Genomic DNA, 55638 nt, shown 5'->3' with positions numbered 1-55638 from the left:
CTCACCTGCGCGCGCGGCTTCCACCGCGGCATTCAGCGCGAGGATGTTGGTCTGGAAAGCGATGCCATCGATCAGCTGGGTGATGTCGCCGATCCGCCGCGAGGCCTCGCTGATGCCATGCATGGTCGCGACCACCTGGCCGACGGCCTCGCCACCGCGCTGGGCCACCGCGGCCGCCCCCTGCACTAGGGCATCTGCGCGGCCCGCGGCATCGGCATTGCGGCCAACGGTGTCGGTCAACTCGTGCATCGACGCTGCCGTTTCTTCCAGGTTGGCCGCCTGCTGTTCGGTACGCTGCGACAGATCATGGTGCCCGGCAACGATCTCACCAACGCCGGTGTCGAGGCTGGACGTCGCCTGCTGGATGCGGGTGACGATGCGGCCCAGTTGCGCGACCGTGGCGTTGGCATCGTCGCGCATGCGTGCGAACACGCCCTGCAGCTCACCTTCCATGCGCACGCTGAGGTCACCACGGGCCAGCGCCGCCAGAAGCGCCTGCAGATCGCCGAGGTTGGTCTCGAAGGTCGCCAGCAGGCGGTTGATGCTGGTCGACAACGTGCGCACGAAGCCCTGTTTTCCCTCCAGCGCGATGCGGCCGTGCAGGTCGCCATGTGCGGCGGCGTCGACCAGTGCTGCCACTTCGGTTTCCAGCAGCGTTTCCAGCGCGCGGCTGCGCCACTCCACTGCCACGCCGAGGAAATGCCCTTCGTCGGTGATGGCATTGGCGATCAACTGGTAGCGGACGCCGGCATGACCGATCTCGCGCTCCTCGCGCTGGCGCACGCCAGCCAGGCTGGCCAGTGCCGGATGCAGGCGTACCGCATCGCTCCCCACCAGATCTTCAAGCCGGAGTGCAAGCTGCTCCAGCAGCGCCGGATTGGCGTACGCCACCAGGCCTTCGGCATCGATCACCATCAAGCCGGCCTGTGCGCTGTCCAATGCCTGGCGCACGCGGGTGTTGCCGCGGGCCACCGCACGCTCGGTCTCGATGCGCGCGCGCAGGCGCTGCTGCATGTCGACCAGGCGCTGGGCCAGCTGGCCGATTTCATCGTTGGCGTTGTAGACGCGCAGGGTGGTGTCGAGGCGGTCGTCGGCGATGTCGCTGGCGAAACGCAGGGTGTCCTGGATCGGCTGGCGCACCGCACGCAGCACCAGCACCAGGCTGGTGATCAGCACGCCGGCCACCAGCAGCAGGGTCAGTGCGAACACCACGCTCATGGTGCGCGCGCCGGCCTGCTGGCGTGCCTGCGCCCTGGCCAGCGCCGCCACCTGTGCCTGCTGGAATGCGGCCAACGCCGGCGCTACGCCCGTGGCGGTATCCAGCAGCGACTGCGCTTCCACATCCAGGCCGACGCGGGCAGCGGTATACCCCAGCAGTGCGGCCTGATACGCCTCCATCCCGGTGCGCAGGGTGTCCTGCACATCCGCAGGCAGGCCCGCCAGCGCGAGGTCGAACGGCAGCTTCTCCTCGCTGGCGCGGTCGGCGTGGGTGGAATCACCGTCGAGCAGCAGCAGTGCCTCCTGCCTTCGCATCTTCTGCAGGGACAGCGCCAGCGCGGGCCGCTGCTGCACATCCACCTGCGCCTGCAGGGTGTCGGCGGCCTGCTGCAGCTGCGCAGCGAGGCCGGCATCACCACGGCCCATCTCGTCGACCCGTTCGAACAGGGCGGCCACACCCTGCGAGAACGCGTCGGCGGCTTCGGTCAGCGCCTGCAGGGCCTTGCGCCGGCCCGCATCCATCGGCATCGCGCGCAGCGCCTGCAGATCGGTCTGCAACGCCTTCTGCGTGGCCAACAGCTGCGCGCGGTCGGCATCATCGAAACTGCGTGCATACTGGGTCTGCAGGCGACGCGCTTCGGCCACCCGCGTGGACAGGCTGGCAGCCAGATCGCTGCCGCGCTGGTAGCTGGCCTGGCTGCGCGCAGCCAGTGCGTTGGCATGGCCAGTCCAGGCGTAGACAGCAGCGATCGCCACCAGGCCCAGGCCGCAGATCCACAGTGTGGCCTTGAGCTTGTTGGCCACGCTGAGCCGATGTGGCTGCAGCCAGCGCAGCAGCCCGGGGGACGCCGAGTGCAACGCAGCAAGGCGCGTGCGCAGGGACCGGAGGTGGGGGACAACGGCCGACATGACAGACTCCAGGCGGAAAGACGCACCTGTATCGGCCGTATGCGAAGAAACTTTAGGTCTAATTTTCTTCTTCGCGGATCCGATCTCGCTTCTTGTACCGGCAACAAGCGACGATGCGATGACAGAGAACACCTCCATTTCTCATCTCCTGAGAATCCCGACTGATAGAACTACGTTTCACACAACTACCTTGGAGCAACTGCAGCCATGCTTAGCAGCACGGTACTGAATCAGATTCAGACGCTTGGCATCCCTGTCGGGATCGGTACTGTCATAGTTGTCCTCGCAACTATCGTGCGCTGGTTCTTCGGACCTCCTATGGACAGTTTCCACCGCTGGAGAGAGTCAAAGCATCGGGATCGCGAGTACTTGCTGAAGATCGCGGATCATTCAGAGGATGATCTGGAAGCAAGCTGGGTAAAGGAGTCCACGTTGCAGGAGGCATTTCGAGGGCGCTATGGCCTCCTGGTCGGGCGCGAGGAGCGCCGGGCCTACTTCAACCTCATGCGCTGCTACTCGCCAAGCATAAAATGGCGCCATATCAGGGGCATAAGCACACTGGCACGGCGCAGCATGGATGGCGCCGGCATTGAATTTCACATGCCCAAGCGAGAGCGCCGCTGGCGATACGCTGCCGCTGCTACTGGCATGATCTTCTATCTGTTCGGCAGCGTGCTTTGGGTTGAAGGCCTGCTTTCCGCCATGCATGGCTCTTGGGCGGGAATTGTTCTGGGGGTTCCGGTCGCAGTAATGGGCGCTTTCACAACGCGCGTATCCCTGTTCCCTCTGCAGAGCTACGACGCAGTTGGAAAAGTTATCCAGCCTAATGAGCGTAATGAGTTTCTTTTGATTCCGATCCCCGAAGCAAAGAAGCCAGAGCCCTCCTCTCTCAAGCCGGCGCCAATTGACGCTATTCCGCGCCACCGCGCTTGACCTCACCCCCGGTTGGGGGAGCACAGTGGACATCCCTCCCCCGCCCGCTGCCTCCATGACGACGCTCGATGTCCCCCGCTACCTGCAGCGCCTGCAGCTGGATGCGCCGCCACCGCGGACCCTGGCCGGCCTGACCCTGCTGCAGCAGCGCCACAACGCACTGCTGCCCTTCGAGACCCTCAGCTGCCTGCTGCGCGATGCGGTGCCGATCGACCTGGACAGCGTGCAGCGCAAGCTGCTCGACGAGCGCCGCGGTGGTTACTGCTTCGAACTCAATGGCGGGTTGCTGGCGCTGCTGCAGGCATTGGGCTTCGATGCGCAGCCATTGAGCGCGCGGGTACTGCTGACCGCCCAGGACGGCGAACTGACCGCGCGTACCCACCTGCTGCTGCGCGTGAACGTAGACAGCGACGATTGGCTGGTGGATGCCGGTTTCGGCAGCCTGACCCCGACCGTGCCGCTGCGCCTGCATGATCCGCAGCCGCAGGCCACGCCGCACGAACGCTATCTGCTGCAGCGCCTGACCGACGAGGGTGATTTCGTGCTGTCGGCCGAGTCCAACGATGGTTGGCGGGCGATGTATCGGTTCGACCTGCAGGCGCCGGCACCGATCGATAACGTGGTGGGCAACTGGTACGTGTGCACCCATCCCGATTCCAGTTTCCCCGGGCAGCTGCGCGCGTCGCTGACCGGGCCGGACTGGCGCCGCACCATCGGCAGCGGCAACTACACCGAGTATCGCCCCGGGCAGGCACCGGACAAGCGCCCGCTGCATGATGTGGGTGATGTGCGTGCCGTGCTGCAACAGCGCTTCGGCATGCAGCTACCGGACGACCCGCGACTGGACCCGGCCATCAATGACTGGCTGCAGCGCTCGCGCGCCGCGACCTTGTAGGGCCGAGCCCATGCTCGGCTGAGCTGGAGCGGCTGGGCCAACAGCAGCCAAGCGTGGTCTCGGCTCTACAGAGCTGCGCGCGCCTGCAGCGCAATGCGGTTGCCTTCGCTGTCGCGGATCTCGGCCACGCGCCAGTCGCCCGCATCGGCGGGTCCGAAGCGCAGCTCGGCGCCCGCTTGCAGTGCTCGCTCCAGGCTCGCATCCAGGTCATCGACGCCGATGTAGACGCGCGCCCCCTGTTCGGAAGGCCGGTAGTCCGCGCCGTGCACCAGCGCAATGCTGGCACCGGCGGCCTCATCAGAGAACGGCAGGTAGGCCATCCGGCAGTCGTGCAGCACGACAGGTTCGTCCACCGCGACCTGCAGCCACCGCTGGTAGAACGTGATGGCACGGTCCAGGTCACTGGCCGGGATTTCCACATGCAGGATCGGGTTCACTGGCACTCCTTGCTCGGTCCACTCAGATGATGCGCAGGGTAATCGCCTTCAGCACCGCACGGGTGCGATCGCGGGTGCCCAGCTTGTCGAGTATGGCGGACACGTAGTTCTTCACCGTGCCCTCGGCCAGGAACAGGCTGCGCGCGATCTCCTTGTTGCTGTAGCCACCGGCCAGCAAGCGCAGGATCGCCACCTCGCGTTCCCCGAAGGTATCGGTGGGCGGTGCTTCATCGTGGAAGCGGTAGCGGGCGCGTACCGGCTCGGTGCTGACCGGCAGCAGCAGGGTTTCGCCAGCGGCGACGCGCTCGATCGCCTCGCGCAGGTCTGCGGGTGCGGCGTCCTTGAGCAGGAAGCCCTGTGCGCCGGCCTCGCTGGCGCGCAGCAGCAGGTCACTTTCATCAAAGGTCGTCAGCAGCAGCCACGGCGTGGCATCGCCGCGCGCGCGCAGCTGGCGCACTGCCTCGATGCCGTCCATCCCGGGCATGCGGATGTCACTGAGCACAACATCCACGCGCTGGGTGGACAGCGCGTCCAGCAACGCCTGGCCCTCCTCGGCCTCCAGCGCCACGTCCACGCCCAACCCCTGCAACAACGCACGCAGCCCGGCGCGGACCAGCGCCTGGTCGTCGGCCAGGGCAACACGGATCGCGCTGCCGTTCATGCCGGCACCCAGGCGGTCAGGTGCATGCCGCCCTGTGCGGTGCGGGCCAGTTCCAACTGACCACGCACTGCGGCCAGGCGCTCACGCATGCCGGCGATGCCGTTGCCCTCGCGGATACGTTCGGCGCGCTGGCCGTCGTCACGGATGTCGATACGCAACCGGGAATCCTCCTCGTTGATCGTCAGCCATACGGTGTCTGCGTTGCCATGCCGGGCGGCATTGGTCAGCGCTTCCTGTACCAGGCGCAGCACGGTCTCGGCCATCAGCGGGTCAACCACGCGCACGCACTCGCCGATCTGCAGCTGCAGCTTCGGGCGCGGGAACGGCGCGGCCAGCGCGTGCAATGCGGTGGCCAGATCGAGGCCGCGATCATCGCGCATCGATTGCACCACCTGGCGGATGTCAGTCAGCAACTCGCCGGACAGCTGCTCGGCCAGCACCAATCCTTCGCGCTTGGCCAACACAGGGTCGGCCGCAAGGGCACGCAGGTTCAAGCGCATCGCGGTGAGCTTGTGCCCGGCCACATCGTGCAGTTCGCGCGCCAGGCGCAGGCGCTCGGCATCGCGTGCGCTGTCGGCCAGCAGCGCGCGGGTGGCCAGCAGGTCGGCGTTGACGCGGGCCAGGTCATCGCGGGCCAGCGCCGTGCTGCGGGCATAGTGTGCGGTCAGTGCGGCAAAGGCCTGGAAGCCGCCATAGAGCAGCACCACCAGCAGCGGCTGGCTGAAGCCGCTGTAGCGCAGCACGAGATACATGGCGAGGTTGGCCAGCAGTGCAACAGCCAGCACGAAGCGCGGTGGCCAATGCTCGGCCAGCTGCGCCACCAGCACCACCAGCAGTACCGGTGCGGTGCCGGTACGCGGCTGCAGCGCAACCAGCACGACCGCCAGCAACACCTGCAACACCGCCGCGACAGCGCGCACGCGGGATGGCACCGACGCCCAGCCGTGCACCACGAACAGCAGCAGGAACACGGCAAGCAGCAGCAGGCTCAGCCCGGCACCGTTGCGCTGCACCGCGAATGACAGGCCCACCACCAGCACGGTGGCCAGGCCGGCGAGGCTGAGGGGACGCAACAGATGGCGGAACAGGCTGGGCATGGCCAGATGCTGACCGCCGCGCACGCCGGCGGCAATGGGTCCGGCGCAGAAAGTGACTTCTGGCACGTCGAATCGATGACCACTGGCCCTGAACCCGGTGCAGCGCCGCACGCAGACTGGCGCCACACCGCCACACACACTTCCGGAGCCACTGCCATGATCCGCACCGCCCTGCTCAGCACCGCCCTGACTGCCCTGGCCCTGGCCGGCAGTGCCCACGCCGCCGACCTGGCCGTGACCGTGCACGACGTCCGTGTGCAGACCGGCACCCTGCGCGTTGCGCTGGTCGACAGCGCCGCCGCCTGGGACGGCAAGGCCAGGCCCGTGCAGGCCCAGCAGGTGGCGCCCAGCGGCGACAGCGCCCACTTCACGTTCAAGGGCGTTCCGGCCGGCAGCTATGCCGTGCTGCTCACCCACGACGAGAACGACAACGGCAAGCTCGACACCAACCTGGTCGGCACGCCGGTGGAGGGCTACGGCTTCAGCAACAACCCGCAGGTGATGCGCAAGCCGACCTTCGACGAGGCGCGCGTCGACGTACCGGCCGCCGGCACCGCCATCGACATCACCCTGCGCTGATTCCTGCATCCAGACCCGAGGCCACCATGGACCGTCGCCGCTTCCTTCGTACCCTGCTCAGCAGCAGTGCCTGTCTGGCCCTGGGCACCACCGCGCTGCGCAGCGCTCCCGCCTTCGCCGGCGACCCGGCGCGGTTCGCGCAGGGCATGCAGGAACACCCGTGGCTGCTCGGCTGGCGCAGCGTCGGCAGCGAAAGCCTCGGCCCGGCCACCGTGCAGTTGCAGGGAAAGCTGCCGTCAGGCCTGGCTGGCACGCTGTACCGCAACGGTCCGGCGTGGACCGAGCGCGATGGCTTCCGCTACGACCACTGGTTCGACGGCGACGGCATGGTGCATGGCTGGCGCTTCAATGGTGATGGCAGCCTGACCCATCACGGGCGCATGGTTGCCACGCCGAAATTCACCCGTGAACAGAAGGCCGGCCGCTTCCAGTATCCGGCCGCCGGCACCAGCATTCCCGGTGCGCTGGCGGTACGCAACAACGATGATGCCAACGTGGCCAACACCTCGGTGACGATGATCAATGGCCGCCTGTTCGCCCTGTGCGAATCCGGTTCGGCGTTCGAAGTGGACCCGGATTCGCTGCAGACGCTTGGCCCTGTCACCTGGCGTCCGGACCTGGCGGCGCTGCCGTTCTCGGCGCACCCGCTGACCGACCACGACGGGAGCCTCTGGAACTTCGGCTCGATCAGCCTGATGGGGGGCCATGGCCTGCTGGTCTGGCACATCGGTGCGGACGGCCAGCTGCGCAGCGCAAATGTGATCGAAACACCCGAGCATGGCTACCTGCATGCCTTCGCGATGACCGACCAGCACCTGGTGTTCGTGATGATGCCGTTCGATTTCACCGGCGCAGGTGGCAGCTTCTTCGAGCGCATGCAGTTCGCACCGCAGCGTCCGGTGCGCATCGCGGTGGTCGCCAAGGATGCGCCGGACAAGGCGCAATGGTTCGAGGCCCCGTTCGCGGCGATCTACCACTTCGGCGACGCGTTCACCCGCGATGGCGGCATCGTGCTGCGCGCAGTGCGCCACGACGACATCAACGAGGCGCGCTCGCCGATGAAGGAAGCGATGGCCGGTGATGGCGCACACGCGGCCAACAGTGGCGCCAGCCTGGTCGAGCTGCATCTGGACCTGCGTCGTGGACAGGCCCGCTGGCAGACGTTGGGCATCAGCGCGGTGGAGTTCCCGTTGTTCGACCCGCGCTCGGCGAACACACGTGGCGCACGGCTGTATGCGCCGACCATCGACGGCACGGCCACTGCGCCGTACTTCAACGCGGTGGCCGCGTTCGAGATCGAGCACGGGCGCCGCCAGCTCTGGAACTACGGGGCGGACATCATGGCCGAAGAGCATGTGTTCGTACCGCGCCCGGGCAGCCGCAACGCCGATGACGGCTGGCTGATCGGCACCCTGCTCGATCCGGTGAACCAGCGCAGCGGTCTGGCCGTGCTGGATGCGCGCCATGTGGATGACGGTCCGCTGGCCCAGGCGTGGCTGCCGTATGCGGTGCCACTGGGCTTCCACGGCACCTTCGCCGCGCGCGGCTGAGTCCACGCCACGCGGACACCGTTGTTGGCATGCTGGGTCTCCCCTGCCCCGTGGAGTCCTGCATGTCCCTGGCCGACCACCGACGTACGCTGGCACCGCACGGTTTCCTGCGCGTGGCGATCAACCTGGGCAACCCGGTGCTGGCACAGGGCGATGCGCGCTCACCGCGCGGCCCCTCGCTGGAACTGGCTACCGCGTTGGCGCAACGGATGGGGGTGCAGGCACGCTTCACCTGCCACGATGCCGCAGCCTCGGTGGTCGCCGCAGCGGGCGAAGACGGCTGGGATCTGGCCTTCCTGGCGATCGATCCGGCGCGTGCCGACCGCATCGCCTTCAGCGCTCCGTATGTGGAGATCGAAGGCACTTACCTGGTGCGCGAAGACAGCCAGGCGCAGCAAGTGGCCGACCTCGACCGCAACGGACTGCGCATCGCGGTGGGGCGTGGCGCGGCCTATGACCTGTTCCTGAGCCGGGAACTGCGCCATGCCACGATCGAGCGGGCGGACACCTCGGCAGCGGCCATCGCCCTGTTCGACCAGCACGGCCTGGATGCCGCCGCCGGTGTACGCCAGCCGCTGGCGGCCTGGGCGAAGGCACATCCCGGCCATCGGGTGCTGGCCGATCGCTTCACCGCGATCCAGCAGGCAGTGGCGGCACCGGCCTCACGCCCCGCCGATGCGCTGCGGGCGCTGTTTGAGGAAGTGGAAGCGATCAAGGCGGGCCCGTTGCTGGAGGAAGCGTTCGCGCGTGCCGGGCAGGCGGTTACCCTGGTGCAGTGACTGTAGAGTCGAGATCGAGCACCGCGCGGCGTTACAGATGCGCGTCCGCCATGTGCTGCACATGCTCGGCGGCCTGCGCATGCAGCCAGTCGCGGAACGCAAGGAAGCCGCGATGGCTGGCCGAGCGCTGCGGGTACACCAGCCAATGCGGCCACGCCGTCTTCAGGCGCTGGCTGGACAGCACGACCAGCTGGCCGGATTCCAGCAGCAGGCGTGCCCGGGTCACCCGGCCAAGGGCCACGCCTACGCCATCCAGTGCGGCGCGATGGTGCGCCTCCGAATCATCCAGCACCGCCACGAAGCGCGATGGCGGGCTCTGCCCGCTCAACGCGAACCAGGCGCCCCACGCGCCGTCGGGATCACCGAGCAGCGGCCACTGGGTCAGCGGTACACGGTCGATGCCCCCCATGCGCTCGATCAGCGCGGGGCTCGCCATCGGCACCAGCCACTCGTCGAACAGCGGTTCCACCACCAGGCCCGGCCATTGCCCGCTGCCCAGCCGCAGCGCGGCGTCGAACTGGCGCTGCCGCTCGAAATCAATCAGGCGCTCACTCGACTGCAGGTTGATCTCGATCTGCGGATGCTCAGCCACGAAGTGACCCAGGCGCGGCACCAGCCAGGCCGATGCCATCGATGGCACCGCACTGATCGTCAGCACGTGCTCGGCACGCGCGGCATAGGGCTGGAAGGCTTCGTTTATCGCATCCAGATGCGGCCCCACCTGCTCGAGCAGGCGCTGCCCCTCAAGGGTAAGGGTGATACCACGCGGCTGGCGGATCAGCAGCGGCTGCCCGAGCCGTTCTTCCAGCTGCCTCATCTGGTGGCTGAGCGCGCTGACGGTCAGGTTCATCGACGCCGCCGCGCGCGACAGGTTGCCAAGCCGGGCGGCAGCCACGAAGCCCTGGAGGGCATGGAGCGGAGGGCGGGACATAAGGCTTGAAATTCTCTCAAGTCATGCTTGCGGAAATGTCGCTTTTTGCCCGTCCATGCTGCCCGTATCGTGCAATCCACTCAAGTGGAGGCACGCTCATGAACATCTTCGGCGGCTTGTTGTTCCTGCAGGGCCACGTGGCCAGCGCCGAGCTGGCACGCCAGCTGGCCAGCCCGTCCACACCTGCCCCGCAGTGCGCGCGGCAACCGGCCGCGCCGGTTCAGCCGCCGCGAGCCCGTTGAACGCTCCTCAACCTGCATACCAGCGTTGGACGTGTTCAGGCAGCCACGGGATCGGATCGATGTCCAATGCCTGACAACCGTCGAGGGTGTCACGCAGCGCTCTTTCGCCGGGGCCACCGGGGATCCGCAGGCCTTCCTCTTCGGGAAGCTGCGCCGCAGCCCAGTCGTGCAGCCGGTCCATGCGCAGGCGAAGCGCGGCTCGCAGCCACCCCTTCAGTGGATAGCAGCGATAGCCCTGTTCGCCCAGGCCGGCAACCGCAAGCGACAAAGCGTGGTTGGCACCACGTACCCATTCGGTGCGGCCTCCAGCCTTGTCCTGGACCGTCATCGGCGCCGGCGCGCGGTGCGCCTTGAACGGCGAACGCAGCTGCAGCTCCAGATCCCGCGCATCGCGCTCGCTTTCCGCTTCCACCAGCGCACCGGCGTCGAGATCGAAGAACTCGAACCAACGCCGGTGCAATGCGCTGATGCGCCCAAGCGGATCACGTGAGAAACCAATCTTCGCGTAGTCTTCCCACGCACAGGGGAAGACGTAGGCGAAGACACGACCGTCGATGCGGATATCCGACTGCATGTGCGCAGGCTGCCTCGACAACAGCCCGCGTGCAACCGGGCGTTACCGTGGACGCTGCAGCGCTTCCTGCACTGCGGCAGCCACGTCGGTATTGTCGATGTAGCTGCCGTCGTTCCAGCGCACGTGCTGACGGTAGCCGGCATCGACGCCCCGCACGCGCTTGCCCAGCAGCTCCGCGCCGGCGCCCCTCGCCCACAGCGGCACCAGCGCGTTGGAGTGGTTGCCGGTGGGGCGGAAGCTGATTCCGGGCATGCGGCCGCGACCGTTGTTGCGTACCGGCGCGAAAGCCACGTTCTGTGCATCCGGGCCCATCGGCATGCTGTTGTCGTGGTCGGTGGTGACGATCAACAGGTTGCGCTCCCAGCCACCGTTGCGCTCGATCCAGTCGACCACCGCCGCCACCGCGTCATTGAACTCCACGGTTTCTTCGATCAGCCGGCCATGCTGCGGCTGATCGCTGCACTGGCCGTAATGCCATTCGGTGCCGCACGCACTGGTATGTGCGGCCCAGTCGGTGGCGCCGCCTTCCACCATCAGGAACAGCCCCTTGGACGAGCGCTGCTGCAGGAACTGCAGTGCGCCACGCGTCATGGTCGCCAGATCAGGCACGCTGTCGATCTTCCTCACTCCCGAGGGCGTGGCTGCATCCTTGCCCAGCACCTGCAGCTGGCGCGCCTGCTGCAGTGTGTTGGCCACGCGCGGTACACCGATCAGCGGCCTGTCGGCCGGCAACCGTCCCTGCGCCAGTGCGGCGAACGCTTCCTTGCTGCGGATCAGGCGCCACGGTCCCGCCGGATTGCCGCCGATGGTGCTGCCCGCTTCCAGCTGCTGCCAATCCTGCTGCGACACCCACTCCCATGGATTCGCACAGCCCTCCGCCTTCGCGGCGTCCGTACCTTCATGGCAGGCGCGGCCGTCGACGCTGTAGCCCGGGCCGCCCGTGCCCATCACCAGGTCCATGTGGCCCTGCGCCAGCATCTGATGTGCGATGGCGTGATAGTTGCTGCGCGATTCGTTCTGCGCCGCGAACGCGGCCGGCGTGGCATGCGCGAACGGCACCGAGGTGACCACGCCAGTGGCCATGCCCAGGCGCTTGGCGCGCAGCGTATTGAACTCGACCGGCTGGCCATCGTTGTTGAAGTTGATGGCGTTGTTGTAGGTCTTGATCCCCGAGGACAGCGCAGTGCCCGCCGCCGCACTGTCGGTAGCCACCGCGGCCAGGTACTGGTAGCCCGCAAAAGGCAGGTCCAGCGCAGGAACCGGCGCGTCATCCCAGGCCTTGCCCGGGTCGTAGCCAAGCGTCTGCGCGTTGTCACCGGTCGGCTGGCTGCTCGCGTTCAACGGAAAGGTGGTCACCGCCAGGCGCAGTGGGAAATCCGCATAGGGTGCGCCTTCACGGCTGCCGTACTGCCAGTAGGCGGCGGCGTCCCAGGTACCCCAGCCGGCACCGTCGTTGATCATCACGATCACATTGAGCGGACCGGCTTCGGCGCTGGAAACAGCCTCGGCGCGCAGGTTGGGCTGGCAACCGCCAAGTGCGGCCAGCGCGAGCAGCAACGAAGAATGAAGCCAGCGGCGTGGAATGCGTGCAGTCATCGGATGTCCCGTCGGGCCATCGGCGGCCCACAATGGCGATACGTTATATCGTTTCAATATTTCAGCTTCGTGCAGCCGCCGCACACTATCCTCCAGGGTCCCCGCTACCATCGTCGCTTCCATGCCGTCTCCTGCTCCTGCGCGTGCACCGCTGTCGTCCATCACCCTCGATGCGGCAACTTTCGCGGTGATTCACCAGCACAACGCGGATATCGCCAGGCAGCCGGCCTCGCTGACCAAGCTGATGACCGCCTACGCGGCTTACGAATGTGTCGAGGAGCGCGGGCGCTCGTGGGGCGACGAAGTCACCATCGCCGCCGGCGACGTGCATGCGGTTGCCGACGATGAAACGCGCATGGGCCTGGTGCCCGGCGAAACGGTCACGCTCGCGCGCCTGCTGGAAGGGTTGATGATCGTCTCCGGCAATGACGCGGCGCTGGCCATCGCGCGCCACCTGGACGGATCGCAGCCTGCGTTCCTGGAGCGCATGAACCGGCACGCACGCCAGCTCGGCCTGCGCAGCAGCTGGTTCGCCAGCGTCTCCGGCATCACCACGCCGCACCATGCATCCAGCGCGCGCGACATGGCAGTGCTGGCCGCCTGCCTGCTGAATGACCATCCGCAGATACTGGCAATCACCGCGCAGCGCGCGTTCGTGCATGGCAGCTTCAGCCGCAACAACCAGAATGCGCTGCTTGGCGATGATGGCGTGGATGGATTGAAGACCGGCTACACCCAGGCAGCAGGCTTCTGCCTGGCCGCCACCGTATGCCGGGCAGTGCCCGGGCGGGATCAGCCGGTACGCCTGATCACCGTGGTATTGGGTTCTGAAAGCCGCGACGCGCGCGATGCCCTAGTGCGCGATCAGCTGGCGGCAGGATTCGCCACGCTGGCCAGCAGCACTGCCGGGGCCTGACGCCCGAAGCGGCTCAGCGCCGCTCGACCGTCGCCACGATCAGCCGCTGCAGCTCGGCCTCGGCGTTGGTCTTGTCCAGCGCGCCTGCCGCCACGGCTTCGGACAGGGCTTCAGCCGCACCGAGAATCGCCCAGCGCCCAGCAAGTGGCACCGTGCCATCGGCGGCAAACGGACCCAGCCATATGTTGCAATTGTCGATGAAGTCCTGCTGGTAACGCCGCCGCACCTCGTGCAGTTCCGGCGCTCCCACCAGCGCGGCGAGGATGCCCTGCACTTCACTGCCCTGGCTGAGGATGCAGTCGATGTAGCCGGAGCCGATGGCCGCCGCACGGTCGGCCAGCTGCGCGCGGGCGCGGCCGATACGCTCGTGGAAGACCACCGTCTGCCGCCCGTCATAGTCATCGTAGAGCGCGGCCAGCAGGCCGTTGCGGGTCACGAAGTGATCGTAGGCCACCGGCTTGGTCACACCGGCCGCCTCGGCCAGCCGTCCCAGCGTCAACGCGTCGGTGCCTTCTTCACCCACCAGCGCCCAGGCCACGTCCAGCAACTGGCGGGCGCGTTGCTCGCGGGTCAATCGGCGGCGCGTGGGAGCGGCGTTGGCGGGCATCGGCGGAACACGGCGATCAGCGCATCGGAGTGCCTATTTTACGGCCGATCGCCAGCGCGGTCTGCAGATGCGCTCCAGCCGCACCGGTATCGGCATCCAGCAGCAGGTCGGACGTCAGCACGCGTGCGCCACAGTAGTCGAAGATGCCCATGTCGATCTGCGTCTTCATCGCCGCATCGTAGCCGCGTCGTTCGACCATCGCTGCATCGGCACCGCCCAGCCCCACCAGATGCACGTTCAGGCGCTGCAGCTTCTTCACCAGCTTGCCCTGCGCATCCTGTGCGTAGGCCCATTCGTTGGTGAAGACACGGTCGATCCAGCCCTTCAGCAGTGCCGGGAACGACCACCAGTACAACGGGAACACCAGCACCAGCGTATCGGTGGCCTCCAGCCGTGCGTGCTCGGCGGCGATGTCGGCCGGTACCGCGCCGGTGCTGCGGAACAAGGCTTGGTCCTGAGCGTTGAAGCGCGGATCGAAGCCTTCGGCCATCAGATCGGCGTAGGCCACGGTGTTGCGGGCGTCGGCAGCATTGATGGCATCGCCGATGCGATGCGCCATCGCATGGGTCAGCGAACCGGGTTCAGGGTGGGCGATGACAATGAGGCTGTGCATGGGGGGTCTCCAGAAATCAATACCTACCAATAGTAAGTAGTGATTTTCGGGATACCAGCGCCATCGATGGGACGCTGTTTTCGCATCCACCGTATAGTGCGGCGGTGCCCTGTGAGACACCCGAACATGGATCGACGCCTGCCCCTGACGATGCTGATGCTGCTGTCGCTGTTGCTGTTGCTGCCATCCGCCTTCGCAGGTGAACTCAGTCCCAGTGATGCGAAGGCTCTGCGCGAAGATGTGCGCGCCATGATGGCTGCATACGCCCGCGGCGATGCGGACTTCCTCATCGAACGTACCCATCCCAGCCTCAAGCGACTGGCCGGCGGCGATGACGCCTTCCAGGCGATCACCCGTGATGCGTTGAAGAAGCAGCACAACGCCGGTGTAGTGATCATCAGCGAAGATGTAGGTGTGCCGACCCGGACCTATGCTGCCGGAGAGGAAGAAGTCTGCTTCGTGCCACGCCAATCCCTGATACGGGTGCGTGAAACCCCAATGCGCAGCACCACGTTCATGGTGGCCGTGCGCCGCGTTGGTGGTTCCGGCTGGACGTATCTGGATGGCACCGGGCTGCAGGGCAATCCAAACCTGCTTCGCCAACTGCTGCCAGCGCTGGAACCCGACGTGACCTTACCCAAGCGGGAGATCGAGGCGCTGTAGTCGCCGGCCCCTCCCGCCTTGCACGGCGTGGATCTAGCGGAACAGCGCGTTCAAGGCAGCCCCGGAGGCCGCCTGCTGCAGGCCATCGAAGCGTCCGTCCTGCACGATCGGCTGTGCCGCCTGCATCAACCCGCCCCACGCAGCACGGGCCAGCGCGCCGCCCAGGCTGACCCGGCGCACGCCGAGCGCGGCGATGTCCTGCAGGCTCAGCGACGTCGGTCCACCGACCAGCAGGTTCACCGGCTTCGACCCGGCAGCGGCGACCACCGCGCTGATCTGCTCGCGCGTGCTGATGCCAGGTGCATACAGCACGTCGGCACCGGCCTCTGAGTAGGCACGCAGGCGCTGCAGGGTGTCCTGCAGATCCGGCACGCCAACGAAGAAGTTCTCGGCGCGGCCGACCAGCAGCACGTCGCCACCCGCGCGGTCGATGGCTGCACGGGCAGCGCGCAGGCGCTCGACCGCCTGGTCGATCGGACGCAGCGGTGCATCGGCCACGCCGCTGGCATCCTCGATCGACAATGCCGCAATGCCGGTGTCGATCGCCGCGGCCACCGCCTCCTGCACCGCCTGCGGCGTGGCGCCGAAGCCATCACCGAAGTCGGCATTCAACGGCAATGGGGTCGCTGCCGCCATCACGCGCAGATGCGCCAGCGTGGACTGCAGCGAAACCGCTCCGTCCGGCCGTCCTTCGCTCCAGGCGCAGCCGGCACTGGTGGTGGCCAGTGCCTGGAAGCCCTGCCGCTGCAGGTAGCGGGCACTGCCCACATCCCACGGGTTGGGCAGCACGAAGCAACCCTGCGCGTGCAGCTGGCGGAAGAACGCGCGCTTTTGCTGTGTGTCGGCATCGGGCGAGATCATGGAAGGGCTCCGGGGCGGCAGACCTGCACCCTAGCCCGCCCAGCGGCCATGCTCAACGACAACGGGGCGCACCTGCATGAGGTGATGCCCCCTGCTTATTGGACGCTGTGGATGCGGGTGCCCGAGCGTGCTTGCCTGCCCACACGATGCCGCCACGGAGCCCTTCATGCACCCGGACCCGCAGACCCTCACCGACGCCGGCGATGATGACGCCCACTGGGCCGACCTGCTGTCGCCGGCACGGCGCCGCCTGATCGCTTCGGCGGGTCTGGCCGCTGGCGGCCTGGCCAGTGCCTCGACCGCCGCCGCAGCACCGCGCGGCAACGACGCGGTGAATACCACCGAGCCTGGCCGCCCCGGCTTCCGTGCCATCGTGCCGCCAGCACCGGAAGGGCGCAGCCCCTGGGGCCAGGCCACGGCCAGCGAACCGACCCCGCGCCCGGCCAGCGTGCGTCCCGGCGAGGCCACCCTGCCCGTGACCCCACGCGCCTACACCGACATCAAGAGCTATCACGCGCACATCTACTTCGACGAGGACAGCTTCGAGAAGGCTGCGCTGCTGCGGCGCTGGGCGGCCGAGCGCTTCCCGGTGGAGCTGGGCAACTGGAACCTGGAACCACGCGGGCCGCACGTCACCCCGTCGTTCTACTTCGGCTTCACCAACGACCTGCTGCCGGTGCTGGTGCCCTGGCTGCAGCTCAACAGTCTGGGCCTGACCATCCTGATCCACCCCAATACCGGTGATGGCCGCGCCGACCACCTGTATTACGCGTTGTGGGTAAACCGCGCGCAGCCGGTGAATGCCTACAACTGGCCGGCACCGAAGCCTGGGGAACGGGAGCCGCTGGAAGAGGTGTTCCCGAACGTGGTGCCGACGGTGCCGCTGGAGACGTGAGCGGGGCGTGGCGGGGGACAGTAGGTGTGCGGCACACCTTGGGCTGCCCCTCGGTGGGTGCGTGGCGTGCTGCGTACCGAACGTCCTCCATCCACGCATGGCGTGGATCTACTGACCGGTAGCCTCGTCAGCGCGTGGCGTGGATCTACCGCAGCACCGCCCATGACAGCATCAGCCCTGCCCATGCCTGCCGCCATCGTCGGCCTACGTGCATGCATCCCCGGTCTGCGAGCCATTCAGCGCGCCTTGATCCAGCGCCCGCCATACGGCCACAAGCGCTCCGGCAGATTTCAAACGTTCGATTGAAACGCTGCAAACTTCGCCGAACTGGACAGCATCCGCCGGTTCCGCCAGACTGCCGCCCTTTCCCGTCTTCCGGATCCCATGGCGAAGCTGCTGGTCCTGCACGGCCCCAACCTCAACCTGCTCGGCACACGCGAGCCGGAGGTCTACGGCCACACCACGCTGGCCGACATCGACCAGGCCCTGGCCAGCCAGGCATCGGCCGCCGGGCACGCGGTGGAGAGCCTGCAGTCCAATGCCGAGCACGTGCTGGTGGACCGCGTGCAGGCCGCGCGCGACGACGGAACCGCTTTCATCCTGATCAACCCCGCCGCCTTCACCCACACCTCGGTTGCCCTGCGCGATGCGCTGGCCGCGGTGGCGGTGCCGTTCATCGAGATCCACCTGTCCAACCCGCATACCCGCGAACCGTTCCGCCAGCACAGCTACTTCAGTGACAAGGCGGTGGGCGTGGTGTGCGGCTTCGGTGCCGACAGCTACCGCTACGCGATGGACGCGGCGCTGCTGCGGGTATCCGCCACCTGATTGTCGACCCGGGCGCCCACGGCGCTCTCCTCACCTAGATAGAAACCAAAGAGGCCCTCATGGATCTGCGCAAAATCAAGAAGCTGATCGACCTGCTGGAAGAGTCGAACCTGGCTGAAATCGAAATCAAGGAAGGCGAAGAGTCGGTGCGCCTGTCGCGTGCCCCGGTGGCCGGCTATGCCGCCCCGGTCGCCGCCCCGGTGTACGCCGCTCCGGCCGCCCCGGCACCGCAGGCAATGCCGATGCAGTCGCCGACCGAAGCCTCCACCGGCGGTACCGCCAAGCCGGGCCCGGCACTGCCGGAAGGCCACGTGCTGCGCTCGCCGATGGTCGGCACCTTCTACGCGTCGTCCGCCCCGGACAAGCCGGCCTTCGTCACCGTTGGGCAGCAGGTCAAGGAAGGCGAGACCCTGGCCATCATCGAAGCAATGAAGATGTTCAACCCGATCGAAGCCGACACGTCCGGCACCATCGTCGCCATCCTCGGCGAGAACGGCCAGCCGGTGGAATTCGACCAGCCGCTGTTCGTGATCGGCTGAGGGGCACGCCATGCTCGACAAAGTCGTCATTGCCAACCGAGGGGAGATCGCGCTGCGCATCCTGCGCGCGTGCCACACCCTCGGCATCCGCACGGTGGCCGTGCATTCCACGGTCGACCGCAACCTCAAGCATGTGGCCATGGCCGACGAGTCGGTCTGCATCGGCCCGGCGCCGTCGCCGCAGAGCTACCTCAACATTCCGGCGCTGATCGCCGCCGCTGAAGTCACCGACGCGCAGGCGATCCATCCCGGTTACGGCTTCCTGTCGGAGAACGCCGACTTCGCCGAGCGCGTGGAAGAATCCGGCTTCATCTTCATCGGCCCCAAGGCCGACACCATCCGCATGATGGGCGACAAGGTCGAAGCCATCCGCGCGATGAAGTCGGCCGGCGTGCCGTGCGTGCCCGGTTCGGGCGGCCCGCTGGGCGATGACATCGTCGCCAACACCAAGATCGCCCGTGAGATCGGCTACCCGGTCATCATCAAGGCGGCCGGTGGCGGTGGCGGTCGCGGCATGCGCGTGGTGCATGCCGAGGCCTCGTTGAAGACCTCGATCGAAACCACCAAGAGCGAGGCCAAGGCCGCGTTCGGCAATGGCGAGGTCTACATGGAGAAGTTCCTGGAGAACCCGCGCCACGTGGAAATCCAGGTGCTGGCCGACGGCCAGGGCAACGCCATCCACCTGGGTGAGCGCGACTGCTCGATGCAGCGCCGCCACCAGAAGGTGGTGGAAGAAGCACCGGCACCGGGCATCACCGCCGAACAGCGCGAGCAGATCGGCAAGGTCTGCACCGAAGCCTGCGTGCGCATCGGCTACCGCGGCGCCGGCACCTTCGAGTTCCTGTACGAAGACGGCCGCTTCTACTTCATCGAGATGAACACCCGCATCCAGGTGGAACATCCGGTCACCGAAATGGTCACCGGCATCGACCTGGTGGCCGAGCAGCTGAAGATCGCCGCCGGCCAGAAGCTGTCGATCAAGCAGAGCGACGTGGTGCTGACCGGCCACGCGATCGAGTGCCGCATCAACGCCGAAGACGCCGAGACCTTCGTGCCCAGCCCGGGCACCATCACCGGCTTCCATCCGCCGGGTGGCCCCGGCGTGCGCGTGGATACCCACATCTACAGTGGCTACCGCGTGCCGTCGAACTACGACTCGATGATCGGCAAGCTGATCGTGCACGGCCCGGACCGCGAAACCGCCATCGCCCGCATGCGGGTGGCGCTGAGCGAGATGGTGGTCGACGGCATCAAGACCAACATCGCCCTGCAGCAGCGGATCATGCGCGACAAGGGCTTCCAGGCCGGTGGCCAGAACATCCACTACCTGGAAAAGCGTCTTGCCGAGCGCAAGAACAAGCCGATCGCACTGACCTGATCGGCAGCAGGTACTGGACATGAAAAGGGCGGGGATATCCCCGCCCTTTTTCTATTGCCGTAGAGCCGAGCGTGGGCTCGGCTCTGCAGCAGGTGCATCAGCGCTTGTCGGCAGCTTCGGCCGGGATCTGCGAATTCGCCAGCGGGCGAACACCATTGGGCGAGCTCGGGTCGACGATCACCATCGTCTCGGTGGACCCATCGGGCCACACCACCTGGAAGGTACTGCCTGCCGGCAACGAAGCAAACGGCATGCCGCTCTGCGCGCGATAGACCGCAGCGACCTGGCTGGCACCCACGCGGCGCACATCTTCCTGCGCCTTCACCGTGGTCAGTTCCACTTTCGACAGATGCCGGTAACGATCTTCATAGGTGTCGATCATCAACAGCCCGACCGCGCCGGCCGAATAGGCCACGAACAGCGCCACCCAGAACCAGAACTTGGCCCCATGCAGGAATCGACGGTAGTTCATTGCCCGCCCCTCTTGCCAACCAATCGCTTGATCCACTGCTTCATTTTCCCCGCACCTTGCCGCGAAACCGCAGCGTCATACACGAAATCCCGGAAATCCTGCGTCCCATCCTGCGAACAGATCCCTCCATTCGCACAAAAACTGTTGACCAGCACGCTGTCGGCACCACACGGTAGACCGAGCTCGCAGGCCGCAACCCGCCACGCCAGTTCACTGAGCTGTTCACCCGCCACCAGGCCAGTGAGCGCCTGGTCGCCCGCCGCGCGCACGCCCATGCCCGGTGCAATGGCCATGAAGGCCTCCGGATCGCGCGATGTGCGCACCCGCTCGACCAGGTCACGGCGGTACTCGGGGCTGTCATTCAGCGGCTCGCCTTCGGCAAACAGCGATGCTTCCGCTGCGAGGTTGCCCTGCGTGGCCGCCTTGCGGCGCTCGGCCAGCACCAGCGCGGACCCCAGCTTGTCGCCCGGCACGAAGCCGCCACAGCGCTGCGCCACGCGCTCGCGCGCCTGCACCATCGCCGGTGCAGCGGTCAGGCCCAGCCCGGCCAGCACATTGTTGTCCAACCGATAACCGCCCGGATCGATGGCGTACTGCGCGCAGTAGTCGTAGACCCGGCTGAGCATCCAGCGCGCCTCGTGATTGCCGTCGTCGGCCTGCACGCGCAGGCGCTGCGCGTAGGCGTACAGATCGGTCGCATCCTCGATGTCCGCGCGCAGGTCCAGCGGCAGGCCCGAAGGCAGCGCGTTGCCGCGCTCGAACGCCGCCAGGCGACGCGCCAACGCTTCCGGCACGACCGGCAGGGGCGCCGCATCGTCCGCCGCAACCTGCGCCGTCGGCAGTTCGCCTGCGGTCACCGGTACCGACCCGGCATGGCCGCTGGCCCGATACCCGGCCACGCCCAGCACGGCCACCGCCGGCAGCACGAGCAACCAGGTTTTCAGGGTCGGAGCAAAGGCCATTGGCGGCAGTGAGCGTTCATGGCGCACAGGAAAGCAACAAGTTTAGCAAGGCCCGCCAGGCCTGTCTGAATCGGTTCCGTTCATCTCCAAGCGGCATCTCAGGCAATACGGAGACGCTCCGATGGTCTAGCATGGCCCCCTTTCCCGCGATTGCCCCCACCGCCATGCCGTTCCTGGAACTGACCCTGCGTTGCACCGAAGCTACCCAGCCCCGCTATGAGAATGCGCTGGAGGATGTCGGCGCACTGGCCGTCACGCTGCTTGATGCCGAGGCCGATACCAGCAACGAACAGGCCATTCTCGAGCCGGGCGTGGGCGAGACCCCGCTATGGGACACACTGGTGCTGAGCGCGCTGTTTCCCGCCGACAGCAACGCATTGCTGCTGCTGGCCGCGCTGGAGGCGTTCGACCCGGAACTGGACTGGAGCAGCGGCAGTTTCCGCGCGGTCGAGGACGAGGACTGGGAACGCGCCTGGCTGGACCAGTTCCAGCCGATGGCTTTCGGCAGCCGCACCTGGATCGTGCCGTGGAACCATGAACTGCCGGAGGCCGCACAGGCTGCCGACGCCGCCGTGGTGCGGCTGGACCCGGGCCTGGCGTTCGGCTCGGGCACCCACCCGACCACCGCGCTCTGCCTGTGCTGGCTGGACCAGCTGGCCGTGGATGGCTTGCTGCAGGGCCAGCGCGTGCTCGACTTCGGCTGCGGCTCCGGCATCCTTGCGCTTGCCGCGCTGAAGCTGGGCGCCGCTGAGGCCATCGGCGTGGACAACGATCCGCAGGCCCTGGTCGCCACCGCCGACAATGCCGAGCGCAACGGCGAACAGGCGCGCATGCACGTGTACCTGCCGCCGGACGAACCGGTCGCCACCTACCCGATCGTGGTCGCCAACATCCTCGCCTCGGCACTGGACGCGTTGGCCGAGCTGCTGGCCGCGCGCGTGGCTGCCGGCGGCCGTATTGCCCTGTCCGGCATCCTGCACGGCCAGGAAGGTGAACTGCTGCAGCGCTATGCCGAATGGTTCGACGACCTGCAGGCGACCCAGGATGGCGACTGGATGCGCATCACCGGCGTGCGCCTCGCCTGATCGTGGTTGAATGACTGCTGGATCCGAGCCCGCACCCTGAGCATGTCCGAGCCGAACCCACCGCGACGCCCTCTGGCAACCTTCCTGCGCACCGCCCCGGAAGGTTCGCCCGTGCCTGCGACCGATGCGCGCACGCAGGAACCGCAAGAACACGCGTCGCCTGCCATGCAGGTGCCAGCCGGGCCCGCCGAAGCGGCGCATGTTGCGGCGGAGATGCAGCACGACGATGCGCCTGTCATCGTTGATGACATTGCGGCCATCGCGTCGGCACCGGTTGCAGTGCCGGCAACGACGGCCGCCGTTGACGCGCCGAGTTTCCTTGGCAGTGCGCGCCCCCGCAGCCTGCCGGCACCGCGCTGGCACTGGCTGCTGGTTGCAGGGCTGGCGCTGCTGCTGGTGCTGCAGAGCCTGCTGGCCGACCGTGCGCGGCTGGCCGCCGACGCTGGCAACCGTGCTTGGCTGGGCACGCTCTGCGGCCTCCTGCGCTGCAGCCTGCCGGCCTGGCATGAACCCACTGCCTTTACCATGACCAGCCGCGAGATCCGGCCGCTGCCCGGCCGGGCCGGCGTGCTGCAGGTGCAGGCCAGCATCCGCAACGACGCTCGCTGGGCACAGGCCTGGCCGGACCTGCGCCTGTCACTGTCCGATGCTGATGGCCGGGTGATCGGCAGCGGTGTGTTCACGCCTGCGCAGTACCTTGGCGAGAACCCCGGCGCCGCGCTGCTGGAACCGGGCCAGAGCGCGCGCGTCGCCTTCCGTGTGCAGGAGCCCGCCGCATCCACCGTCGCATTCACCTTCGACTTCCTCTGAACGTGAAAAGGCGACCGGCCGTGGCAGGCCGGGCACGCTCGCGCTAGACTGGCCGCCACCACCTCGTCCGGCCGCGCGCACCGCGCGCACGGGCCCACCGAATCGGGAACCCCCTTGAACGCTGTCCTCTCTCGTCCTGACAACAGTCGTGGCGCTCCCCGGCCACCGCTGCGTGAACATGTCGCCCAATCCGTGCGCCGTTACCTGCGTGACCTCGATGGCTGCGACGCGGACGATGTCTACGAGATCGTGCTGCGCGAGATGGAGATCCCGCTGTTCGTGGAAGTGCTCAACCACTGCGAAGGCAACCAGAGCCGCGCCGCCGCGATGCTGGGCATCCACCGTGCCACCCTGCGCAAGAAGCTGAAGGAATACGGCATCAGCGCGTAAACGCGCACGGGTAGTGCCGGCCGCTGGCCGGCAACCCCACGAACGGTGGCAGGATGTTGCAGTTGCCGGCCAGCGCCCGGCACTACCGGTAGATCCGCCCCATGCGTGGATGGAAGCCCGGCAGAATCAACCGCCGCCGCCCGCCTTCCAGTAATACCGCACCACGTGGAAGAACACCGGCGCGGCGAAGCACACCGAATCCAGCCGGTCGAGCATGCCGCCATGGCCCTCGATCATGTGGCCCCAGTCCTTGATGCCCCGGTCACGCTTGATCGCCGACATCACCAGGCCGCCCCAGAACCCCATCAGGTTGATCAGCAGCGACAGGCCGAACGCCTGCAGCGGCGTGAACGGGGTGATCCACCACAGCGCCGCGCCCAGTGCGCTGGCACTCAGCACGCCGCCGACGAAGCCCTCCACCGTCTTCGACGGCGACAGCTTCGGCGCGATCAGGTGCTTGCCCAACAACTTGCCCCAGATGTACTGCAGCACGTCCGAGGACTGCACCACGATCACCAGGAAAGCAAACAGCAGCACGTTGCGCGAGGGGTCATGGCCCGGCACGTGCAGGTTCAGCAGCAGCGGCACATGCGAAATGCAGAACACGCAGATCATCAGCCCCCACTGCACCTTAGCGGTCCGCTCCAGGTAGTGCGTGGTGTCGCCGCCGATGGTCGACAGGATCGGCAGGAACAGGAACGCGTAGACCGGAATCAGCAGCGTGTACATGCCGTACCAGTCGATCCACACCAGGTAGTACTGCCACGGCAGCACGATGTAGAACGCGGCCAGCAGCGCGTAGTAATCGCCTGAGCGGGTCGGCGCCAGGGTGATGAACTCGCGCAGTGCGAACAGCGAGATGATCGCGAACAGCACGATCACCCCGGCGCGGCCGAAGAACAGCGCCAGCCCGACCACGATCGCCATTACCCACCACGCGCGGATGCGCGACACCAGGTTGGCGATGACCGCGCTGGGCCGGCCGCGCTGGCGCCATCGCAGCGTTTCGGCCACCAGCGTGGCCAGTACCAGCACCGCACCGACGCCAGCGAACAGCAGGCCGGTCTGCTGGCCCACGCTCTGCGCTGCCAGGTCGCCGGACACATCGATCAGGAAACTCATGCGCGCCCCCCGTTCGGCGCCAGGTCCAGCAGCGCCTGCCGGCTGCGGGCCAGGAAGGCCGCCTTGTCCTCGTCGGCCTGCAGCCGCAGCGGCGTACCGAAGGTGGCCGTGCACAGCAGCGGCAGCGGCAGGAACCGGCCCTTGGGCATCACCCGCTTCAGGTTGTCGATCCACACCGGCACGAATTCCAGCTCCGGCCGTTGCCGTGCCAGGTGATAGATGCCGCTCTTGAACGGCAGCAGCGGCTCATCGCCCACGTTGCGGGTACCTTCCGGAAACAGGATCAGCGAGCAATCTTCGTCCACCGCGTCACGCAGGGCCTGCAGCGGATCCTGCTGGCGATGGCCGGCCTCGCGCTCGACCAGCACGCCGTTGAACACCGCATCGATCAGGTAGCGACGCAGGCCGTCGCGCTGCCAGTATTCGGCCGCGGCAACTGGCCGCACCTGGCGCCGCAACGCAGGCGGCATCGACGACCAGATCAGCACGAAGTCGCCATGGCTGGCGTGGTTGCCGTAGTACACACGGCGCTCGCTGGACGGCGCGCAACCGATCCACAACGCGCGGGCACCGGTCACTACATGGATCGCACCACTGCAGGCGCGGGCAATCAGTTCGGCGAACATTGGTCCCTCCCGTTCACGTCTGCGGCCACAACACGGCCAGCACCAGCAGTGCGAACTGCACCGCTGTCAGCAGGTACTGGCGCAGCAGCAGGCGACGCATGCCGGCCCAGCGCGCGTCCCAGCCCCGCAGGGGCGCATCGGGCGACGCGCGGCGCAGGCCACTGTGGTGCAGCAGCTGATCAGTGCGGCGCGCGGCGGCATCGCCGTCCAGGCGCTCATCGCGCAGCAGCTGCAGCAGGCTGGCGTCCAGCGCAACCCGCCACGCGTGGTACGTCTGGGCCACCCCTGCAGACATGCTGGCCAGCAGCAACCCTGCAGCGATCATCGCCAGGCCCGGCTCGGTGCCGAGCAGCAGCAATGCCACCAGCAGCAGCCCCAGCGACAGGCATGCCGGCCAACGCCCCTGCCGCAGCAGCAGCTGCATGGTCGCCAGATCGGGAACCGTGCTCATGCGCGCACTCCTGCCGCGTCGGTGATGGCACGCAGATGGGCCGTACCCAGCACGATGCCAGGGCGCGCAGCACGCACGATCGCCACCGCCGCGTCCGCATCGGCCGCACGACCACTGCGCAGCAGCCAGGTGGCCACGCTGGCGGCGCTGCGCGAATAGCCCAGCGCACAGCACACCAGCAACGGTCCGTGCCCATGCAGGCGCTCGATGGCCTCGGCTGCTTCGCGCAGCTGTTCCGGTGCAGGGACCACCAGGTCCAGCATCGGCACGCTGGCATACGCGGCGCCCTGCGCGCGACAGGACAGCTCGGCGCAGGCATCCACCACGCCCCCCAGTGGCTGCGGCAACGCGCCGTTGGGAATGCGGCCCAGCCACACGCCGTCCAGCACCGGCACCGGCTGCGGCGCACGCCGCGTCCACAGCCGCGAGTTGATCCAGGCAGCGCCCAGGTACGGTGCCAGCAGCCATCGCGCGGCCATCGTCAGGCGGCCATCGGCGCGCTTCTGGAACACCGCTGTACCCAGCCCGGCATAGGCCAGCGCCACCAGCAGCAACGACGCCACCGGCCACAGCAGCCACAACGCGGCGCCACGCAGAAGCACCACCGGCACCAGCAATACGGCGGCCCCCAGCAGGTACAACGCTGCCAATCGCCAACGCCTCGCATCACGCGCGGTGTGCCAGGCCCGCAATGGTGGCGTGCCCTGCTCCGGCCACAGCCAGACGCACAGCCAACCGGCCAGCAGGCCGGTCGGGATATCGATGAAATGGTGCTGGAACGTGGTCAGCACCGAGACGCCGATCAGCAGTGCCCACACATGCAGTACCCCGCGCCACATGCCATGCAGGTACTGCGCGAACTTCACCCACAGCACGATCAACAGCACGATGTGCAGCGACGGCGCCTGGTTGAACGGCTTGTCGAAGCCCAGCAGCACATCGAACAGCCAGCCGAACATACCGCCGATCTCCGGACGCTCGAAGCTGAAGCGCAGCGGCCACAGCAGAAAACAGGTGACCGCGATGACCTGCGCACTGAACAGTCGCAGCGCATGCCGGTCCAGTTCCAAGCGATGCCGGCACAGGAAGAACGAGATTGCGTAGAACAGATCGATCGACCAGTACGGCACGATCGTCCACGGCACGAACGGGATACGTGTCTCCCACGCGAACGCCATCACCGGCAGGGTGGCGTGGCGGCCGGCCATCCAGTTGGCGAAGCCGTAGCTTGCGAAGAAGAACGGACCCAGCAGGGCCAGCCACAGCAGGGCGCGCCGCCAGGGGCGCCCTTCCGCGGCCAGCGGGGTTGCGGCGAGCGTCGCCATCACGCGGTCCGGCGCGCCAGCGACACGGTGAAGATGCCGAAGTCGTCGATGCGCTGCGCCACCTTCTCGAAACCGGCCAGGCGCACCAGCTCATCCATCTCCTGCTGGGTACGGCGACGCATCACCCACGCCGCGCCACCGCGATGGCTGGTCAAGGCGCGCGCGATGAATTCCAGCTGCGGGTGCCAGGGTTGGCCGGTGTAGGCCAGGTAGCCTCCCGCCGGCACCGTTGCGGCGATACCCTGCAGCGAGCGCAGCACGGCGTCGTTGTCGGGGAACAGTTCGTACAGGCCCGAGACCACCGCCAGTGTCGGTGCTGGATCGACCTTGGCCAGTTGCGCCGGATCGAACGCATCGCCCTGCTCGAAGCGGGCGATGTCGGCCGCACCGAGGCGCTCGATCAACGCTTGGCCCTGGGTCACGTTCAGATCGCTGAAATCACGCAGCACGATACGGTCGGCGCGCTGTTCGCCCTGGCCCAGCGCTTCCAGCACATACCGGCCATGGCCGGCGGCCACGTCCAGCACACGCACCGGCGTGCCCTGCCCGCGCAGGCGCTGGGCAGCGTCGCGCAGCAGTTCCTGCAGGTGCTGGCCGCGCACGCGGATGCCACGCCAGCCGATTGCATCCAGGTAGTTGCGGTCGACCATCCGCCCCAATGGGCCCTTGCCGCGCGCCTCATTCCGGTAGATGTAGTCCAGCGTGCTACCGGAATCGAAACCGGTCCGCAGGCCCAGCGCGATGCCTTCGGACAGCGTGCCGCCGAAGCGCAGGCCGCCACGCACCACGCGCCAGCGCAGGTCGGCCAGGCTGTTGCGCTCCGGTGGCCAGGCCAGGATCTCGGATTCTTCGAAGGTTGGCCCGTGACGGTGCGCGTCGCGCCGTGACAGCTCGCGCAGCGGCTCGGCAAAACGCGCCTGGATGAAGCTGCGGATGCGCGCCAGTGCTGGTGCACGATCGCGCTCGCCCAGCGTGTCGTGGAAGAAGCCCGGCAGATGCACACGCTCCTTGATCGGGCTGGACAGGCGCTCGTAGAAGCGGTCCTGCGGGCCACGGTGCACGACGAAATCCGAGCCGGACACCAGCAGCTGCACCGGTACGCTGATCGCCTGCGCATCGGCCACGATGCGGTCGGCCGCCTCGTACAGGCCCAGCAGCACGCGCACCGAAATCGGCCGGGTGATCAGCGGGTCGGTGCGATAGCTTTCCACCCGCGCCGGGTCATGGGTCAGCCACTGCGGCTTGACGTAGCTGTTGACGAAGAAATTGCCGCGCAGCTTCTGCATCAGCGCCAGGCCCGGGCGTGCGAACGGCACGTACAGCTTCACCTTGAACGCCGGCGAAGCCATCACCAGCGCGCGCAGGCGTGGTGCGTAGTCGTGCACCCAGGTCGCGGCGACCACCGCCCCTACGCTCTGCGCGATCACCACGATGTCTTCCACCGCAATGCCGTGCTCGGCGCCGATGTGGGCGATGAAACTGTCCAGATCACGCACCAGCGCCGGGAAGCCCGGTGCATCGCCCCGTGCGCCCGGCGAACGGCCATTGCCGCGCGCGTCCCAGGCGAAGAAGGCGGTGTCGGGCAGGTCCAGCTCATCGACCAGGTGGGTGACCCGGCCGGAGTGCTCATGGCCGCGGTGCAGCAGCACGATGGCCTTGGTGGCCGGCGTTGCGGTGGTGCCCGCCCAGTACCGGTAGAACAGCGGTACCTGGTCGAAGCTGTGGAATTCCCGTTCCTGCGCCTGACGCATGCAATCTCCTGATTGTCTTCTTGTATCTGCTTGATTAATTCGGCGAAACCGCTGCTTCCCGCAGTCCCCGACGGACGCGGTTGACCATCGTCAGCACGCACAGCACCGCCATGACCGCGGCCACGCCAGTGACCGTCATCGCGCCAACCCACTCAAACGCCAGCAGCAGGCCCAGCGCACCGATCACGAACGCGCGGTCGCTCTTGCCCATCGGGCCGTCGTAGCGGCGGCTGGCACCGACCATCAGCCCCAGCACCCCGGCGTACTCGCTCAGGGCCGCGGTCCAGGCCAGCAGCCACAGCATCTCGGGGCGCACGCCCGGCACGCTGAGCAGGCTCAGGTACAGCGCCGCATCGGCGATTACATCGCACAGCTCATTCAGATAGGCGCCCAGCCGCGACTGCTGGCCGAACTCGCGGGCCAGCATGCCGTCCACGGCGTTGAGCGCCATGCGCAGCAGCATCCACAGTGGCAGCAGCAGGTACAGCAGGGGCTGGGCCGGCGCGCAGCACCAGACGGCGGCGGCCACCAGCAGCGAGACCACGGCAGCGGCCACGGTCACCGTATTGGCAGTGATCCCCATGCGGTACAGACCGCGTACGGCTGGACGCAACAGGTCCTGGAAACGTCCTTTCAATGCATAGATCGACATGATCCGTACCCGCTGATCCTTGGCAGTGCGGGCACAGCCTACCCCATCGTTGGCAGATTCCGACAACCCTGCTCTGGTCCGCAGGCCAGCCCCCGGATCGGGCCGGATCGGTGTGCCCGACCCGGCCTTGCGTCGATCGCCACGGCAAATTACCCCTTCCAGCGCCCGCCACCGGCCCCCACCGCCTACAATATCGGCCCCGCTCCGCTGCCGATTCTGTCCCATGACTGCCGATCTGTTGCCCGTCCGCCGGGCCCTCCTCTCCGTTTCCGACAAGACCGGCCTGGTCGAGCTGGCCACTGCGCTGGCCGCACGCGGCGTGGAGCTGCTGTCCACCGGCGGCACCGCCAAGGCGATCCGCGATGCGGGCCTGGCCGTGAAAGACGTGGCCGACGTCACCGGTTTCCCGGAAATGATGGACGGCCGGGTCAAGACCCTGCACCCGATGGTGCACGGCGGCCTGTTGGGCCGTTCGGGCCTGGATGATGCGGTGATGGCTGAGCACGGCATCGGTGCCATCGACCTGCTGGTGCTGAACCTGTACCCGTTCGAATCGGTCACCGCCAAGGCCGACTGCACGCTGGCCGACGCGGTCGAGAACATCGACATCGGCGGCCCGGCCATGCTGCGTTCGGCAGCCAAGAACTTCGCCCGCGTGGCGGTGGCCACCGACCCGTCGCAGTACGCCGAACTGCTGGCCTCGCTGGCGGCCAACGACGGCCAGCTGTCGGCCGCCACCCGCTTCGCGTTCTCGGTGGCCGCGTTCAACCGCGTCGCCCAGTACGACGCGGCGATCAGCAACTACCTGTCGGCGGTCACCGCCACCGACGCCGCCGTACCGGCACGTGCCGAGTACCCGGCGCAGATGAACTCCACCTTCGTGAAGGTGATGGACCTGCGCTACGGCGAGAACCCGCACCAGAGCGGCGCGTTCTACCGCGACCTGTACCCGGTGCCGGGCACGCTGGCCACCTTCCAGCAGCTGCAGGGCAAGGAACTGAGCTACAACAACCTGGCCGATGCCGACGCGGCGTGGGAATGCGTGCGCCAGTTCGATGCACCGGCCTGCGTCATCGTCAAGCACGCCAATCCGTGTGGCGTGGCCGTCGGTGCCGGCAACGGCGATGCCTACGAGCTGGCCTACGCCACCGACCCGACCAGCGCCTTCGGCGGCATCATCGCCTTCAACAAGCCGCTGGACGCCGCCACTGCCAAGGTGATCCTGGACCGCCAGTTCGTGGAAGTGCTGATTGCCCCGGACTACGAGCCGGCCGCGCTGGAATACGCGCAGAAGAAGGCCAACGTGCGCGTGCTGCGCATCCCGCATGGTGATGGCCTGAACAACTTCGACAGCAAGCGCGTGGGCTCGGGCCTGCTGCTGCAGTCCTCGGACAACCGCGGCATGACCCGCGACGAGCTGAAGGTGGTCAGCAAGCTGGCGCCGACCGACAAGCAGTTCACCGACCTGCTGTTCGCCTGGAAGGTGGCCAAGTTCGTGAAGTCCAACGCGATTGTGTACGCCAAGGACAACCGCACGATTGGCGTGGGCGCCGGCCAGATGAGCCGCGTGTACTCGGCCCGCATCGCCGGCATCAAGGCTGCCGATGCGAACCTGGTAGTCGAGGGTTCGGTGATGGCCTCCGATGCGTTCTTCCCGTTCCGCGACGGCATCGATGCCGCCGCCGCCGCCGGCATCAAGGCGGTGATCCAGCCGGGCGGTTCGATGCGCGATGCCGAAGTGATCGCCGCCGCCGACGAACATGGCCTGGCCATGGTGTTCACCGGCGTGCGCCACTTCCGCCACTGATACTGGAGCGACACGGATGTCCGCAGTCTCACTGAAATCGCTGGCCATGCTCGCCCTCGCGGGCGCGGCCGTGCTGGCCGGCTGCAAGCCTGCGGCCGCCCCGGTGCCTGCGTCGTCGCCACAGGCCGCCACGTCGGCCCCTGCCGAGCCGACGGCGCACGTGAGCCGCACCGCACGACTGCAGGCCTTCCTGGTCCAGCGCTACGGCAAGAACGCCAGGCTCTCCGGTGAATGGCACGGCAGCTGGAACGACGACGGCGAAACCCGCCCGATGGACTGGCACGTCTGCGCCGAGCAGCCGGTGGTGAGCGGTGACAGCTGGCAGCAGTTGCTGGCGGTCTGCGGCGCACTGTCCGAAGGCGCGCACATCGACGCGGGAACGATCGACTTCTTCGTGCTGCGCCCGAAGGGCGATGGCTTCGACGTGACCAGCGAACTGACCGGCGAACGCTTCGGCAGCGGTGGCCAGCCCGGCACGGTCAGTGTCATCCGCGCCGGTAGCGACTTCCATGGCTTCCGCGTCGAGGACGGCTGGTTCGGGCAGGGCTTCTCGCTGCTCTCGCAGTCGCTGATCCTGCCAGGCCCGAACGGCCTGGTGGCCAGCGGCAGCGTGCGCAGCCATATCGACAATGATGCCCAGTACGAGTGCGACAACCCAGGGGCCAGCAGCGACCCGGAGACCGTCGAGGACTGCCGTACCCGCCGCTTCAGCATCGATTTCGCACTGCGCTTCGACGACAGCGATCGCAGCGCGCGCATCTGGCCGCTGCTGATCGAGGAAACCGGAACCACCTGTGGTGGCAAGCAGGTCCGGCAGGAACACCGCTTTACCCTGGACCCGAAGACCTGGGCCTATTCCTTCCCCGAATCGCTGCGACGCGAAGGCTGCGAATGAAGCACCTGCGCCAACGGGGACATCGACCTTCCCTTCCCACGCAATCTGGAATCTCGTGATGAACGTACTTGTCATCGGCTCTGGCGGCCGCGAACACGCCCTGGCATGGAAGCTGGCCCAGTCCTCCCGTGTCACCGAAGTGATCGTGGCGCCCGGCAACGCCGGCACCGCCAGCGAAGACAAGTGCCGCAACGTGGCGGTGAAAGTGACCGACATCGACGGCCTGCTGGCGCTGGCCCAGGCCGAAGGCGTGGCGCTGACCGTGGTCGGCCCGGAAGTACCGCTGGTGGCCGGCGTGGTCGACCGCTTCCGCGCCGCCGGCCTGCGCATCTTCGGGCCGACCGCCGCCGCCGCGCAGCTGGAAGGCAGCAAGGCCTACGCCAAGGACTTCCTGGCCCGCCACAACATCCCCACCGCGTTCTACGCCGTGCACACCGAGGTGGATGCCGCGCTGGCCTATGTGCGCGAGAAGGGCGCCCCGATCGTGGTCAAGGCCGATGGCCTGGCCGCCGGCAAGGGCGTGATCGTGGCGATGACCCTGGCCGAAGCCGAAGACGCGGTGCGTGACATGCTGTCGGGCAACGCCTTCGGCGATGCCGGTGCGCGCGTGGTGATCGAAGAGTTCCTCGATGGCGAGGAAGCCAGCTTCATTTCGATGGTGGACGGCGTGCACGCGCTGCCGATGGCCACTTCGCAGGACCACAAGCGCGTCGGCGACGGCGACACCGGTCCGAACACCGGCGGCATGGGCGCGTATTCGCCGGCCCCGGTGGTCACGCCGGAAGTGCATGCCCGCGTGATGCGCGACGTGGTGAACCCGACCGTGCAAGGCATGATCGCCGACGGGATCCCGTTCACCGGCTTCCTCTATGCCGGCCTGATGATCGACGCCAGCGGCGCGCCGAAGGTGATCGAGTTCAACGTGCGCTTCGGCGATCCAGAAACCCAGCCGGTGATGCTGCGCCTGCAGTCGGATCTGGTCGAACTGGTGGAAGCGGCCATCGACGGCCGCCTGGACCAGATCGACGCACAGTGGGATCCGCGGCCGTCGCTGGGCGTGGTGCTGGCGGCGAAGCCGTACCCGGAAGCGCCGATCACCGGCGACGTGATTTCCGGCCTGGATGAAGTGCCGGCCACTGCCAAGGTATTCCACGCCGGTACGGCATTGGATGCACAGGGCCAGGTGCTCAGTGCCGGCGGCCGCGTGCTGTGCGTGGCTGCACTGGGTGACAGCGTGCGCGACGCGCAGGCGAACGCCTATGCCGGCGTGGCCAAGGTGACCTGGGCCAACGAATTCCACCGCAACGACATTGGCTGGCGCGCGATCGCACGCGAGGGGTGAGGCCCACGCGGGATCGGGGCATCCACGCATGGCGTGGATCTACCTGATCTTGCCGCATCCATGCATGGCGTCGATCATGCGAGGCTCGCGGTAGATCCACGCCATGCGTGGATTGAATACCACGGTAAAGCAAAGGCCCGGCATCGCCGGGCCTTTGCTTTACAGAACTGCTTCGAGGCCCTTCCGTTCAATCAGGTTAAGCAACTTCAGTGACGGTCCGCTGGGCTTCTTTTCGCCCTGCTCCCAGCTGCGTACGGTGGAAACGCTGGTATTGAGAACTCCCGCAAATACCGGCTGACTGAGCTGCAATGACGTACGCAGGGCACGGATCTGGGCACTGCTGTATTCAGGGACCGGCTCAAGGCAAAGCGCTTCGTAGCTGCTCAACCGACGCTTATCAATGAAGCCATGCGCGTGCAGATTCACAGCCGCATCATGCACCGCTTCAAGAAGCGCACTTTTCGCGCGCCGTCGCTCAGGGGGCTTCGTCATGGCCGATCTCCTGTAGATCCCCGTATTCCAAGGCACGATTCAGCTGCGCCGTACTCATTTTCAGGAACTCCGATGCGTACAACTGCAGCGCATCCCGTTCCGCATTCGTGATCGCAGTACGTTCATTCTTCTCGTAGCCGAAAAGGAAGAACCAATGCCCGCCTCGCTGCGTGGCGACGATGATTCGAACGCTCCCACGCTTTCCTCGCCCCGGCAACGCAACGCGCTTCTTGAAGATTCCGCCGCCAAGATCAGCATCCACCAGACCCGCTTCCATTTCACGTACCGACCGGTACAGCGCAGCGTCGGACAGGGTGGTCCTGCGCATGCTGCGATTGAAACTTCGTGTGCGGAAGATGCGTGGCATGATCATACCGTGCCACTGCGTGGTACGGCGTGAACATCAGCACCCAGCACATGACCCGGTCGGCGCAATCACCGCCCTGGCGTCAGAGTAGAGCCACGCCATGCGTGGCTAAGCCCCACAAATGAAAAAGGCCCGGCATTACCGGGCCTTTTCAGTACTTCAACGCCACCCGCGCCTTACGCGGTGAACAGCGCCTTCATCTTCTTCAGCGCGTTCGCCTCAACCTGGCGGATGCGCTCGGCCGACACGCCGTACTCGTCGGCCAGCTCCTGCAGCGTCACCTTGCTGTCGGCGTCCAGCCAGCGACGGCGGATGATGTCGCGCGAGCGGGCATCCAGTTCCGCCAGGCCTTCGCGCAGCAGCTGCATCTGGTTGTCTTCGCTGTCCTCGCGCTCGTAGGCCATCGACGGGTCTTCGTCATCGGCAACCAGGAACGCAGCCGGCGACGGCGGTGCGTGTTCGTTGTCCTCGTCGGTCGGCGCGTCGAAACCGATATCGCGGCCGGACAGGCGCGACTCCATTTCCATGACCTCGCGCTCGGACACGTTCAGGTCCTTGGCCACCGCGCTCACTTCCGCCGCGTTCATCCAGCCCAGGCGCGTCTTCGACTTGCGCAGGTTGAAGAACAGCTTGCGCTGCGCCTTGGTGGTGGCGACCTTCACGATGCGCCAGTTCTTCAGGATGAACTCGTGCATCTCTGCACGGATCCAGTGCACGGCGAAGGAGACCAGGCGCACGCCCATGTCCGGGTCGAAGCGCTTGACCGCCTTCATCAGGCCGATGTTGCCTTCCTGGATCAGATCGCCCAGGGCAAGGCCATAGCCGTTGTAACCGCGGGCCACGTGCACCACGAAGCGCAGGTGCGAATGCACCAGCTCGCGGGCGGCGTCCAGATCGTTGCCGTCGCGGAAGCGACGGGCCAGGTCCTGTTCGTCATCGACCGACAGCACCGGGATCTGGTGCACGGCACCGATGTAGGCGTCCAGCGAACCGAGCGCACTGGGAATCGGGAGATTGTTTGCCACAAGGGCAGTAGAGGTGTTCTGGCTCATAGGCACCCATCTTAGCAGTCCGGGATTTGGACTGCTAAAGGAGGAAAAAGTTCCAGCATCCTATTGATGCAACACTGGTCCCAAACAGAGCCCTACCGTAGCGCGATTTGATGACAGTGGCGAGCGCGCTTTTCGGGATTCACAATCCCTTGGAATTCAAGCAATTACCTGCCGGGAACCGGCCGATTCCGGTCAAGCGGAGCTGAACGGGCCGTTCTGGAGGCCCATTCAGGCCAGGGAACGTTGTCCGGCGTTCAGGCCCGGCCGCCAGCCGGCGCTCAGAGCACCGAGCGCGGCGGCAGCGACCAGTCGATCGGGGCCTGGCCGCGACGCAGCAGGTACTCGTTGGCCATCGAGAAATGGCGGCAGCCGAGGAAGCCACGATGGGCCGACAGCGGCGACGGATGCGGGGCCTTCAGAACGCGATGGCGACGGGTATCAATGACCTTGCCCTTCTGCTGCGCGTAGGCACCCCAGAGCATGAACACCAAGCCTTCGCGTTCGCGGTTGAGCACGTCCACCACGTGATCGGTGAAGCCTTCCCAGCCACGGCCCTGGTGTGCGCCGGCCTTGCCCTCCTCCACCGTCAGCACGGCATTGAGCAGCAGCACGCCGCGTTGCGCCCACGGGATCAGGCAGCCGTGGTCCGGGCGCGGGATACCGAGATCGCTCTCGATCTCCTTGTAAATGTTCAGCAGCGACGGCGGCACCGGCACGCCCGGCGGCACCGAGAAACTCAGGCCATGCGCCTGGCCACGGCCGTGGTACGGGTCCTGGCCGAGGATCACCACATTCACCTGCTCGAATGGCGTGGCGTCGAATGCGGCGAAGATCTGCGGGCCGGGCGGGAATACCGCCGCGCCACTGGCCTTGCGCTGGCGCAGGAAGCTGGACAGCTCGCGCATCTGCGGCTGCAGGAGGTAATCGCCGACATGCTGCTTCCAGCTCGGTTCCAGCTGGATCGTCGGGGTGTCCGCTACTTCATCAATCATTGCACCACTTCATCGAATCAGGGGTCCATCGTTCAACCGGGCCAGGCGCAGCTGGAACAGCACCTTGGTGACCAGCAGCCGTTCTTCGATCGGCTTGAGTACCAGGTCGTTGGCGCCGGACTGCAGCAGCCCGGTCTGGTTATGCGGGTTGCCGTCGCCGGTCATCACCAGCACCGGCAGGCGGCGCTTGCCGTAGCCGAAGTCCACGCGCACGCGCTGCACCACGTCGCGGCCGCTCAGTTCGCCCTTCAGGGTGACGTCGGTCAGCACCAGGTCGATGCGATGGCGGCTGCGGCCCAGCGACTCGGCGGTGAGCAGGGTGAACGCCTCTTCGGCGCTGACCACGTGCAGCACGTTCAACTGCTGGCGTTCGAGCATGCGCTTGGTGGCCTCGGCCACCACGCGGCTGTCCTCGATATAGAGGATGGTCGCGCCGGGAATGGTCTGCGGCTGCACATAGCCGCGGATGAAGGTCGCCAGCGCCTCGTGGCCCAGCGCCTTGTCGAAATAGTCGGTGACGTACTCGGTGAAGCGACGCTGCTCCAGATGCTGCTGGGCATCGCCGGACACCACGATCACCGGCACGTAGGCCTGGCCGGCCGCTTCGCGGATCATCCGCGCCAGCGCCAGGCCGTCGCCATCACGCAGGGTCAGCGAGGTGGTCACCAGGTCCACCGGGCCCTGCGCCAGCGCCTGCTGCGCATCCTCGATGCTGTCGCAGCCAATCACCTCCACGCCCGGCAGGTCGCGCTGCAGGACGTCGGCGATCAGCTTGCGGACCAGCTTCGAGCCATCGACCACCATCACCCGCGTCGCGGGCCCTTCAAGGTGCTTCAGCGCTTGCGGTTGCATGCCGGTCTCAGGTGTCGGTCGGTCGGGTCTGGCGCAGGAAGTGGCCGGTGACCAGCCACGCGCCCAGCCAGCCCAGCAGCAGCGTGCCGAGCAGGACCAGGCCACCGTGCAGCAGGTCCAGGCCGTGCAGCACGAACGGGCTGCCGTAGCTGCGCGAGAGTTCGGCCAGCGGCACGCGCAGCGCGGCGCCGGCGGCGCCGATCAGCGCCAGCGCAACCGCGCCGGCGCCCAGGCCATACCACGCACCCAGGTACAGGAACGGGCGGCGGATGAAGCCATCACTGGCGCCGAGCAGCTGCAGCACGCCGATCTCTTCGCGGCGGGCCTGGATGTCCAGGCGCACGGTGTTGCCGACCACCAGCGCGGCACCGACGCCGAGCAGGACCGACAGCACCTGCACCAGCCGCGCGCCGAACGCCAGCCAGGCATCCAGGCGCTGGCGCCACAGTGCATCGTGCTGCACCAGGTCGGCCTCGGGCAGGCTTTCCAGCGCGCGTGCCAGGCGCGCGTCGTCCTTGCCCTGGCCGGGGGTGATCACCAGCAGCGAGGGAAGCGGGTTGTCATTGAGTGCGTCGATCGCCTCGCCGAGGCCGGCGTCGCGCAGTTCCTGCAGGCCCTGCTCGGGCGTACGCACGTTCACTTCGGCCACGTCGTCGCGGTCGCGCAGCTGGCCGGCCAGGCGCAGCGCGCCGGGGCCATCGACGTTGCCCTTGAGGAACACATTGATGTCGCGCGACTGCTGCACGCTGCCAGCGAACTGCTTGAGGTTGTCCAGCGCGATCGACAGGCCCAGCGGCAGGGCCAGCGCCAGCGCCATGACCATCACCGTCAGCAGGGTCGCCCACGGCTTGCGGCAGGCACGGCCGAGGCTGAACACCACGCTGTGCGCGTGGTGCTGGAACCAGACGCCCACGCGCGAGGGGGCGGCGGCTTCGCTGTTTTCGTTCTTCGCCATGCGTTACTCCGCCAGATCCTGCGGCGAGATGTCATCCACCAGCCGGCCGTGGTCGAGGATCAGCACGCGCTTGCGCATGCGGCGCAGCAGCGGCAGGTCGTGGCTCACCACCAGCACGCTGGTGCCGCGCGCGGGCAGCTCGGCGAACAGGGCCATGATCTCCGCCGCCAGGGTCGGGTCGAGGTTGCCGGTCGGCTCATCGGCCACCAGCAGCTTGGGCTCACCGACGATGGCGCGGGCGATGCCAACGCGCTGCTGCTCACCGGCCGACAGCTGCGAGGGCAGCGCCTTCTCGCGGTGGCCCAGGCCCATCCGTTCCAGCACCGAGCGCACGCGCTTGCTGATGTCGCCACGGCGGGTGCCGCGCAGGATCAGCGGCAGCGCCACGTTCTCGGCGATCGAGCGGTCCATCAACAGGCGGTGGTCCTGGTAGACCGCACCCACCGCGCGACGGTGGCGGGGCACATCGCCGCCACGCACCTTCAGCAGGTTGCGCTCGTCGAACACCACCGCGCCACGGCTGGGCCGCTCGTCCAGATGAATCAACTTGAGCAGGGTGCTTTTGCCCGCACCGGAATGGCCGGTGACGAACAGCATCTCGCCCGGCGCGACCTCGAAGCTGACATCGGTCAGTGCCTCGTGGCCACCGGCGTACTGTTTGCTGACATTGTCGAAGCGCAGGACACTCATGCCCCGATTATGCAGGACCGGCGCGACGTCGTGGAGACGGTCACATGATCGGTAGTGCCGGCCGCTGGCCGGCAACCCACACAACTGCCGGCCAGGGTGGGTGCCGACCGTTGGCCGGCACGCCCTTGAAGCCACCCGACCAACGGTCGGGTGCTACCCGCTGATCGGCAGCGCCGATCAGTTGCCCGACAGCATCCGGCGGATCTTGCGGCCGATGCGGGTCAGGAACGAATCGCCGGTATCAGCAGCCGTGCGCACCGGCTTGGCCACCACCTGCACCGGCGTGACCGGGCTGGCGCCATTGCCGGCGGCGTTCTGCACGCCCTCGGCACCTTCGACCGGACGACCGTGGCGACGGCGGCGGCGCTTGCGCGGCTTGTGCTCGCCGTCCACCGCACCTTCCGGTGCGCCTTCGGCACGCGGCGGGCGCGGCGGACGCGGGGCCTGGGCAGCGGCGCCTTCGGCACCGGCGGCCGGCGCGGCAGCGCCCTGCTCGCCTTCCGCGCGTGGCTTGCGCGGGCCACGCGAACGGCGTTCGCCGCTGCGCTCACCGTCACGGCCACCACGGCCACCACCACCACCGCCGGAACGGCCGCCACTGCGGCCACCGCCCCGACGTTCTTCCTCGGCGGCGCGGGCTTCGCGCGCTTCGCGGAAGATCTGGCCGACGCTTTCGTTGTCCTCGCCTTCCTCGCCTGCCGCCGGAGCCGGGCGTTCCGGGCGCGGCAGCGGGGTCAGCAGTTCCTTGGTGACCGGCTCGGACGGAATCTTCTGCTCGATATAGGCCTCGATGTCCGGCAGGCCCATGGCGTAGCGCTCGCAGGCGAAGCTGATGGCGTCGCCCTCTTCACCCAGGCGCGCGGTGCGGCCGATGCGATGCACGTAGTCTTCGGCGTCGAACGGCAGGTCGTAGTTGTAGACGTACTTGATGCCGTCGATGTGCAGGCCGCGCGCAGCCACGTCGGTGGCCACCAGGATTTCCAGCTGGCCCTTCTGGAAGCGGTTGAGCAGGCTCTCGCGCTTCTTCTGCGGCACGTCGCCGGACAGCACGCCGACACGATAGCCGGCCTTTTCCAGCGAACGCGCCACGCGCTCGACGAACACCTTGGTGTTGACGAAGACCATGGTGCGCGCGCCTTCGCTGCGCGACAGCAGGCCCAGCAGCAGCGGGATCTTCTCGTCGTCGGCCGGGAAGTAGATGCGCTGGCGCACGCGCGCGGCGGTGATGGTCTCGGCTTCGACCACCAGCTTCTGCGGCTCGTTCATGTGCTCGTAGGCCAGCTCCAGCACGCGGTGGCTGAGGGTGGCACTGAACAGCAGGGTCTGGCGGGTGGTGCGCTCCGGCATGCGGCGCAGCAGGAAGCGGATGTCCTTGATGAAGCCCAGGTCGAACATGCGGTCGGCTTCGTCCAGCACGCAGATCTCGCAGGCGTGCAGCGACACCACCTTGTGCTGCTTGACGTAGTCGATCAGGCGGCCCGGGGTGGCGATGATCACGTCCACGCCCTGCTGCAGCAGCTCGCGCTGCTTGTCGTAATCCACGCCGCCGTAGACCAGGGCGAAGCGCAGGCCCAGGTCGGAACCGAACTTCACCGCATCCTTGTGGATCTGGATGGCCAGCTCGCGGGTCGGGGCGAGGATCAGCGCACGCGGATCTTCCGGCTTGCGATCGGCCAGCGCCGGACGCGTCAGCAGGCGGTTCACGACAGCGACCAGGAAGGCCAGGGTCTTGCCGGTGCCGGTCTGGGCCTGGCCGGCGACATCACCGCCGGGCAGCGCGACCGGCAGGGTCAGCGCCTGGATCGGGGTGCAGCGGGTGAATCCGGCTCCTTCAAGGCCGGCCTGCAGGGCCGGGTGCAGCTCGAAGGAGGAAAAGGTCAAATCGGTCAGCGGTTTGTCGCTCATGAGTCCGTCTTGGTATGGCCGCCGGCCCGTGGGGCGGCTGGCACTTCATCGTCTAGGGGCACCGTCGCAAACTGCGGCCCCTGCGGCGGGTTGGCAGGCTGGGACCACCCGGTCCGCGCGCCGCACAATGGTCCAGTTTAACGCACTCGGGCCGGCAAACCGGAATGCCCCGTCTCACCGACTGGAGAGACGGTGCACCTTCATCCAGCCACACGGGACTTGAACGACCCCGCCGGTCCCGCTGGTGTCGCCCGCTGCCACCCCCATCTTCGGGAAGACAGTGAAATCCGACACATACCGGGCTTCGAAGCGATCACGATACGCTGGGTTCCAGCCGGCGCCTGTCCCCGCCCTGCGATAGGGGTACACTGCCGGCCGTGAGCGTCCAGGCATCCCGCCGAACGCACCGCGGCAGTGCGCCGCGAGGCAACGACGAGGGTCGCGCCACCGGGCATGGCCCAGTTCACCCACCTCCGGCATGGCCGGGTGCAATCCAAGACGAGAAACCAAGATGAGCGACAAGGTTGTACATGTCGGCGACGCCGACTTTGATAGCGCAGTGCTGAATTCCAAGGAACCGGTGCTGGTCGATTTCTGGGCCGAATGGTGTGGCCCGTGCAAGATGATCGCCCCGGCGCTGGACGAACTGGCCGATGCCTACCAGGGCCGCGCCAAGATCGCCAAGGTCAACGTCGACCACAATCGTGCGCTGGCCGCCAAGTACCACGTGCGTTCGATCCCGTACCTGGTCGTGTTCAAGGACGGCGAGAAGGTCGGCGAGCAGATCGGTGCGGTGGGCAAGGCCCAGCTGGCCGGCCTGCTGGACAAGGCCCTGGCCTGATCCTGCTGTTTTCCGGCAGCCGCCACCCGCGGCTGCCGGCGGACGCCCTGCGTCCATGATGAATGCTGTTCCCGGCAGCCCTTGCACGGCGCCGCAGGCCGATGATAGTGTCGGCACATCCGGCCGCGTTCGCGTGCCGCACCCTCTGGACGCAGTTTCTTCCAGACCCATTCCCAACGTTCGCCGCCCCAGCCGGGCGCTCGCACCTTCAAGCGAGGAATAACGCTCTTGTCCGATAACACTTCCGAAACCGGCAGCGCCGATGCGCCCGCCGAAAAGCGCGTGCGCAAGCCCCGCGTGAGCAAGGCCGCCGCCCCGGCAGCCGCCGAAACCAGCGCCGCTCCGGCGCAGCCGACCCTGCCGCTGGCCGCCGCGCCCGAGGCACCGGCCCCCGCCCCCGCACCGAGCGCGCCCGCCGCCGAGGCCCCTGCCAGCAGTGGCGGTGGCGAAGGTGGTGAGGGTCGCGAATCCGGCCAGCCGCGGCAGCAGAACCACCAGGGCGGTGGCCAGAACCAGGGCCAGAACCCGTACAACCAGAACGGCCAGCAGGGCCAGGGGCAAGGCCAGGGCAACCGCCGTGACCGCTTCCGCAACCGCCGCGACCGTGACCGCAACAACAACCGCTTCCGCGACGACGGCATGCCCAACGACGGCGGCGAGCAGCAGCCCTTCGTGCCGCGTCCGCACGCCAACGTGCCGGAAGGCTTCCCGGTCTATTCGCTGAGCGACCTCAAGCGCATGCCGGCACAGAAGCTGCTGGAAATCGCCGAGCAGCTGCAGATCTCCGAAGGCGTGGCACGCGCCCGCAAGCAGGATGTGATCTTCGCCCTGCTGAAGGTGCTGACCCGCCATGGTGACGGCGTCGCCGCCGACGGCGTGCTGGAAATCCTGCCGGACGGCTTCGGCTTCCTGCGCGCGGCCGAAGCCAGCTACCTGGCCGGCCCGGACGACACCTATATCTCGCCCAGCCAGATCCGCCGCTTCAACCTGCGCACCGGCGACCACATCTCCGGCCGCATCCGCTTCCCGAAGGACGGCGAGCGCTACTTCGCGCTGAACATCGTCGACACCATCAACGGCGAGCCGATCGAAGCGTCGAAGAACAAGGTGCTGTTCGAGAACCTGACCGCCCTGTTCCCGCGCCGCCGCTTCACCCTGGAGCGCGGCAACGGTTCGTCGGAAGACATCACCGGCCGCATCCTCGACCTGATGGCGCCGCAGGGCAAGGGCCAGCGCTCGCTCATCGTGTCGCAGCCGAAGGCCGGCAAGACCATGATGATGCAGCAGGTCGCCACCGCCATCACCACCAACCACCCGGACGTGCACCTGATCGTGCTGCTGATCGACGAGCGCCCGGAAGAAGTGACCGAAATGCAGCGCACCGTGCGCGGCGAGGTCATCAGCTCGACCTTCGACGAACCGGCCGCGCGCCACGTGCAGGTGGCCGAAATGGTCATCGAGCGCGCCAAGCGCCTGGTCGAGCACAAGAAGGACGTGGTGATCCTGCTCGACTCGATCACCCGCCTGGCCCGCGCCTACAACAACGTGGTGCCGAGCTCGGGCAAGGTGCTGACCGGTGGCGTGGACGCCAACGCCCTGCATCGCCCGAAGCGCTTCTTCGGTGCCGCGCGCAACGTGGAAGAAGGCGGCAGCCTGACCATCATCGCCACTGCGCTGGTCGACACCGGCTCGAAGATGGACGAGGTGATCTACGAAGAGTTCAAGGGCACCGGCAACAGCGAAGTGCACCTGAGCCGTCGCATCGCTGAAAAGCGCGTGTTCCCGGCGATCGACATCAACCGTTCCGGCACCCGCCGCGAAGACCTGCTGATCGAGCCGGAACTGCTGCAGAAGATCTGGATCCTGCGCAAGCTGCTGCATCCGATGGATGAAATGGCCGCGATGGAGTTCCTGCTCGACAAGATGAAGAACACCAAGTCCAACGACGAGTTCTTCGGTTCGATGAAGCGCTGATCCACGGCATTGCATCGAAAAGAACCTGCCGCTCGCTGCGGCAGGTTTTTTTTTACCTGCAGGGCGACCCACTTCACTTCACCGCCGCCCGGTTTTGGCGATAATCCGCCCGATGCCCTGCCCGGCCCCGAGGGCCTGGCCACCGATTCCCGCTGTCGCCCCTTCCGGAGAACCGGTCGGGTCCAGCCTCCTGCCGGATCCGTCGACGCATGCGAACGCTGTCTCCCCGCCTCAACCTGGGCAAGCTGATCCTCGCCCTGGCCCTGCTCAGCGCCATCATCGCGCTGGCCAACACCCTGCTGGCCAGCTACCGGGTGCAGCGCGACCAGCTGGTCGGCAACACCCTGGAGGCCAACCGCGTCTACGCCACCAAACTGGCCGAAACGACCCAGAACTTCCTGCTGGCTGCCCAGCAGGAACTGGCCTACGCCGCCACGCGGCTCGGCCAGGGCAACCTCGACCCGGCACAGGCCCAGGACGAAGCCAGCCGCCTGCAGCTGCAGACTAACAGCTTCAACTCTTCGCTGGTGGTGGATGCCGACGGCCTGGTGATCGCCACCTCGCCGCAGACCCTGCAGCTGCAGGGCGAAGTGCTGCACAGCGTCGGCAACAATGCCGCGCTGGCCGCGCGCCAGCCGATGATCAGCGACCCGTACCAGTCGGCCACAGGCAAGCTGCTGGTCTCGCTGTCGCACCCGATCTTCGATCGGCAGGGCCACTACCGTGGTTACGTCAGCGGCACCCTGTACCTGCGCCAGCGCAGCGCACTGCACACGCTGCTGGGCAAGCACTACTACCGTGATGGTTCCTACCTGTACGTGGTCGATCGCCATGGCCGCCTGCTGTACCACGCCGATGGCAAGCGGGTGGGCGACTACGTGGTCGGCAACCCCGCAGTAAAGGCCGTGGTGCGCGGCGAGCGTGGCGCGCAGCAGGTGCGCAACAACCTGGGCGTGTCGATGCTGGCCGGCTATGCGCCGGTGGCGGCCACCGGCTGGGGCATCATCGCCCAGCGCCCGACCGAGGCCACGCTGCAACCGCTGTCGCGGTTGATGACTGCGGTAATCTGGAACGCAATCCCGCTGGGCCTGCTGTCGCTGCTGATCACCTGGTGGTTCGCCCGTCGCATCTCGATGCCGCTGTGGCAGCTCGCACGCAACGTGCAGGGCGGCGAAGACACCGGCAATGCGATCAGCCACGTCAGCGGCATCCGCGCGTGGTACTTCGAGGTCGCCCAGCTCAAGCAGGCGGTACTGCACAGCTTCAATGCACTGCAGGACCGCATCGGCACGCTCAACCGCGCCAGCCGCACCGATCCGCTGACCAGTCTTCTCAACCGCCGCGGCCTGCAGCAGGCGCTGGATGCCCTGCAGGTACAGGGCATCCCGTTCGCGATCCTGGCGCTGGACATCGATCGCTTCAAATCGATCAATGACAACCACGGCCATGACGTCGGCGACGCTGCCATCGTCCACATCGCCAACCAGATGCGCCGCTACTCGCGCGACAGCGACATCCTCTGCCGCGCCGGCGGCGAGGAGTTCCTGCTGCTGTTGCCGGGCATCAGCGCCGAGTCAGCGCGACAGGCTGGCGAGCGTCTTCGCCAGCACATTGCCGACCATCCGTTTGAACCGGTCGGCACCATCACCGTCTCGCTGGGCGTGGCCCACTTCCCCAGCTTCCATGTCGATGCCGAGCAGGCGCTGCGGCTGGCCGACAAGGCGCTGTACCTGGCCAAGGAACAGGGCCGCAACCGGGTGGTGGTCTACCCCTACGCCGATTGACGCGAAGCCGGGCTGGCCGGCTCCGCAGTGATCGTCAGCCCTGCTCCAGCGGCGTCAGCAGGCGCAGGCCGCGCTTGGCGCCGTCCACCATGTAGATGCCGCCCTCGGGCAGCAGGTCGCTGCCGTTTTCCGCCGCGTCACCGGTCACCCACGGTGCGCGCTGCTTCGGTCCTGGAATGAAGGCGCGCCAGCGGCCATAGCGCTCGGCAGCGGCATTGCGATCATCCGAGAACGCATAGTTGACCGGCACGCGTACCGACCAGAATTCCCGTGTGACGTCCTTCCCGCTGCTTGGAGGAATGAAGGTCCACTTGCGGGCGGTATTGATGCTGGCCTTGGCCAGCACATCGCGCAGCTTGGCCATGGTCCGCTCCGGCCCCGCCACGGTCATGTTGACCTGCTCGGCGATGACGTCGGCCACCGTGCCATCACGGGCGACCTTGATGATCAGGATCACATCGCCCTGACCACCGATCCTCATTGCCTCGTCCGGATAGCGCGGCGGCGCCAGGCGCTCTGCGGTCACCGAATCGGTGGCCTTTGGATCGTACTCGCTGAAATCCACGCTGGTCATGCTGACTTCGTAGTCGCCCTTGCCCGTGGACTTGCCACGCAGACGCACCCGAAACGGTGCCTGTGCGGCGACGGCCTTGCCATCGACCCGCGTCGGCTCGAAACGCCAAGGGCGAATGGTGCGTTCAACAAACGCGGCAACACCCGGGCTGATGTTTGCCTTCTGATCGAGCACCAGAGCGCTGACTGCGCCTTCTGCCGTGACCTCGATCTTTCCGGTCAGTGTCATGCTCAATTCGGTGGTGGCACGAACCGCGCGCGTGGTCTGCGCGTTGGCATCGCCGGCGAACAGCGGAGCGCCGGCACCAACGGCCAACGCGAGAGCGAGGAACAATGGGGAACGCATCATTGCCGGATCCTTGGTGATGAAGGGCGAGAGTACCTCAGTCCCAACACCCATGACAGCTGGCTCACGCCAACCGGTGCGCGCCAGCATAGGGCGGCGTGTCCGGATAGTCACCTCGGGCGAAGCGTTCCTGCAGGCCCTGCCACCAGCCCGGGTCGAACAGGTGCCGGTAGTGCTCGCGCACCGCTGCCAGCTCTGCAGCGGGCAGGCCCATGAACGGGCCGAAGCGCTCGGGAAACACGTCGCGCGGACCCACATGGAACCATGGCTCGTCGGACATCGCTTCCTCCGGCGTACGCGGCTGCGGCCAGGCGCGGAACACGCAGTCGCTGACCAGGCACAGCTCATCGTAGTCGTAGAACACGGCCCGGCCGTGCCGCGACACACCGAAATTCTTCGGCAGCATGTCACCGGGGAAGATGTTGTTGCGTGCCATGTCGGTGATCGCCTGCGCATAGTCGAGCACCGCCGCCCGCACCGCCTCCGCGCCCTGCTCGCGCAGGTACAGATTCAAGGGACGAAAACGACGCTGCACATAGCACAGTGCGACTTCGACCTCGTCGCCATCGATGCGTACGCTCTGCGCGCACTGCTGCAGCAGTTCACCCAGCAGGGCCGGCGCGAAGCGGTCGCGCGGAAAGCGCAGGTGGCGATAGGGCTGTGCGTCGAGCAGACGGCCGACACGATCGAGGTTGAACACCAGTGCGTACTTCTCTTCCACCTGCTGCCGCGACATCGCCTTGGGCCACGCGAAACGGTCGCGGATCAGCTTGAACACCAGCGGGTAACTGGGCAGGGTGAACACCGCCATGACCATGCCCGGCGTGCCCTCTGCATGCACCAGCCGCTCCTGCGGGTGCTCGTTGAAATGACGGAAGAAGGTGCGGTAGCGCTCGGTCTTGCCCTGCTTGGCGCGGCCCAGCACGGTGTAGATCTCATCGATGGGCTTGCCCGGCAGCAGACTGCGCAGGAACACCACCGCATCACCGACCGTGGCCAGGTTGGCCTGGAAATAGCTGCGTGACACGCCGAACAGGTGGGCCACGTCCCGGCGCCGGGTCAGCACTGCATCGGCGCGCAGGCCACGCTCGTCGTTCACCAGGGCAATCACGCACGGCGAGAACCGGTGCTCGCCGAACACGCGGCCAACCAGGTAAGCGCGGCGCTCGCGGTAGAACACCGTGTCGAGCAGCTCGATGCTGCGTACCGGCGTATCGCCCCAGTGGGCCAGGTCATCCTGCAGGCGCACCGCGATGGCCGCGGCGCAGCGCAGCTGGTGCGCATAGGGGATATCGAAGCGATAGTCGGCCAGCACCCGCTGCAGCGCCTCCACCGGCCGCGTCGGCGAAACCGCGTAGGTATGCCGCGCCACCGGGTGGGTGATGGCATCGGAGGGTTCGACATCGAAGGCGATGAACTCCAGCGCCGGGTCCACGCCGCGGGTAGCGAACAGGCGTCGCGACAACGTGTTGTAGAAGGTCTTGTACAGCTCCGCGTCGATCAGGCCCTGCAGCAGCGCGCTGTAGCGGGCGTGCACCCGCAACCACAGCGCGCGCTCGCCGATCGCGTCACCGGCGAGGCGGCGCAGCGCATCCATCTGCTCGGCGATGCACAGGTCGTACAGGGCGATGCGCTCGACCGCATCCTGTCGCGCACCGGCCCAGTTGCGCTGCTCGAAGCGCTGCCGCGCCCGCGCGGTGATCGCCGCAAAGCGGGCGTGGTACTGCTCGAAACCGTCGCGGATGGCTACCGCGATGCGCGGTGCCAGCTCGGCAGCGATGTCAGGACTGGACATGCATGGCTCACCCGGGAGGACCGGCTTCACCATACGCTGGCGTGTGCGATGCCGTCGAGCGCGAAGGTAGTGCCGGCCGCTGGCCGGCAGCACCTGGACCGTCGATGGGTCGATGCAGTTGCCGGCCAGCAGCCGGCACTACTGGCTCAGATCGCCAGTTCGGCTTCCACGTCCTGCACCTTGCGCCGTGCCAATGCCAGGTTGGACCTGGTACGGTCCAGCACGATGTAGAAGAACAGGCCCTTCTTCTTCGCCACCGGGCGCATGATGTGGTACGCCTTGCCCAACGAGATCAGGATGTCCTCGATGCTGTCGTTGAGGTTCAGCGATGCGGCGGTCTTCATCTTGGCACGGATCACTTCGGTGTTGCCGGCGGCGGCCACTTCCATGTCCATGCCGGCACCGGCTTCGCCCAGCAGCATGCCGCTTTCATAGTCGACCAGCGCCACTGCCTGCGCGCCGTCGATGCCCATCAGTGCGTTCAACGATTCATTCAGTCCAGCCACGTCGCACCCCTTGTCGATGTTGGTTCGAGCCCCTCGTTCCCCTGCGGCCGGGCTCACGATCCGCCGAGTTCGGCCAGGATCGCCTGGCCACATTCCCTGCTCTGCCACAGCACCTGGCCGATCACGCTGCGCTGGTCGCAAGCCGCCATCAGCAGCAGCGGTGCGCGTCCCTCGGCCTGGATCGCCAGCATCAGCACCTTGCCGCCCGCGGCTTCCAGCATCAGCGTCTGCAGATCCCCAAGCACCAGTTCGCGCCCCACTGCTGCAGCCAGCGCCAGCATCGCGCTGGTCATCGCTGCCAGGCGTTCACCGCGCCCTTCGGCACCGGCACTGACCAGGGCGAAGCCATCCACACTGGCCAGCACCACCGTGCGTATGCCTTCCACCCGCTGCTGCAGGTCTCGCAGCAAGGGCTGCAGGCGCTCACGCTGGCCGGCGTCGGGCAGTAGCGCCACCTGCCCGTCAGCCATGCGCGGCCACCAGTGCGTGCGCTTCCATCTCGCCCATCAATACATCCATCAGCAGCAATCCCTGTTCGCGGTCGCGGGTATCCACGGCCAGTAGCGGCAGCGGCTGGTCATCAAGGCAGGCACGGGCGGCCCAGTCATCCAGCGCGGCGTGCGATGCCTGGTCGAGATGGGTGACGGCCACCACCAGCGCCAATGACGATGCGAACGGCCGCAACACCTGCAGATAATCCTCCAGTTCGGCAACCACGCCCGCGCGCCGCGCATCCAGCAGCAGCACGGCGCCGCGGGCGCCCTGCAGCAGGATCGGCCAGAGGAAATCGAAACGCTGCTGTCCCGGCGTGCCATACAGGCGCAGCCGCTCGCCATTGGGCAGGTCGATATCTGCATAGTCCAGGGCGACGGTGGTGGAGGCCTTGTCGGCACCGAGGCGGTCGCTGTTGGCCACGTCGGTGTCGACCACCGCGCCGGCCGCGATGCTGCGCACCAGGGTCGACTTGCCACTGCCCATGCCACCCAGCACCACCACCTTGTGCTCACGCATTGCGTTCGCTCCCACGCAGGTGACGCCACAGGCGGGCGAGCAGGCCGTTGTCAGCGCCGGCAGCGCGTTCCGGCAGCGGTACCGCCGGTGCTGCCTGCAGCTGCGCGTAACCGCACAGGTAAGCGGCATGGATGAAATCGCGCACGGCCGCAGGCGGCAGATCAAGCAACATCGCGCACTCGTCCACCGTGCACGCGCGCTTGAGCAGCAGCGAGCACAGGCGGAAGCCATCATGGTCATGGCCCAGCACACGGAAGTCGGGCCAGCGCAGCAGCTTTACCGAAGCACCGCGCAGGCGTTCGTCCAGTGCCTGCCAATGGCGGCTGCGTTGCGCCCATTGCCACAGCAGCGGCCGCAGTGGCTGGCGTGGCCGCTCGCCGGCCAGGCCATGCAGGCGTGCGGGTGTCAGCGCATCCAGCTGCAGGCGTTCGAAGGCATCGGCCAAACGCTCCACCAGGGCCGTAGCCGGTTCCTGCAGCAGCACGGCCTGGTCATGCTCCAGGTCCATCAGCAGCAGAGGCTCGCCCGCATCACTCAACAGGGCCTGGCCCTGTCGCAGCGGCAGCCGCTCGCGCAGCAGACGGGTGATGGCATGCGCACCCTCAGCCAGGCGGATCGGTGCGGGTGCGTGCATGGCCAAGGGCTCCACTGCCAACTGCATGCGACGCAGCGCGCGACCGATGGCACTGTCATCAAGCACGTCCTGGTGCCCGTCGCCATCACGCAGCTGGCCGCCGATGTCTTCGATCCAGCACTGCAGTCGCGGACGTTGCTGGCGCATGCGCTGGGCCGCGTTGCGCAGCGCCGGCGTATCGCGGATGACCAGCAGGTCGCAATCGTCCAGGTCCTGGCTGCGGCGGATCTGGCCGTCCGGCAGGGCCGACGCCACGCGCAGCCGCTGCAGCAGGGCCTGCTCGCCCTGGATGTCGGTTCCCACTACCAGCACGCGTGCCATCCGTGTTCCCCGTGCGGCCACCTCCCCGGTGGCCTCGCGTCGCCAAGGCTAGGGCATCGCCAGCGGCAGCCGTCGTGATCGACTGCTCAGATCGGGGGCGGTTGCAGACGGTGCCCGATCAGTTCTGCGACGGCCATCGCGGGCAAGTTTCATGCCTCGTTGACGACATTCCGACAGCCGACGGGAATCACGGTTCTGGACGCGGGTCGAATGGGGTCAGAACCCTTTTGCATGGCAAAAGGGTTCTGACCCGGAGCCCAAAAGAAACCCGCGCCGAAGCGCGGGTTCCGGTGTCACGACCGGACGGCGATGGATCAGCCGCGCAGCTGCTCCAGCGCGGCGTTGAAGGTCGCGCTCGGGCGCATCGCCTTGCTCGCCTTGGCGACGTCCGGGCGGTAGTAGCCGCCGATGTCCACGGCCTTGCCCTGCACCGCGATCAGCTCTTCGACGATCTTCTGCTCGTTGTCGGTCAGTGCCTTGGCCAGCGGTGCGAAGCGTGCCTTCAGTGCCGCATCTTCGTCCTGTGCGGCCAGCGCCTGCGCCCAGTACAGCGCGATGTAGAAGTGGCTGCCACGGTTGTCGATGCCACCCAGCTTGCGCGACGGCGACTTGTCGTTGTCCAGGAACTGGCCGTTGGCTTCGTCCAGCGCCTTGGCCAGCACGCGGGCGGCGGCGTTGTCGTAGCGGTTGCCCAGGTGTTCCAGCGACGCGGCCAGGGCCAGGAACTCACCCAGCGAATCCCAGCGCAGGTAGTCCTCTTCGACGAACTGCTGCACGTGCTTCGGGGCCGAACCACCGGCGCCGGTCTCGAACAGGCCGCCACCGGCCATCAGCGGCACGATCGACAGCATCTTGGCGCTGGTGCCCAGCTCCATGATCGGGAACAGGTCGGTCAGGTAGTCGCGCAGCACGTTGCCGGTCACCGAGATGGTGTCCTCGCCCTTGCGGATGCGGTCCAGCGAGAACGCGGTGGCTTCCACCGGCGGCAGGATGCGGATGTCCAGGCCGGTGGTGTCGTGGTTCTTCAGGTACTGCTCGACCTTGGCGATGACCTGCGCGTCGTGGGCGCGGGCGGCATCCAGCCAGAACACGGCCGGGGTGCTGCTCAGGCGGGCGCGTTCGACGGCCAGCTTGACCCAGTCCTGGATCGGCGCGTCCTTGGTCTGGCACATGCGCCAGATGTCACCGGCTTCCACGGCGTGTTCGAACACCACGTTGCCGGCATCGTCGGTGACCTTGACCACGCCGTCGGCAGCAATCTGGAAGGTCTTGTCGTGCGAACCGTACTCTTCGGCCTTCTGCGCCATCAGGCCGACGTTCGGCACCGAGCCCATGGTGGCCGGGTCGAAGGCGCCGTGCGCCTTGCAGTCGTCGATGACGGCCTGGTACACGCCGGCGTAGCAGCGGTCCGGAATGACCGCCTTGGTGTCCTGCAGCTTGCCTTCGGCATTCCACATCTTGCCGGAGTCGCGGATCATCGCCGGCATCGAGGCGTCGACGATCACGTCGCTCGGCACGTGCAGGTTGGTGATGCCCTTGTCCGAATTGACCATGGCCACGCCCGGACGCTGCGCGTATTCGGCGGCCAGGTCCGCTTCGATCGCGGCGCGGGTGGCTTCCGGCAGCGACGGCAGGCGCGCGGCCAGGTCACCGATGCCGTTGTTGGCATCGAAACCGGCCTGCTTGAGCACGTCGGCGTGCTTGGCCAGCACGTCCTTGTAGAACTCGTTGACCGCCACGCCGAACATGATCGGGTCGGAGACCTTCATCATGGTCGCCTTCAGGTGCAGCGAGAACAGCACGCCCTGGGCCTTGGCATCGGCGATCTGCTCACCGATGAACGCGGCCAGCGCCTTGCGGCTCATGACGGCGGCATCGACGATCTCGCCGGCCTTGACCGTGGTCTTTTCCTTCAGCACGACGGCGCTGCCGTCCTTGCCGTGGAAGGTGATCTTCAGCGCACCGGCGTTGGCCAGGGTGGCCGACTTCTCGCTGCCGTAGAAATCGCCGGCGGCCATGTGCGCGACGTGCGACTTCGAATCCGACGCCCAGGCGCCCATGCGGTGCGGGTGCTTGCGCGCGTAGTTCTTCACCGACAGCGGTGCACGGCGGTCGGAGTTGCCTTCGCGCAGCACCGGGTTCACCGCACTGCCCTTGACCTTGTCGTAGCGCGCCTTGTAGTCGCGCTGCTGGTCGTCGGCCGGGGTTTCCGGGTAATCCGGCAGCGGATAGCCCTGGTCCTGCAGTTCCTTGATGGCCGCCTTCAACTGCGGCACAGAGGCGGAGATGTTCGGCAGCTTGATGATGTTGGCGTCCGGGGTGGTCGCCAGCTGGCCCAGCTCGGCCAGGTCGTCGCTGACCTTCTGCGCGTCGGACAGCAGTTCCGGGAACTGCGACAGGATGCGGCCGGACAGCGAGATGTCACGGGTTTCCACCACGATGCCGGCAGTGGCGGTGTAGGCGTCGACGATCGGCAGCAGCGACTGGGTCGCCAGGAACGGTGCTTCGTCGGTCAGCGTGTAGAGGATCTTGGACATGGGGGACTTGGACTCTGTAGCAATGCTCAGGGGAAGGCCGGCGCCAGCGCCGGGCCACGTGCAACCGTGTCGCTTTCCCCCGTCGCCGTCAGGGTGGGCGCGCGGCGGGGAAACCCCTGCATTGTCGCGTTTTCAGCCGCGCGGGGCAAAGCCGCGCCATACGCGGCGGTACTGCACGGCGGCAACGCTGTGATCCATCCACGCACGGCGTGGATCTGCGCGAACGCCGCCGTCAGTGGATCCACGCCATGCATGGATGAAGCCAGCCACCGGCCAATAAAAAAGGACGCAGCCTTGCGGCTGCGTCCATCGTGAGTCCTGCCGGGAGAGAGTCGGCAGGACTTACTTGACCTCGAACTCCTGCGGCGTTCCAGCCGCCTTGCCATCGACCGTGACCTCGGCGCGGTACTTGCCGGCCGGCCAGCCCTTTGCATTCTTGAATGTGACGTTGGTGGTCTCCGCGCCGCTGGCATTCAGGGTCGCGGTCTGTTCGCCGGCCACCTGGCCGTCCTGGAAGGTCAGCTTGGCACCGACATTGACGTTGTTGGCGGCGCCATCGGTCTTGACCGAGACGATGACATCATCCTTCGGCGAGAACAGTGCAGCCGGGGCGACCGATTTGTCGGCGGCAGCGGTCTTGCCCACGGTGACGGTGGAAACGCTGACCGCAGCAGCTTCCGCCATCGGCGGCGGTGCACCGGTCATCGGTGCCGGCGCTGCCGGCTCGGCCGGAGCCGTGGCGGCCGGAGCGGCGTTGGTGTCGGTCGACTCTTCCTTCTTCTTGCAACCGACCAAGGCAACGCTGCCCAGCAGGGCGGCGATCAGGGCGGTCTGGAGCGGGGTGGTCTTGATCATTCGGGGTTCCTCCCAGGGATTGTCGGACGGCGTTTGATCGCCGCTTACTTCGGCGGCAGTTTCAGGGTCTGGCCCGGGAAGATCTTGTCCGGGTCGTCAAGCACATCGCGATTGGCTTCGAAGATCTTTTTCCAGGCGTTGGCGTCGCCCAGATGCTGCTTGGCGATCTTCGACAGCGAGTCACCCTTCTGCACGGTATAGGTGCCGCCGCTGACGATCTCGGCGGTGCTGTCCACCGAAGCGCTCACGCCGGAGAAGTCCGCCTTCGGCACCTGCTCGGCGGTACTGTCGACGCTGGCGCTGACGCCGGAGAAATCGGCTTTCTTCTCGGTACTCATCCACAACTCCCGTCTGCATGACTACGTGGCTCGCACGGTGCCATGGCGGTTGTTAAATGGGGATGGTGCAGATGTGAAGCCGCCCCGGGGGGCGGCTGAACAATCGGGAGAGACGGTGCCCGGTAGTGCCGGCCACTGGCCGGCTGTGCCAGGGGGATCCGGCCTTGGCCGATTGCCGGCCAGCGGCCGGCACTACCCGTAACCGCCTGCGAATCATGGTAGTGCCGGCCGCTGGCCGGCGCTCGCCGGGCATGGCCCGGCACAACGGGCAACCGCCTGCGGCGGTTACTGGCGCAGTTCGCGGTAGGTCGCGACCGGGGCGGCAATGCCGGGACTGGCGCGCCACGGGTTGATGTCCAGGCCGCCACGGCGGGTATAGCGCGCCTCCACTTCCAGCCATTGCGGCTGGCAGCGCGCAGACACCTCGCTGAAGATCCGCTCAACGCACTGCTCGTGGAACTCGGCGTGCTCGCGGTAGCTGACCAGATAGCGCAGCAGGCCGGCACGATCGATCTTCGGCCCGCGGTAACGCAGGCTGACCGTCGCCCAGTCCGGCTGGCCGGTGACCGGGCAGTTGGACTTCAGCAGTGCCGAGACCAGGGTCTCCTCCACCACCTCACCGGCATTGGCCAAGAGAAAGTCCGCCTGCGGCGGGCCGTAGCAGTCGATCTCCAGCTCCAGCCCGTCGATGGATTCACCGAGCGGCGTCTCGCGCAGGCCCGGCAGCCCGAACTCGACCTGGACCGGCGCACCGGCACAATCCGACAGATCCGCCACGATGCGCGCGCGCAGTGCCTCGGCGCTGTCGATGCGGGTGCTGTTGAGGGAGTTGAGGTACAGCTTGAACGACTTCGATTCGATCAGCCGCGGCGACGTGCACGGCACCTGCACGGTGGCCACGGCCACCTGCGGCTTGCCACGCGGGTCGAGCCAGCTCAGCTCGAAGGCGTGCCAGCGGTCATGGCCGACGAACGGCAGCGCGGCGTCATCGAGGCCGATCTCGGCGCGGGCGCCGCTGCGGGGGATGGGAAACAGCAGGCCGGGATCGTACTGCGACGGGTAACTGACCTCGCGACCGAGGCTGGAATCCTGTGGGGTGTTCATGGGGGGCATTGTATCGCGCGGACGGCGGGCCTTCGGCCGGGCCGGCCAACGGCGGAGCCCCTCCGTGGTGGTTTTGTTGGTTGGTCGTGGAAGGCGGTCTATCGGCTTGGCCGGGTGGGTAGGCGGGTCGGGGGACGCCGTAAACCCGTCCTTGGGGGCTTGGCCGCGGCATCCATGCCGCGGACTGATCTGGCCCCCCGTCAGCGGACGCCAAGAAGCGATACTTTGATCGCACTTGGAGGTCCCTTATGTCCCGTATCACCCGCCGTAGCTACACCGATGAGTTCAAGCACCAAGCCGTGGAGTTGGCCGAGTCGCTCGGG

The 55638-nt window shown here is 67.2% G+C and carries 57 protein-coding genes (1 of these 57 only partly in view); 21 read left to right on the top strand and 36 right to left on the bottom strand.

All coding sequences use genetic code 11. The features are described 5' to 3' along the window. A protein-coding gene (locus tag AC5P5R_RS08845) for a methyl-accepting chemotaxis protein (protein ID WP_044570947.1) crosses the window boundary here: on the bottom strand, positions 1–2127 show its 5' portion. The gene continues 411 nt to the left of window position 1, outside the view; the window shows 2127 of its 2538 coding nt (coding positions 1–2127); the start codon lies at positions 2125–2127; the stop codon falls past the left edge of the window. Positions 2128–2334: 207 nt separating this feature from the next. Between AC5P5R_RS08845 and AC5P5R_RS08840 the strand changes: the two genes are divergently transcribed. Then, complete coding sequence (locus AC5P5R_RS08840) at positions 2335–3060, top strand: hypothetical protein (RefSeq protein WP_099530448.1); 726 nt, start codon at positions 2335–2337, stop codon at positions 3058–3060. Positions 3061–3115: 55 nt separating this feature from the next. Then, positions 3116–3955, top strand: coding sequence for an arylamine N-acetyltransferase family protein (locus AC5P5R_RS08835; RefSeq protein WP_100438937.1), 840 nt, complete (start codon positions 3116–3118; stop codon positions 3953–3955). Between the two features lie 65 nt (positions 3956–4020). Here the strand turns inward: AC5P5R_RS08835 and AC5P5R_RS08830 are convergent, their stop codons facing one another. Genes AC5P5R_RS08830 through AC5P5R_RS08820 form a run of 3 tightly spaced genes read right to left on the bottom strand, consistent with a single transcriptional unit; the run spans position 4021 to position 6150 of the window. Continuing rightward, the gene (locus AC5P5R_RS08830) at positions 4021–4392 is read right to left on the bottom strand and encodes a VOC family protein (protein WP_049452088.1); all 372 of its coding nucleotides are present in this window, start codon (positions 4390–4392) and stop codon (positions 4021–4023) included. A gap of 22 nt (positions 4393–4414) precedes the next feature. Next, entirely contained in the window at positions 4415–5053 is a 639-nt protein-coding gene (locus tag AC5P5R_RS08825; protein ID WP_005411236.1) for a response regulator transcription factor, read from the bottom strand. Then, positions 5050–6150, bottom strand: coding sequence for a sensor histidine kinase (locus AC5P5R_RS08820; protein ID WP_100438938.1), 1101 nt, complete (start codon positions 6148–6150; stop codon positions 5050–5052). The genes AC5P5R_RS08825 and AC5P5R_RS08820 overlap by 4 nt, the downstream gene beginning before the upstream one ends. A 156-nt stretch (positions 6151–6306) precedes the next feature. On the opposite strand from AC5P5R_RS08820, the gene AC5P5R_RS08815 reads away from it, so the two are divergent. The 3 genes from AC5P5R_RS08815 (at position 6307) to AC5P5R_RS08805 (ending at position 9058) form a co-directional block, all read left to right on the top strand. Then, complete coding sequence (locus AC5P5R_RS08815) at positions 6307–6729, top strand: DUF2141 domain-containing protein (RefSeq protein WP_100438958.1); 423 nt, start codon at positions 6307–6309, stop codon at positions 6727–6729. A gap of 26 nt (positions 6730–6755) precedes the next feature. Further along, positions 6756–8279, top strand: coding sequence for a carotenoid oxygenase family protein (locus AC5P5R_RS08810; protein WP_043034551.1), 1524 nt, complete (start codon positions 6756–6758; stop codon positions 8277–8279). A 62-nt stretch (positions 8280–8341) separates the two neighbouring features. Continuing rightward, positions 8342–9058, top strand: coding sequence for an ABC transporter substrate-binding protein (locus AC5P5R_RS08805; RefSeq protein ID WP_100438939.1), 717 nt, complete (start codon positions 8342–8344; stop codon positions 9056–9058). A gap of 31 nt (positions 9059–9089) precedes the next feature. Here the strand turns inward: AC5P5R_RS08805 and AC5P5R_RS08800 are convergent, their stop codons facing one another. Continuing rightward, positions 9090–9989 (bottom strand): LysR substrate-binding domain-containing protein, encoded by a 900-nt coding sequence (locus AC5P5R_RS08800; protein WP_100438940.1) that lies wholly within the window; start codon positions 9987–9989, stop codon positions 9090–9092. A gap of 98 nt (positions 9990–10087) precedes the next feature. Here AC5P5R_RS08800 and AC5P5R_RS08795 point away from each other — a divergent pair, with 98 nt between their 5' ends. Further along, positions 10088–10231 carry a hypothetical protein gene (locus tag AC5P5R_RS08795; protein ID WP_164281572.1) on the top strand — a complete coding sequence of 48 codons (144 nt, stop codon included), beginning with the start codon at positions 10088–10090 and terminating at the stop codon, positions 10229–10231. A gap of 7 nt (positions 10232–10238) precedes the next feature. Here AC5P5R_RS08795 and AC5P5R_RS08790 read toward each other — a convergent pair whose 3' ends face one another. Both AC5P5R_RS08790 and AC5P5R_RS08785 read right to left on the bottom strand, forming a co-directional pair. After that, on the bottom strand, positions 10239–10805 hold the full coding sequence (locus AC5P5R_RS08790; RefSeq protein WP_088431089.1) for a GIY-YIG nuclease family protein: 567 nt from the start codon (positions 10803–10805) through the stop codon (positions 10239–10241). A gap of 42 nt (positions 10806–10847) precedes the next feature. Beyond that, positions 10848–12401, bottom strand: a complete 1554-nt coding sequence (locus tag AC5P5R_RS08785) for an alkaline phosphatase (protein ID WP_100438959.1) — start codon at positions 12399–12401, stop codon at positions 10848–10850. Between the two features lie 121 nt (positions 12402–12522). Between AC5P5R_RS08785 and AC5P5R_RS08780 the strand changes: the two genes are divergently transcribed. Further along, positions 12523–13317 (top strand): D-alanyl-D-alanine carboxypeptidase family protein, encoded by a 795-nt coding sequence (locus AC5P5R_RS08780; RefSeq protein WP_100438941.1) that lies wholly within the window; start codon positions 12523–12525, stop codon positions 13315–13317. Positions 13318–13330: 13 nt separating this feature from the next. Here AC5P5R_RS08780 and AC5P5R_RS08775 read toward each other — a convergent pair whose 3' ends face one another. Together AC5P5R_RS08775 and AC5P5R_RS08770 are read right to left on the bottom strand one after the other, a co-directional pair. Beyond that, the gene (locus tag AC5P5R_RS08775; RefSeq protein ID WP_100438942.1) at positions 13331–13924 is read right to left on the bottom strand and encodes a TetR/AcrR family transcriptional regulator; all 594 of its coding nucleotides are present in this window, start codon (positions 13922–13924) and stop codon (positions 13331–13333) included. Between the two features lie 16 nt (positions 13925–13940). Continuing rightward, on the bottom strand, positions 13941–14537 hold the full coding sequence (locus AC5P5R_RS08770; RefSeq protein WP_049418037.1) for an NAD(P)H-dependent oxidoreductase: 597 nt from the start codon (positions 14535–14537) through the stop codon (positions 13941–13943). A gap of 126 nt (positions 14538–14663) precedes the next feature. Between AC5P5R_RS08770 and AC5P5R_RS08765 the strand changes: the two genes are divergently transcribed. Next, positions 14664–15200 (top strand): hypothetical protein, encoded by a 537-nt coding sequence (locus AC5P5R_RS08765; protein ID WP_005414649.1) that lies wholly within the window; start codon positions 14664–14666, stop codon positions 15198–15200. A 33-nt stretch (positions 15201–15233) separates the two neighbouring features. Here the strand turns inward: AC5P5R_RS08765 and AC5P5R_RS08760 are convergent, their stop codons facing one another. Further along, complete coding sequence (locus tag AC5P5R_RS08760) at positions 15234–16061, bottom strand: isocitrate lyase/PEP mutase family protein (RefSeq protein WP_100438943.1); 828 nt, start codon at positions 16059–16061, stop codon at positions 15234–15236. A gap of 166 nt (positions 16062–16227) precedes the next feature. On the opposite strand from AC5P5R_RS08760, the gene AC5P5R_RS08755 reads away from it, so the two are divergent. The 4 genes from AC5P5R_RS08755 (at position 16228) to accC (ending at position 19701) form a co-directional block, all read left to right on the top strand. After that, the gene (locus AC5P5R_RS08755; protein WP_033834056.1) at positions 16228–16956 is read left to right on the top strand and encodes a DOPA 4,5-dioxygenase family protein; all 729 of its coding nucleotides are present in this window, start codon (positions 16228–16230) and stop codon (positions 16954–16956) included. 384 nt (positions 16957–17340) lie between these two features. Next, positions 17341–17784, top strand: coding sequence for a type II 3-dehydroquinate dehydratase (aroQ, locus tag AC5P5R_RS08750; RefSeq protein ID WP_005411251.1), 444 nt, complete (start codon positions 17341–17343; stop codon positions 17782–17784). A gap of 59 nt (positions 17785–17843) precedes the next feature. Further along, positions 17844–18323, top strand: a complete 480-nt coding sequence (gene accB / locus AC5P5R_RS08745) for an acetyl-CoA carboxylase biotin carboxyl carrier protein (protein ID WP_005411252.1) — start codon at positions 17844–17846, stop codon at positions 18321–18323. 10 nt (positions 18324–18333) lie between these two features. Continuing rightward, positions 18334–19701 (top strand): acetyl-CoA carboxylase biotin carboxylase subunit, encoded by a 1368-nt coding sequence (accC, locus tag AC5P5R_RS08740; protein ID WP_005411253.1) that lies wholly within the window; start codon positions 18334–18336, stop codon positions 19699–19701. Between the two features lie 97 nt (positions 19702–19798). On the opposite strand, the gene AC5P5R_RS08735 is transcribed toward accC, so the two are convergent. Beyond that, the gene (locus AC5P5R_RS08735) at positions 19799–20173 is read right to left on the bottom strand and encodes a hypothetical protein (RefSeq protein ID WP_005411254.1); all 375 of its coding nucleotides are present in this window, start codon (positions 20171–20173) and stop codon (positions 19799–19801) included. Next, positions 20170–21135 carry a hypothetical protein gene (locus AC5P5R_RS08730; RefSeq protein ID WP_032967023.1) on the bottom strand — a complete coding sequence of 322 codons (966 nt, stop codon included), beginning with the start codon at positions 21133–21135 and terminating at the stop codon, positions 20170–20172. Before AC5P5R_RS08730 ends, AC5P5R_RS08735 begins: the two co-directional genes overlap by 4 nt. Positions 21136–21299: 164 nt before the next feature. Between AC5P5R_RS08730 and prmA the strand changes: the two genes are divergently transcribed. From prmA to fis, 3 genes are all read left to right on the top strand, one after another. Beyond that, a complete protein-coding gene (gene prmA / locus AC5P5R_RS08725) occupies positions 21300–22220 on the top strand; it encodes a 50S ribosomal protein L11 methyltransferase (protein WP_164281575.1) in 921 nt (306 codons plus the stop codon). 42 nt (positions 22221–22262) lie between these two features. Next, positions 22263–23030: a DUF3426 domain-containing protein gene (locus AC5P5R_RS08720; RefSeq protein ID WP_100438944.1), complete on the top strand. Its 768-nt coding sequence runs from the start codon at positions 22263–22265 to the stop codon at positions 23028–23030. 114 nt (positions 23031–23144) lie between these two features. Next, positions 23145–23420, top strand: coding sequence for a DNA-binding transcriptional regulator Fis (gene fis, locus AC5P5R_RS08715; protein ID WP_005419706.1), 276 nt, complete (start codon positions 23145–23147; stop codon positions 23418–23420). A gap of 126 nt (positions 23421–23546) precedes the next feature. Here fis and AC5P5R_RS08710 read toward each other — a convergent pair whose 3' ends face one another. From AC5P5R_RS08710 to AC5P5R_RS08685, 6 genes are read right to left on the bottom strand one after another with little or no spacing between them, the layout of a single operon-like run. Then, positions 23547–24542, bottom strand: coding sequence for a phosphatidate cytidylyltransferase (locus AC5P5R_RS08710; RefSeq protein ID WP_005414654.1), 996 nt, complete (start codon positions 24540–24542; stop codon positions 23547–23549). Further along, positions 24539–25168, bottom strand: a complete 630-nt coding sequence (locus AC5P5R_RS08705) for a lysophospholipid acyltransferase family protein (RefSeq protein WP_005411260.1) — start codon at positions 25166–25168, stop codon at positions 24539–24541. Before AC5P5R_RS08705 ends, AC5P5R_RS08710 begins: the two co-directional genes overlap by 4 nt. A gap of 13 nt (positions 25169–25181) precedes the next feature. After that, entirely contained in the window at positions 25182–25619 is a 438-nt protein-coding gene (locus tag AC5P5R_RS08700; RefSeq protein WP_164281573.1) for a hypothetical protein, read from the bottom strand. Further along, positions 25616–26920 carry a phosphatase PAP2/dual specificity phosphatase family protein gene (locus AC5P5R_RS08695; protein ID WP_172476294.1) on the bottom strand — a complete coding sequence of 435 codons (1305 nt, stop codon included), beginning with the start codon at positions 26918–26920 and terminating at the stop codon, positions 25616–25618. Before AC5P5R_RS08695 ends, AC5P5R_RS08700 begins: the two co-directional genes overlap by 4 nt. A gap of 23 nt (positions 26921–26943) precedes the next feature. Then, positions 26944–28695: a bifunctional alpha/beta hydrolase/class I SAM-dependent methyltransferase gene (locus AC5P5R_RS08690; RefSeq protein WP_049395355.1), complete on the bottom strand. Its 1752-nt coding sequence runs from the start codon at positions 28693–28695 to the stop codon at positions 26944–26946. 34 nt (positions 28696–28729) lie between these two features. Further along, positions 28730–29347 (bottom strand): CDP-alcohol phosphatidyltransferase family protein, encoded by a 618-nt coding sequence (locus AC5P5R_RS08685; protein ID WP_005411264.1) that lies wholly within the window; start codon positions 29345–29347, stop codon positions 28730–28732. A gap of 223 nt (positions 29348–29570) precedes the next feature. Here AC5P5R_RS08685 and purH point away from each other — a divergent pair, with 223 nt between their 5' ends. Genes purH through purD form a run of 3 tightly spaced genes read left to right on the top strand, consistent with a single transcriptional unit; the run spans position 29571 to position 33391 of the window. Further along, complete coding sequence (purH, locus tag AC5P5R_RS08680) at positions 29571–31154, top strand: bifunctional phosphoribosylaminoimidazolecarboxamide formyltransferase/IMP cyclohydrolase (RefSeq protein WP_005411265.1); 1584 nt, start codon at positions 29571–29573, stop codon at positions 31152–31154. A 16-nt stretch (positions 31155–31170) separates the two neighbouring features. Next, on the top strand, positions 31171–32049 hold the full coding sequence (locus AC5P5R_RS08675; protein WP_099473488.1) for a hypothetical protein: 879 nt from the start codon (positions 31171–31173) through the stop codon (positions 32047–32049). Positions 32050–32107: 58 nt separating this feature from the next. Further along, positions 32108–33391: a phosphoribosylamine--glycine ligase gene (gene purD, locus AC5P5R_RS08670; protein ID WP_099473490.1), complete on the top strand. Its 1284-nt coding sequence runs from the start codon at positions 32108–32110 to the stop codon at positions 33389–33391. Between the two features lie 159 nt (positions 33392–33550). Here the strand turns inward: purD and AC5P5R_RS08665 are convergent, their stop codons facing one another. From AC5P5R_RS08665 to rhlB, 8 genes are all read right to left on the bottom strand, one after another. Beyond that, positions 33551–33883: a helix-turn-helix domain-containing protein gene (locus tag AC5P5R_RS08665; RefSeq protein ID WP_099473492.1), complete on the bottom strand. Its 333-nt coding sequence runs from the start codon at positions 33881–33883 to the stop codon at positions 33551–33553. Further along, positions 33867–34250, bottom strand: coding sequence for a type II toxin-antitoxin system RelE/ParE family toxin (locus AC5P5R_RS08660; protein WP_060381068.1), 384 nt, complete (start codon positions 34248–34250; stop codon positions 33867–33869). The genes AC5P5R_RS08665 and AC5P5R_RS08660 overlap by 17 nt, the downstream gene beginning before the upstream one ends. 176 nt (positions 34251–34426) lie before the next feature. Beyond that, positions 34427–35302, bottom strand: a complete 876-nt coding sequence (gene rpoH, locus AC5P5R_RS08655; RefSeq protein ID WP_005411269.1) for an RNA polymerase sigma factor RpoH — start codon at positions 35300–35302, stop codon at positions 34427–34429. Positions 35303–35580: 278 nt separating this feature from the next. Further along, positions 35581–36294, bottom strand: a complete 714-nt coding sequence (gene ung, locus AC5P5R_RS08650) for a uracil-DNA glycosylase (RefSeq protein WP_099473496.1) — start codon at positions 36292–36294, stop codon at positions 35581–35583. A 9-nt stretch (positions 36295–36303) separates the two neighbouring features. After that, positions 36304–37146, bottom strand: a complete 843-nt coding sequence (locus AC5P5R_RS08645; RefSeq protein ID WP_043034539.1) for a response regulator — start codon at positions 37144–37146, stop codon at positions 36304–36306. Between the two features lie 7 nt (positions 37147–37153). Beyond that, positions 37154–38101, bottom strand: a complete 948-nt coding sequence (ftsX, locus tag AC5P5R_RS08640) for a permease-like cell division protein FtsX (protein ID WP_005414664.1) — start codon at positions 38099–38101, stop codon at positions 37154–37156. Between the two features lie 3 nt (positions 38102–38104). Continuing rightward, positions 38105–38791, bottom strand: a complete 687-nt coding sequence (gene ftsE, locus AC5P5R_RS08635) for a cell division ATP-binding protein FtsE (RefSeq protein ID WP_005411273.1) — start codon at positions 38789–38791, stop codon at positions 38105–38107. Positions 38792–38968: 177 nt separating this feature from the next. Then, positions 38969–40696, bottom strand: a complete 1728-nt coding sequence (gene rhlB, locus AC5P5R_RS08630) for an ATP-dependent RNA helicase RhlB (RefSeq protein WP_100438949.1) — start codon at positions 40694–40696, stop codon at positions 38969–38971. Between the two features lie 511 nt (positions 40697–41207). Between rhlB and trxA the strand changes: the two genes are divergently transcribed. From trxA to AC5P5R_RS08615, 3 genes are all read left to right on the top strand, one after another. Further along, positions 41208–41537, top strand: a complete 330-nt coding sequence (gene trxA, locus AC5P5R_RS08625) for a thioredoxin (protein WP_005411275.1) — start codon at positions 41208–41210, stop codon at positions 41535–41537. Positions 41538–41765: 228 nt separating this feature from the next. Continuing rightward, positions 41766–43511 (top strand): transcription termination factor Rho, encoded by a 1746-nt coding sequence (gene rho / locus AC5P5R_RS08620; RefSeq protein ID WP_005414668.1) that lies wholly within the window; start codon positions 41766–41768, stop codon positions 43509–43511. Between the two features lie 209 nt (positions 43512–43720). Continuing rightward, positions 43721–45295 (top strand): sensor domain-containing diguanylate cyclase, encoded by a 1575-nt coding sequence (locus tag AC5P5R_RS08615; protein WP_005411277.1) that lies wholly within the window; start codon positions 43721–43723, stop codon positions 45293–45295. 34 nt (positions 45296–45329) lie between these two features. On the opposite strand, the gene AC5P5R_RS08610 is transcribed toward AC5P5R_RS08615, so the two are convergent. The 10 genes from AC5P5R_RS08610 to queF all read right to left on the bottom strand — a co-directional run bounded on the left by AC5P5R_RS08610 (position 45330) and on the right by queF (position 55315). Next, positions 45330–46217: an energy transducer TonB gene (locus AC5P5R_RS08610; RefSeq protein WP_005414669.1), complete on the bottom strand. Its 888-nt coding sequence runs from the start codon at positions 46215–46217 to the stop codon at positions 45330–45332. 61 nt (positions 46218–46278) lie between these two features. Continuing rightward, on the bottom strand, positions 46279–48009 hold the full coding sequence (aceK, locus tag AC5P5R_RS08605) for a bifunctional isocitrate dehydrogenase kinase/phosphatase (RefSeq protein ID WP_100438951.1): 1731 nt from the start codon (positions 48007–48009) through the stop codon (positions 46279–46281). A gap of 146 nt (positions 48010–48155) precedes the next feature. Further along, on the bottom strand, positions 48156–48515 hold the full coding sequence (locus AC5P5R_RS08600; protein ID WP_005411280.1) for a hypothetical protein: 360 nt from the start codon (positions 48513–48515) through the stop codon (positions 48156–48158). A 53-nt stretch (positions 48516–48568) separates the two neighbouring features. Continuing rightward, positions 48569–48985 carry a roadblock/LC7 domain-containing protein gene (locus AC5P5R_RS08595; RefSeq protein WP_005414671.1) on the bottom strand — a complete coding sequence of 139 codons (417 nt, stop codon included), beginning with the start codon at positions 48983–48985 and terminating at the stop codon, positions 48569–48571. Beyond that, complete coding sequence (locus AC5P5R_RS08590) at positions 48978–49526, bottom strand: GTP-binding protein (protein WP_100438953.1); 549 nt, start codon at positions 49524–49526, stop codon at positions 48978–48980. Before AC5P5R_RS08590 ends, AC5P5R_RS08595 begins: the two co-directional genes overlap by 8 nt. Next, a complete protein-coding gene (locus tag AC5P5R_RS08585; RefSeq protein WP_100438954.1) occupies positions 49519–50481 on the bottom strand; it encodes a hypothetical protein in 963 nt (320 codons plus the stop codon). Before AC5P5R_RS08585 ends, AC5P5R_RS08590 begins: the two co-directional genes overlap by 8 nt. 314 nt (positions 50482–50795) lie before the next feature. Further along, positions 50796–53018 carry an NADP-dependent isocitrate dehydrogenase gene (locus AC5P5R_RS08580; RefSeq protein WP_005414674.1) on the bottom strand — a complete coding sequence of 741 codons (2223 nt, stop codon included), beginning with the start codon at positions 53016–53018 and terminating at the stop codon, positions 50796–50798. Between the two features lie 342 nt (positions 53019–53360). Beyond that, the gene (locus AC5P5R_RS08575; protein WP_005411286.1) at positions 53361–53873 is read right to left on the bottom strand and encodes a hypothetical protein; all 513 of its coding nucleotides are present in this window, start codon (positions 53871–53873) and stop codon (positions 53361–53363) included. Between the two features lie 44 nt (positions 53874–53917). Further along, the gene (locus AC5P5R_RS08570) at positions 53918–54211 is read right to left on the bottom strand and encodes a LysM peptidoglycan-binding domain-containing protein (protein ID WP_005411287.1); all 294 of its coding nucleotides are present in this window, start codon (positions 54209–54211) and stop codon (positions 53918–53920) included. A 285-nt stretch (positions 54212–54496) separates the two neighbouring features. After that, entirely contained in the window at positions 54497–55315 is an 819-nt protein-coding gene (gene queF / locus AC5P5R_RS08565; RefSeq protein ID WP_076739663.1) for an NADPH-dependent 7-cyano-7-deazaguanine reductase QueF, read from the bottom strand. Positions 55316–55638 lie beyond the last annotated feature (323 nt).

It is taken from the genome of Stenotrophomonas sp. YJH_SMC_19 (assembly GCF_059367915.1).
Note: the sequence above shows the minus strand (reverse complement) of the source record. Positions and strands in the feature narration are given on the sequence as shown.

Bases quoted from the DNA above. Each gene is read 5' to 3' on its own strand.
- ung (WP_099473496.1), bottom strand. From the start codon at position 36,294: ATGATTGATGAAGTAGCGGACACCCCGACGATCCAGCTGGAACCGAGC.
- rpoH (WP_005411269.1), bottom strand. From the start codon at position 35,302: ATGAGCCAGAACACCTCTACTGCCCTTGTGGCAAACAATCTCCCGATT.
- AC5P5R_RS08570 (WP_005411287.1), bottom strand. From the start codon at position 54,211: ATGAGTACCGAGAAGAAAGCCGATTTCTCCGGCGTCAGCGCCAGCGTC.
- AC5P5R_RS08575 (WP_005411286.1), bottom strand. From the start codon at position 53,873: ATGATCAAGACCACCCCGCTCCAGACCGCCCTGATCGCCGCCCTGCTG.
- AC5P5R_RS08705 (WP_005411260.1), bottom strand. From the start codon at position 25,168: ATGTTCGCCGAACTGATTGCCCGCGCCTGCAGTGGTGCGATCCATGTA.
- AC5P5R_RS08590 (WP_100438953.1), bottom strand. From the start codon at position 49,526: ATGCGTGAGCACAAGGTGGTGGTGCTGGGTGGCATGGGCAGTGGCAAG.
- AC5P5R_RS08665 (WP_099473492.1), bottom strand. From the start codon at position 33,883: ATGACGAAGCCCCCTGAGCGACGGCGCGCGAAAAGTGCGCTTCTTGAA.
- AC5P5R_RS08780 (WP_100438941.1), top strand. From the start codon at position 12,523: ATGCCGTCTCCTGCTCCTGCGCGTGCACCGCTGTCGTCCATCACCCTC.
- AC5P5R_RS08685 (WP_005411264.1), bottom strand. From the start codon at position 29,347: ATGTCGATCTATGCATTGAAAGGACGTTTCCAGGACCTGTTGCGTCCA.
- AC5P5R_RS08660 (WP_060381068.1), bottom strand. From the start codon at position 34,250: ATGCCACGCATCTTCCGCACACGAAGTTTCAATCGCAGCATGCGCAGG.
- AC5P5R_RS08615 (WP_005411277.1), top strand. From the start codon at position 43,721: ATGCGAACGCTGTCTCCCCGCCTCAACCTGGGCAAGCTGATCCTCGCC.
- AC5P5R_RS08815 (WP_100438958.1), top strand. From the start codon at position 6,307: ATGATCCGCACCGCCCTGCTCAGCACCGCCCTGACTGCCCTGGCCCTG.
- aceK (WP_100438951.1), bottom strand. From the start codon at position 48,009: ATGTCCAGTCCTGACATCGCTGCCGAGCTGGCACCGCGCATCGCGGTA.
- AC5P5R_RS08820 (WP_100438938.1), bottom strand. From the start codon at position 6,150: ATGCCCAGCCTGTTCCGCCATCTGTTGCGTCCCCTCAGCCTCGCCGGC.
- AC5P5R_RS08690 (WP_049395355.1), bottom strand. From the start codon at position 28,695: ATGCGTCAGGCGCAGGAACGGGAATTCCACAGCTTCGACCAGGTACCG.
- AC5P5R_RS08755 (WP_033834056.1), top strand. From the start codon at position 16,228: ATGCACCCGGACCCGCAGACCCTCACCGACGCCGGCGATGATGACGCC.
- ftsX (WP_005414664.1), bottom strand. From the start codon at position 38,101: ATGGCGAAGAACGAAAACAGCGAAGCCGCCGCCCCCTCGCGCGTGGGC.
- AC5P5R_RS08585 (WP_100438954.1), bottom strand. From the start codon at position 50,481: ATGGCACGCGTGCTGGTAGTGGGAACCGACATCCAGGGCGAGCAGGCC.
- AC5P5R_RS08645 (WP_043034539.1), bottom strand. From the start codon at position 37,146: ATGCAACCGCAAGCGCTGAAGCACCTTGAAGGGCCCGCGACGCGGGTG.
- AC5P5R_RS08805 (WP_100438939.1), top strand. From the start codon at position 8,342: ATGTCCCTGGCCGACCACCGACGTACGCTGGCACCGCACGGTTTCCTG.
- AC5P5R_RS08775 (WP_100438942.1), bottom strand. From the start codon at position 13,924: ATGCCCGCCAACGCCGCTCCCACGCGCCGCCGATTGACCCGCGAGCAA.
- AC5P5R_RS08700 (WP_164281573.1), bottom strand. From the start codon at position 25,619: ATGAGCACGGTTCCCGATCTGGCGACCATGCAGCTGCTGCTGCGGCAG.
- AC5P5R_RS08795 (WP_164281572.1), top strand. From the start codon at position 10,088: ATGAACATCTTCGGCGGCTTGTTGTTCCTGCAGGGCCACGTGGCCAGC.
- AC5P5R_RS08610 (WP_005414669.1), bottom strand. From the start codon at position 46,217: ATGATGCGTTCCCCATTGTTCCTCGCTCTCGCGTTGGCCGTTGGTGCC.
- AC5P5R_RS08790 (WP_088431089.1), bottom strand. From the start codon at position 10,805: ATGCAGTCGGATATCCGCATCGACGGTCGTGTCTTCGCCTACGTCTTC.
- AC5P5R_RS08675 (WP_099473488.1), top strand. From the start codon at position 31,171: ATGTCCGCAGTCTCACTGAAATCGCTGGCCATGCTCGCCCTCGCGGGC.
- rhlB (WP_100438949.1), bottom strand. From the start codon at position 40,696: ATGAGCGACAAACCGCTGACCGATTTGACCTTTTCCTCCTTCGAGCTG.
- AC5P5R_RS08720 (WP_100438944.1), top strand. From the start codon at position 22,263: ATGTCCGAGCCGAACCCACCGCGACGCCCTCTGGCAACCTTCCTGCGC.
- AC5P5R_RS08835 (WP_100438937.1), top strand. From the start codon at position 3,116: ATGACGACGCTCGATGTCCCCCGCTACCTGCAGCGCCTGCAGCTGGAT.
- AC5P5R_RS08800 (WP_100438940.1), bottom strand. From the start codon at position 9,989: ATGTCCCGCCCTCCGCTCCATGCCCTCCAGGGCTTCGTGGCTGCCGCC.
- AC5P5R_RS08785 (WP_100438959.1), bottom strand. From the start codon at position 12,401: ATGACTGCACGCATTCCACGCCGCTGGCTTCATTCTTCGTTGCTGCTC.
- trxA (WP_005411275.1), top strand. From the start codon at position 41,208: ATGAGCGACAAGGTTGTACATGTCGGCGACGCCGACTTTGATAGCGCA.
- prmA (WP_164281575.1), top strand. From the start codon at position 21,300: ATGCCGTTCCTGGAACTGACCCTGCGTTGCACCGAAGCTACCCAGCCC.
- AC5P5R_RS08730 (WP_032967023.1), bottom strand. From the start codon at position 21,135: ATGGCCTTTGCTCCGACCCTGAAAACCTGGTTGCTCGTGCTGCCGGCG.
- AC5P5R_RS08840 (WP_099530448.1), top strand. From the start codon at position 2,335: ATGCTTAGCAGCACGGTACTGAATCAGATTCAGACGCTTGGCATCCCT.
- purH (WP_005411265.1), top strand. From the start codon at position 29,571: ATGACTGCCGATCTGTTGCCCGTCCGCCGGGCCCTCCTCTCCGTTTCC.
- AC5P5R_RS08810 (WP_043034551.1), top strand. From the start codon at position 6,756: ATGGACCGTCGCCGCTTCCTTCGTACCCTGCTCAGCAGCAGTGCCTGT.
- AC5P5R_RS08765 (WP_005414649.1), top strand. From the start codon at position 14,664: ATGGATCGACGCCTGCCCCTGACGATGCTGATGCTGCTGTCGCTGTTG.
- AC5P5R_RS08825 (WP_005411236.1), bottom strand. From the start codon at position 5,053: ATGAACGGCAGCGCGATCCGTGTTGCCCTGGCCGACGACCAGGCGCTG.
- accC (WP_005411253.1), top strand. From the start codon at position 18,334: ATGCTCGACAAAGTCGTCATTGCCAACCGAGGGGAGATCGCGCTGCGC.
- AC5P5R_RS08735 (WP_005411254.1), bottom strand. From the start codon at position 20,173: ATGAACTACCGTCGATTCCTGCATGGGGCCAAGTTCTGGTTCTGGGTG.
- AC5P5R_RS08595 (WP_005414671.1), bottom strand. From the start codon at position 48,985: ATGGCTGACGGGCAGGTGGCGCTACTGCCCGACGCCGGCCAGCGTGAG.
- aroQ (WP_005411251.1), top strand. From the start codon at position 17,341: ATGGCGAAGCTGCTGGTCCTGCACGGCCCCAACCTCAACCTGCTCGGC.
- ftsE (WP_005411273.1), bottom strand. From the start codon at position 38,791: ATGAGTGTCCTGCGCTTCGACAATGTCAGCAAACAGTACGCCGGTGGC.
- accB (WP_005411252.1), top strand. From the start codon at position 17,844: ATGGATCTGCGCAAAATCAAGAAGCTGATCGACCTGCTGGAAGAGTCG.
- AC5P5R_RS08710 (WP_005414654.1), bottom strand. From the start codon at position 24,542: ATGAGTTTCCTGATCGATGTGTCCGGCGACCTGGCAGCGCAGAGCGTG.
- AC5P5R_RS08770 (WP_049418037.1), bottom strand. From the start codon at position 14,537: ATGCACAGCCTCATTGTCATCGCCCACCCTGAACCCGGTTCGCTGACC.
- queF (WP_076739663.1), bottom strand. From the start codon at position 55,315: ATGAACACCCCACAGGATTCCAGCCTCGGTCGCGAGGTCAGTTACCCG.
- AC5P5R_RS08580 (WP_005414674.1), bottom strand. From the start codon at position 53,018: ATGTCCAAGATCCTCTACACGCTGACCGACGAAGCACCGTTCCTGGCG.
- AC5P5R_RS08760 (WP_100438943.1), bottom strand. From the start codon at position 16,061: ATGATCTCGCCCGATGCCGACACACAGCAAAAGCGCGCGTTCTTCCGC.
- purD (WP_099473490.1), top strand. From the start codon at position 32,108: ATGAACGTACTTGTCATCGGCTCTGGCGGCCGCGAACACGCCCTGGCA.